Annotated in this window: 52 protein-coding genes and 1 riboswitch (1 of these 53 cut by a window edge); of the genes, 29 read left to right on the top strand and 23 right to left on the bottom strand. The window is 73.9% G+C overall.

Annotated features, from left to right (window positions below):
- Positions 1–27, bottom strand: partial view of a class II aldolase/adducin family protein gene (locus ACFWJB_RS20105; RefSeq protein ID WP_386923781.1) — the start only. 633 nt of this gene lie to the left of the window's left edge; the window shows 27 of its 660 coding nt (coding positions 1–27); it begins with the start codon at positions 25–27; its stop codon lies beyond the left edge, outside the window.
- Between the two features lie 248 nt (positions 28–275).
- Between ACFWJB_RS20105 and ACFWJB_RS20100 the strand changes: the two genes are divergently transcribed.
- From ACFWJB_RS20100 to cobI, 9 genes are all read left to right on the top strand, one after another.
- Positions 276–1,529: an anion permease gene (locus ACFWJB_RS20100; protein WP_385469316.1), complete on the top strand. Its 1,254-nt coding sequence runs from the start codon at positions 276–278 to the stop codon at positions 1,527–1,529.
- 34 nt (positions 1,530–1,563) lie between these two features.
- Positions 1,564–1,785: a hypothetical protein gene (locus ACFWJB_RS20095; RefSeq protein ID WP_385469318.1), complete on the top strand. Its 222-nt coding sequence runs from the start codon at positions 1,564–1,566 to the stop codon at positions 1,783–1,785.
- 137 nt (positions 1,786–1,922) lie between these two features.
- Positions 1,923–2,073, top strand: a riboswitch (cobalamin riboswitch).
- A gap of 104 nt (positions 2,074–2,177) precedes the next feature.
- Entirely contained in the window at positions 2,178–3,143 is a 966-nt protein-coding gene (locus ACFWJB_RS20090) for a cobalamin biosynthesis protein (protein ID WP_385468769.1), read from the top strand.
- On the top strand, positions 3,140–4,648 hold the full coding sequence (locus ACFWJB_RS20085; protein WP_385468766.1) for a cobyric acid synthase: 1,509 nt from the start codon (positions 3,140–3,142) through the stop codon (positions 4,646–4,648). Before ACFWJB_RS20090 ends, ACFWJB_RS20085 begins: the two co-directional genes overlap by 4 nt.
- On the top strand, positions 4,645–8,298 hold the full coding sequence (cobN, locus tag ACFWJB_RS20080) for a cobaltochelatase subunit CobN (RefSeq protein ID WP_386923725.1): 3,654 nt from the start codon (positions 4,645–4,647) through the stop codon (positions 8,296–8,298). The genes ACFWJB_RS20085 and cobN overlap by 4 nt, the downstream gene beginning before the upstream one ends.
- On the top strand, positions 8,295–10,310 hold the full coding sequence (locus ACFWJB_RS20075; protein WP_385468760.1) for a putative cobaltochelatase: 2,016 nt from the start codon (positions 8,295–8,297) through the stop codon (positions 10,308–10,310). The genes cobN and ACFWJB_RS20075 overlap by 4 nt, the downstream gene beginning before the upstream one ends.
- On the top strand, positions 10,310–10,918 hold the full coding sequence (gene cobO, locus ACFWJB_RS20070) for a cob(I)yrinic acid a,c-diamide adenosyltransferase (protein WP_385468757.1): 609 nt from the start codon (positions 10,310–10,312) through the stop codon (positions 10,916–10,918). The genes ACFWJB_RS20075 and cobO overlap by 1 nt, the downstream gene beginning before the upstream one ends.
- On the top strand, positions 10,912–12,357 hold the full coding sequence (locus ACFWJB_RS20065) for a cobyrinate a,c-diamide synthase (RefSeq protein WP_386923723.1): 1,446 nt from the start codon (positions 10,912–10,914) through the stop codon (positions 12,355–12,357). The genes cobO and ACFWJB_RS20065 overlap by 7 nt, the downstream gene beginning before the upstream one ends.
- On the top strand, positions 12,354–13,103 hold the full coding sequence (gene cobI, locus ACFWJB_RS20060; RefSeq protein WP_385468752.1) for a precorrin-2 C(20)-methyltransferase: 750 nt from the start codon (positions 12,354–12,356) through the stop codon (positions 13,101–13,103). Before ACFWJB_RS20065 ends, cobI begins: the two co-directional genes overlap by 4 nt.
- Before the next feature lie 20 nt (positions 13,104–13,123).
- Here the strand turns inward: cobI and ACFWJB_RS20055 are convergent, their stop codons facing one another.
- On the bottom strand, positions 13,124–13,852 hold the full coding sequence (locus ACFWJB_RS20055) for a ZIP family metal transporter (RefSeq protein WP_385468749.1): 729 nt from the start codon (positions 13,850–13,852) through the stop codon (positions 13,124–13,126).
- Positions 13,853–13,947: 95 nt separating this feature from the next.
- Between ACFWJB_RS20055 and cobM the strand changes: the two genes are divergently transcribed.
- From cobM to cobC, 6 genes are read left to right on the top strand one after another with little or no spacing between them, the layout of a single operon-like run.
- Positions 13,948–14,775, top strand: a complete 828-nt coding sequence (cobM, locus tag ACFWJB_RS20050) for a precorrin-4 C(11)-methyltransferase (protein ID WP_386923720.1) — start codon at positions 13,948–13,950, stop codon at positions 14,773–14,775.
- Positions 14,772–16,007: a precorrin-6y C5,15-methyltransferase (decarboxylating) subunit CbiE gene (gene cbiE, locus ACFWJB_RS20045; protein WP_386923718.1), complete on the top strand. Its 1,236-nt coding sequence runs from the start codon at positions 14,772–14,774 to the stop codon at positions 16,005–16,007. The genes cobM and cbiE overlap by 4 nt, the downstream gene beginning before the upstream one ends.
- On the top strand, positions 16,004–17,686 hold the full coding sequence (gene cobJ, locus ACFWJB_RS20040; protein ID WP_386923716.1) for a precorrin-3B C(17)-methyltransferase: 1,683 nt from the start codon (positions 16,004–16,006) through the stop codon (positions 17,684–17,686). Before cbiE ends, cobJ begins: the two co-directional genes overlap by 4 nt.
- Positions 17,683–18,288, top strand: a complete 606-nt coding sequence (locus ACFWJB_RS20035; RefSeq protein ID WP_386923714.1) for a precorrin-8X methylmutase — start codon at positions 17,683–17,685, stop codon at positions 18,286–18,288. The genes cobJ and ACFWJB_RS20035 overlap by 4 nt, the downstream gene beginning before the upstream one ends.
- On the top strand, positions 18,285–19,202 hold the full coding sequence (locus tag ACFWJB_RS20030; protein ID WP_385468734.1) for a sirohydrochlorin chelatase: 918 nt from the start codon (positions 18,285–18,287) through the stop codon (positions 19,200–19,202). Before ACFWJB_RS20035 ends, ACFWJB_RS20030 begins: the two co-directional genes overlap by 4 nt.
- Positions 19,174–20,250, top strand: coding sequence for an Rv2231c family pyridoxal phosphate-dependent protein CobC (gene cobC, locus ACFWJB_RS20025; RefSeq protein ID WP_386923712.1), 1,077 nt, complete (start codon positions 19,174–19,176; stop codon positions 20,248–20,250). Before ACFWJB_RS20030 ends, cobC begins: the two co-directional genes overlap by 29 nt.
- 251 nt (positions 20,251–20,501) lie before the next feature.
- Here the strand turns inward: cobC and ACFWJB_RS20020 are convergent, their stop codons facing one another.
- From ACFWJB_RS20020 to ACFWJB_RS20010, 3 genes are all read right to left on the bottom strand, one after another.
- Entirely contained in the window at positions 20,502–21,413 is a 912-nt protein-coding gene (locus tag ACFWJB_RS20020) for an SCO1860 family LAETG-anchored protein (RefSeq protein ID WP_385468728.1), read from the bottom strand.
- 186 nt (positions 21,414–21,599) lie between these two features.
- Positions 21,600–22,691, bottom strand: coding sequence for an amidohydrolase family protein (locus tag ACFWJB_RS20015; RefSeq protein ID WP_385468725.1), 1,092 nt, complete (start codon positions 22,689–22,691; stop codon positions 21,600–21,602).
- A gap of 10 nt (positions 22,692–22,701) precedes the next feature.
- Positions 22,702–23,232: a hypothetical protein gene (locus ACFWJB_RS20010; RefSeq protein WP_385468722.1), complete on the bottom strand. Its 531-nt coding sequence runs from the start codon at positions 23,230–23,232 to the stop codon at positions 22,702–22,704.
- A gap of 168 nt (positions 23,233–23,400) precedes the next feature.
- Here ACFWJB_RS20010 and ACFWJB_RS20005 point away from each other — a divergent pair, with 168 nt between their 5' ends.
- The 5 genes from ACFWJB_RS20005 to thpD all read left to right on the top strand — a co-directional run bounded on the left by ACFWJB_RS20005 (position 23,401) and on the right by thpD (position 28,162).
- Positions 23,401–24,531, top strand: coding sequence for an aminotransferase class V-fold PLP-dependent enzyme (locus tag ACFWJB_RS20005; RefSeq protein ID WP_385468772.1), 1,131 nt, complete (start codon positions 23,401–23,403; stop codon positions 24,529–24,531).
- Between the two features lie 326 nt (positions 24,532–24,857).
- A complete protein-coding gene (gene ectA, locus ACFWJB_RS20000; protein ID WP_385468719.1) occupies positions 24,858–25,376 on the top strand; it encodes a diaminobutyrate acetyltransferase in 519 nt (172 codons plus the stop codon).
- A gap of 121 nt (positions 25,377–25,497) precedes the next feature.
- Positions 25,498–26,769, top strand: a complete 1,272-nt coding sequence (ectB, locus tag ACFWJB_RS19995; RefSeq protein WP_385468716.1) for a diaminobutyrate--2-oxoglutarate transaminase — start codon at positions 25,498–25,500, stop codon at positions 26,767–26,769.
- Between the two features lie 88 nt (positions 26,770–26,857).
- On the top strand, positions 26,858–27,256 hold the full coding sequence (locus tag ACFWJB_RS19990) for an ectoine synthase (protein WP_385468713.1): 399 nt from the start codon (positions 26,858–26,860) through the stop codon (positions 27,254–27,256).
- Positions 27,257–27,262: 6 nt separating this feature from the next.
- Positions 27,263–28,162: an ectoine hydroxylase gene (thpD, locus tag ACFWJB_RS19985; RefSeq protein WP_385468710.1), complete on the top strand. Its 900-nt coding sequence runs from the start codon at positions 27,263–27,265 to the stop codon at positions 28,160–28,162.
- Between the two features lie 80 nt (positions 28,163–28,242).
- On the opposite strand, the gene ACFWJB_RS19980 is transcribed toward thpD, so the two are convergent.
- The 5 genes from ACFWJB_RS19980 to ACFWJB_RS19960 all read right to left on the bottom strand — a co-directional run bounded on the left by ACFWJB_RS19980 (position 28,243) and on the right by ACFWJB_RS19960 (position 32,994).
- Positions 28,243–29,328 (bottom strand): aminotransferase class V-fold PLP-dependent enzyme, encoded by a 1,086-nt coding sequence (locus tag ACFWJB_RS19980; RefSeq protein WP_385462260.1) that lies wholly within the window; start codon positions 29,326–29,328, stop codon positions 28,243–28,245.
- Between the two features lie 60 nt (positions 29,329–29,388).
- On the bottom strand, positions 29,389–30,108 hold the full coding sequence (locus ACFWJB_RS19975) for a DsbA family oxidoreductase (protein ID WP_385462257.1): 720 nt from the start codon (positions 30,106–30,108) through the stop codon (positions 29,389–29,391).
- 76 nt (positions 30,109–30,184) lie between these two features.
- Positions 30,185–30,688, bottom strand: coding sequence for a GNAT family N-acetyltransferase (locus ACFWJB_RS19970; RefSeq protein WP_385462254.1), 504 nt, complete (start codon positions 30,686–30,688; stop codon positions 30,185–30,187).
- Positions 30,689–30,724: 36 nt separating this feature from the next.
- The gene (locus ACFWJB_RS19965) at positions 30,725–31,333 is read right to left on the bottom strand and encodes a DUF1349 domain-containing protein (protein WP_385462250.1); all 609 of its coding nucleotides are present in this window, start codon (positions 31,331–31,333) and stop codon (positions 30,725–30,727) included.
- Between the two features lie 131 nt (positions 31,334–31,464).
- Positions 31,465–32,994 carry an aldehyde dehydrogenase (NADP(+)) gene (locus tag ACFWJB_RS19960; RefSeq protein ID WP_385462248.1) on the bottom strand — a complete coding sequence of 510 codons (1,530 nt, stop codon included), beginning with the start codon at positions 32,992–32,994 and terminating at the stop codon, positions 31,465–31,467.
- A gap of 125 nt (positions 32,995–33,119) precedes the next feature.
- Between ACFWJB_RS19960 and ACFWJB_RS19955 the strand changes: the two genes are divergently transcribed.
- The 9 genes from ACFWJB_RS19955 (at position 33,120) to ACFWJB_RS19915 (ending at position 41,408) form a co-directional block, all read left to right on the top strand.
- A complete protein-coding gene (locus ACFWJB_RS19955; RefSeq protein ID WP_385462245.1) occupies positions 33,120–33,893 on the top strand; it encodes an IclR family transcriptional regulator in 774 nt (257 codons plus the stop codon).
- Between the two features lie 3 nt (positions 33,894–33,896).
- Positions 33,897–34,367, top strand: coding sequence for a GNAT family N-acetyltransferase (locus tag ACFWJB_RS19950; protein ID WP_385462242.1), 471 nt, complete (start codon positions 33,897–33,899; stop codon positions 34,365–34,367).
- Positions 34,368–34,446: 79 nt separating this feature from the next.
- A complete protein-coding gene (locus tag ACFWJB_RS19945; protein ID WP_386923705.1) occupies positions 34,447–35,451 on the top strand; it encodes a hypothetical protein in 1,005 nt (334 codons plus the stop codon).
- Positions 35,448–36,695, top strand: a complete 1,248-nt coding sequence (locus tag ACFWJB_RS19940; protein WP_386923703.1) for a sensor histidine kinase — start codon at positions 35,448–35,450, stop codon at positions 36,693–36,695. Before ACFWJB_RS19945 ends, ACFWJB_RS19940 begins: the two co-directional genes overlap by 4 nt.
- Positions 36,692–37,354 carry a response regulator gene (locus ACFWJB_RS19935; RefSeq protein ID WP_386923701.1) on the top strand — a complete coding sequence of 221 codons (663 nt, stop codon included), beginning with the start codon at positions 36,692–36,694 and terminating at the stop codon, positions 37,352–37,354. The genes ACFWJB_RS19940 and ACFWJB_RS19935 overlap by 4 nt, the downstream gene beginning before the upstream one ends.
- A 74-nt stretch (positions 37,355–37,428) precedes the next feature.
- Positions 37,429–38,886 carry a peptidoglycan D,D-transpeptidase FtsI family protein gene (locus ACFWJB_RS19930; protein WP_386923699.1) on the top strand — a complete coding sequence of 486 codons (1,458 nt, stop codon included), beginning with the start codon at positions 37,429–37,431 and terminating at the stop codon, positions 38,884–38,886.
- Between the two features lie 173 nt (positions 38,887–39,059).
- The gene (locus ACFWJB_RS19925) at positions 39,060–39,626 is read left to right on the top strand and encodes a SigE family RNA polymerase sigma factor (protein ID WP_386923697.1); all 567 of its coding nucleotides are present in this window, start codon (positions 39,060–39,062) and stop codon (positions 39,624–39,626) included.
- The gene (locus ACFWJB_RS19920) at positions 39,623–40,480 is read left to right on the top strand and encodes a hypothetical protein (RefSeq protein ID WP_386923695.1); all 858 of its coding nucleotides are present in this window, start codon (positions 39,623–39,625) and stop codon (positions 40,478–40,480) included. Before ACFWJB_RS19925 ends, ACFWJB_RS19920 begins: the two co-directional genes overlap by 4 nt.
- A gap of 85 nt (positions 40,481–40,565) precedes the next feature.
- Positions 40,566–41,408: a pectate lyase gene (locus tag ACFWJB_RS19915; protein ID WP_385462221.1), complete on the top strand. Its 843-nt coding sequence runs from the start codon at positions 40,566–40,568 to the stop codon at positions 41,406–41,408.
- Between the two features lie 77 nt (positions 41,409–41,485).
- Here the strand turns inward: ACFWJB_RS19915 and ACFWJB_RS19910 are convergent, their stop codons facing one another.
- From ACFWJB_RS19910 to ACFWJB_RS19850, 13 genes are all read right to left on the bottom strand, one after another.
- Positions 41,486–42,553: a dienelactone hydrolase family protein gene (locus tag ACFWJB_RS19910; RefSeq protein ID WP_386923693.1), complete on the bottom strand. Its 1,068-nt coding sequence runs from the start codon at positions 42,551–42,553 to the stop codon at positions 41,486–41,488.
- Entirely contained in the window at positions 42,537–43,658 is a 1,122-nt protein-coding gene (locus ACFWJB_RS19905) for a pectinesterase family protein (RefSeq protein WP_386923691.1), read from the bottom strand. The genes ACFWJB_RS19910 and ACFWJB_RS19905 overlap by 17 nt, the downstream gene beginning before the upstream one ends.
- Positions 43,659–43,735: 77 nt before the next feature.
- Positions 43,736–45,067, bottom strand: a complete 1,332-nt coding sequence (locus tag ACFWJB_RS19900) for a polysaccharide lyase family 1 protein (protein ID WP_386923689.1) — start codon at positions 45,065–45,067, stop codon at positions 43,736–43,738.
- 31 nt (positions 45,068–45,098) lie between these two features.
- On the bottom strand, positions 45,099–45,899 hold the full coding sequence (locus ACFWJB_RS19895; protein ID WP_386923687.1) for a rhamnogalacturonan acetylesterase: 801 nt from the start codon (positions 45,897–45,899) through the stop codon (positions 45,099–45,101).
- 152 nt (positions 45,900–46,051) lie between these two features.
- Positions 46,052–47,416, bottom strand: coding sequence for an ABC transporter substrate-binding protein (locus ACFWJB_RS19890; RefSeq protein ID WP_385472176.1), 1,365 nt, complete (start codon positions 47,414–47,416; stop codon positions 46,052–46,054).
- Between the two features lie 155 nt (positions 47,417–47,571).
- Complete coding sequence (locus ACFWJB_RS19885) at positions 47,572–49,098, bottom strand: family 43 glycosylhydrolase (RefSeq protein ID WP_385472173.1); 1,527 nt, start codon at positions 49,096–49,098, stop codon at positions 47,572–47,574.
- Positions 49,095–49,940 (bottom strand): PmoA family protein, encoded by an 846-nt coding sequence (locus ACFWJB_RS19880; protein ID WP_385472171.1) that lies wholly within the window; start codon positions 49,938–49,940, stop codon positions 49,095–49,097. Before ACFWJB_RS19880 ends, ACFWJB_RS19885 begins: the two co-directional genes overlap by 4 nt.
- Positions 49,937–51,094 carry a Gfo/Idh/MocA family protein gene (locus tag ACFWJB_RS19875; RefSeq protein ID WP_386923684.1) on the bottom strand — a complete coding sequence of 386 codons (1,158 nt, stop codon included), beginning with the start codon at positions 51,092–51,094 and terminating at the stop codon, positions 49,937–49,939. The genes ACFWJB_RS19880 and ACFWJB_RS19875 overlap by 4 nt, the downstream gene beginning before the upstream one ends.
- Entirely contained in the window at positions 51,091–51,990 is a 900-nt protein-coding gene (locus ACFWJB_RS19870) for a carbohydrate ABC transporter permease (RefSeq protein ID WP_385472165.1), read from the bottom strand. Before ACFWJB_RS19870 ends, ACFWJB_RS19875 begins: the two co-directional genes overlap by 4 nt.
- Positions 51,987–52,922, bottom strand: coding sequence for a carbohydrate ABC transporter permease (locus ACFWJB_RS19865; protein WP_385472162.1), 936 nt, complete (start codon positions 52,920–52,922; stop codon positions 51,987–51,989). The genes ACFWJB_RS19870 and ACFWJB_RS19865 overlap by 4 nt, the downstream gene beginning before the upstream one ends.
- Positions 52,923–53,037: 115 nt before the next feature.
- On the bottom strand, positions 53,038–54,789 hold the full coding sequence (gene araD, locus ACFWJB_RS19860) for an L-arabinonate dehydratase (RefSeq protein WP_386923681.1): 1,752 nt from the start codon (positions 54,787–54,789) through the stop codon (positions 53,038–53,040).
- On the bottom strand, positions 54,786–55,694 hold the full coding sequence (locus ACFWJB_RS19855) for a dihydrodipicolinate synthase family protein (RefSeq protein ID WP_385472157.1): 909 nt from the start codon (positions 55,692–55,694) through the stop codon (positions 54,786–54,788). The genes araD and ACFWJB_RS19855 overlap by 4 nt, the downstream gene beginning before the upstream one ends.
- Complete coding sequence (locus ACFWJB_RS19850) at positions 55,691–56,359, bottom strand: GntR family transcriptional regulator (RefSeq protein ID WP_385472153.1); 669 nt, start codon at positions 56,357–56,359, stop codon at positions 55,691–55,693. Before ACFWJB_RS19850 ends, ACFWJB_RS19855 begins: the two co-directional genes overlap by 4 nt.
- Between the last annotated feature and the right edge of the window lie 504 nt (positions 56,360–56,863).

Here is a 56,863-nt window from a genome sequence, read left to right as displayed (position 1 = left end):
CTCCTCCGCGGACACCTCTCCGGCCATCGACTCCGTCACAGTCCACGCCTCCCGTCGGGCGTCCCGCACGCCCCTCGCCGCGCCGTGGTCCGGCGCCTCGCGGCGATCCTGCCAGGCATGTCTCCGGAGAGCGTCGGCGCGGGTACGCAGCGCAGGCGTTCACGGAGGTCACGACCCCGTTTCCGGTCACCATGACGCCCGGTCCAGTTCATCTTCCGTTCACTCTGGTTACCTACGTTCGACGCGCCAATGACCTCGAACGATTGCCTGGGTAAATGGAAAGCTTCTCGCTGATCCTCGCGATTGTGGTGGTAACCGCACTCGCGTTCGATTTCACGAACGGTTTCCACGACACCGCGAACGCGATGGCAACGACCATTTCGACCGGTGCACTCAAACCCAAGGTCGCGGTGGCCATGTCCGCCGTGCTGAACCTTGTGGGCGCCTTCCTCTCGGTGGAGGTCGCCAACACGATCTCCAAGGGTCTCGTCGACGAGACCGGCATCCGTCCCGAGGTCATCTTCGCCGCGTTGGTCGGCGCGATCCTCTGGAACCTGCTGACCTGGCTGGTCGGACTGCCGTCCAGCTCCTCGCACGCCCTGATGGGCGGCCTGATCGGCGCCGCCGTCGCCTCGGCGGGCATCGGCGCCGTCCACGGCGACGTCCTCGTCACCAAGGTGCTCCTGCCGGCCGTCGCCGCCCCGATCGTCGCGGGCGTCGCGGCGATGCTCGCCTCCCGGCTGACGTACTCGCTCGGCCGCAAGGCCGACGGCAGGGCCGCGGAGAAGGGCTACCGCGCCGGGCAGATCGCCTCGGCCGGCCTGGTCTCGCTCGCCCACGGCACCAACGACGCCCAGAAGACGATGGGCATCATCACCCTCGCCCTGATCGCGGGCGGTTCCCTCGCCCCCGGCTCGAACCCGCCCGTGTGGGTCATCCTGTCCGCGGGCCTGGCCATCGCGCTCGGCACCTACCTGGGCGGCTGGCGCATCATCCGCACCATGGGCAAGGGCCTGACCGACCTCCAGCCGCAGCAGGGCTTCGCCGCCCAGACCAGCGCCGCCACGGTCATCCTGGCCTCCTCCCACCTCGGCTTCTCCCTCTCCACCACGCACTCGGTCTCCGGTGCGGTCATGGGCGCGGGCCTCGGCCGCAGGGGCGGCGTGGTGCGCTGGTCGACGGCCACCCGCATGTTCGTCGCGTGGGGCCTCACCCTGCCGGCCGCGGCCCTGGTCGCCGCGCTCGCCGAGTGGGTCTGCGGCTTCGGCGACTGGGGCACGGCGCTCGTCGCGGCCTTCCTCGTCGCCTCCAGCTTCGCGATCTGGCGAATCTCCCGGCGCGAGGTCGTCGACCACACCAACGTCAACGGCGGCGACGAGCCGGAGCCCGAGCCGGCCGGCGTGGTGACCACGGCGATCGCCGCCGTCGTCCCGCCGCCCGCGGGCGCCGCGCCCGACGTCCTCGCGGCGTCCTTCCCGGCCCAGGCCGGCACCGACTCCAAGGCCCCGTCGGCCGCCACCACCGTCTGAGCCCGCGTCCCGGGTACGAAGGAAGAGAACCACCATGTCTATCGACTGGGCAGCCCTCGGCTCCGTCTTCGGGGTCAGTCTCGTGGCCACCGTCGCTCTGGTGGCCCTGTTCACCCTCGGCATCGTCGGCCTCTCCCGCCAGGAGCGGGCCGCCGCCCGGGGCGGGTCCGCGGCGCTCGCGGTCACCGGCGCCTACGCGTGCTTCGCGGCCTGCGCGGCTGCGGTGGCGTACGGGATCTATCTGATCGTCGCCTGACCACAGGGCGCACACCGTGCGCGGGGCGCGGGGCGGACTCCACCGTCCCGCGCCCCGCGCTTTTCGCATGCCGGCGCACACCGCCCGCGTGTGGGCTCTCGCACACTCCCCCGGCGCAGGTCAACAGCAAGTTGACGGGTGTTCGCGGGCCGTGGTGGACTGCCGGAGCCATTACGGCGGCAGGAGAGGAAGCCGGTGCGAGTCCGGCGCGGTCCCGCCACTGTCACCGGGGCAGTACGCAGGTACGGCCCCGGGAGCCAGGAACTCTCACCGCCGATTTCGTCGAACCAGGGCGTGGACACCCTGAGTGAGGACATATCGCCATGCGCGGCTGCCGTTCCGGGCTCACCAGCGACACACTTCCGCTTCCCCTTCCCGCGGCCGGCTGAGCCGTGCGCGCCGAACGCGTCTTCGCGTACGGCGCCGCCGCCGGCCTCCTCGGCGACCTCCTCCTCGGCGATCCGCGCCGTGGACACCCGGTCGCCGTGTTCGGCCGTGCCGCCGGCGCCGTGGAACGGGTGCTGTGGCGTGACCACCGGGGCTGGGGCGCGCTGCACACCGCCGTGTGCGCCGGTGGCGCCGTCGCCCTGGGGGCCGCCGCCGAACGCGCCGTCCGCCGCTCCCCCGCCGCCTCCGTCGCGCTGACCGGCGCCGCCACCTGGGCCGTCGTGGGCGGGACCTCGCTGGCCCGGGAGGCCCGCGCCGTCGGCCGGGCGCTGGAGGCCGGGGACGTCGAGGCGGCCCGGGCCCGGTTGCCGCACCTGTGCGGACGGGACCCGCAGGCGCTGGACGCCGACGGGATCGCCCGGGCCGTCGTGGAGTCCGTCGCCGAGAACACCTCCGACGCGGTCGTGGGCGCCCTGGTGTGGGGCGCGCTCGGCGGAGTGCCGGGGCTGCTCGGCTTCCGGGCCGTGAACACCCTGGACGCCATGGTCGGCCACCGGTCCCCCCGCTACCGGCGGTACGGCTGGGCCTCGGCCCGGCTCGACGACCTCGCGGGCTGGCCGGGCGCCCGCCTGACCGCCGTACTGACCACCGCGGCCGGCGGCAGCCCCGCGGGGGCCGTACGGGCCTGGCGGGCCGACGCCGCACAGCACCCGAGCCCCAACGCCGGGCCCGTGGAGGCGTCCTTCGCGGGGGCCCTGGGCGTGCGGCTCGGCGGGACCCTGTCGTACGGCGGGCGGGTGGAGCACCGGCCCGTCCTCAACGGGGCGGCCGGTCGCGCCGTCCGGGCCGGATCCGGTGACATCGAGCGGGCGGTGAGGCTGTCCCGGCGCGTGGGCTGGCTGGCGCTGGGCGTGTGCGCGGGCGCGCGGCTGCTGGTGCGCGGGGCCGGCCGGAAGGGACGTACGTCATGAGCGGTGGCCTCCTCGTCGCCGGCACCACCTCCGACGCCGGCAAGAGCGTCGTCACCGCCGGGATCTGCCGCTGGCTGGTGCGGCAGGGCGTGAAGGTGGCGCCCTTCAAGGCGCAGAACATGTCCCTCAACTCCTTCGTGACCCGTGAGGGCGCCGAGATCGGGCGCGCGCAGGCCATGCAGGCCCAGGCGTGCCGCGTCGAGCCGACCGCGCTGATGAACCCGGTGCTGCTCAAGCCGGGCGGCGAGCGCAGCAGCCAGGTCGTGCTGCTCGGCAAGCCGGTCGGGGAGATGAGCGCCCGCGGCTACCACGGCGGGCGGCAGCGGCAGCTGCTCGGCACGGTGCTCGACTGCCTGGCCGAGCTGCGGGACACGTACGACGCGGTGATCTGCGAGGGAGCGGGCAGCCCGGCCGAGATCAACCTGCGCCGCACCGACATCGTGAACATGGGGATCGCCCGGGGCGCCGGTCTGCCGGTCCTGGTCGTCGGCGACATCGACCGCGGGGGCGTCTTCGCGTCCTTCTTCGGCACGGTGGCCCTGCTGTCGCCCGAGGACCAGGCGCTGGTCGCCGGGTTCCTCGTCAACAAGTTCCGCGGCGACGTGTCGCTGCTGGAGCCCGGCCTCGACATGCTGCACGGCCTCACCGGGCGGCGGACGTACGGCGTCCTGCCCTTCCGGCACGGGCTCGGCATCGACGAGGAGGACGGGCTGCGTGTCTCATTGCGCGGGACGGTGCGGGAGTCCACGGTCGCGCCGCCGGTCGGCGAGGACGTGCTGCGGGTCGCGGTCTGCGCGGTCCCGCTGATGTCCAACTTCACGGACGTGGACGCGCTCGCCGCCGAACCCGGTGTCGTGGTGCGCTTCGTGGACCGGCCGGAGGAGCTGGCCGACGCCGACCTCGTGATCGTGCCGGGGACGCGCGGTACCGTCCGGGCGCTTCAGTGGCTGCGGGAGCGGGGGCTGGCGGACGCGATCGCGCGCCGGGCCGCCGAGGACCGGCCGGTGCTCGGCATCTGCGGCGGGTTCCAGCTCCTCGGCGAGCACATCGAGGACGAGGTCGAGTCCCGCGCCGGGCACGTCGACGGGCTCGGGCTGCTGCCCGTGCGGGTGCGGTTCGCCCGCGAGAAGACCCTCACCCGGCCGGTGGGCGAGGCCCTCGGCGAGCGCGTCGAGGGGTACGAGATCCACCACGGGGTCGCCGAGGTGACGGGTGGGACCCCCTTCCTCGACGGCTGCCGGGCCGGCCGGACCTGGGGCACGCACTGGCACGGCTCGCTGGAGTCGGACGGCTTCCGGCGGGCCTTCCTGCGCGAGGTGGCCGCCGCCGCGGGCCGCCGCTTCGTGCCGGCCCCCGGCACCTCGTTCGCCGCGCTGCGCGAGGAGCAGCTCGACCGGCTCGGCGACCTGATCGAACAGCACGCGGACACGGACGCGCTGTGGCGGCTCATCGAGTCCGGCGCGCCGCAAGGACTGCCCTTCATTCCACCGGGAGCGCCCGCATGAGCACAGTGTTGTTGTTGTCGACCGCCGACACGGACCTGCTGGCGGCCCGCGCGTCGGACGCCGCCTACCGGATCGGCAACCCGACCGGGGTCGACGTCCGGGAGGACCTGCCGGCCCTCGTCGAGGGCGCCGACGTCGCCGTCGTACGCCTGCTGGGCGGCAAGCGCGCCTGGGAGGACGGGCTCGCCGCGCTGAAGGCCGCGGGCGTCCCGACCGTGCTGCTCGGCGGCGAGTCCGTGCCGGACGCGGAGCTGATGGCGGAGTCGTCGGTGCCGGCCGGGGTCGTGGCGGAGGCGCTGCGCTACCTGGTCGAGGGCGGCCCCGCCAACCTCACCCAGCTCGCCCGGTTCCTGTCGGACACGGTACTGCTGACCGGCGAGGGCTTCGACGAGCCGCGGAAGATGCCGGAGTACGGCGTCCACGGCTCCCGGGCCGTCCTGGAGGGCCGCCCGACGGTCGGCGTGCTCTTCTACCGCGCCCACCAGCTCAGCGGCAACACCGCCTTCGTGGACACGCTGTGCGACGCGATCGAGGCGCGCGGCGCCAACGCGCTGCCCGTGTACTGCGGTTCGCTGCGCGGCGCGGACGCGGGGCTGTACGAGCTGCTGGGCCGGGCCGACGCCCTGGTCGCCACCGTCCTCGCCGCGGGCGGCACGCACGCCTCGCAGGCGTCGGCGGGCGGCGACGAGGAGGCGTGGGACGTCGGCGCGCTGGCCGACCTGGGCGTGCCGGTGCTCCAGGGGCTCTGCCTCACCTCGTCGCGCGCCGCCTGGGAGGCGTCCGACGCGGCGCTCTCCCCGATGGACGCGGCGATGCAGGTGGCGATCCCGGAGTTCGACGGGCGCCTGGTCACCGTGCCGTTCTCCTTCAAGGAGCAGGGGCCCGACGACGTACCCGTCTACGCGGCCGACCCCGAACGGGCCGGGCGGGTCGCCGGGATCGCCGTACGGCACGCGGCCCTCGGGCACAAGCCGAACGCCGACAAGAGGCTCGCGCTGGTCTTCACCGCGTACCCGACCAAGCACTCCCGGGTGGGCAACGCGGTGGGGCTCGACACCCCGGCGTCCGCGGTCCGGGTCCTGGACGCGCTGCGGGACGCGGGGTACTCGCTCACCGACTACCCGTCCGGCGGCGACGAGCTGATCCACCGGCTGATCGAGGCCGGCGGCCACGACGTGGAGTGGCTGACGGAGGACCAGCTCGCCGCCGCCCCCGCGCGGGTGCCGCTGGCCGACTACCGGGCCTGGTTCGAGAAGCTGGACCCGGAGCTGCGGGAGGCGATGCGGGAGGCGTGGGGCGAGCCGCCGGGCTCGCTGTACGTCGACGGGGACGACATCGTGCTGGCCTCCCTCCAGTTCGGGAACGTCGTCGTCATGATCCAGCCGCCGCGCGGCTTCGGGGAGAACCCGATCGCGATCTACCACGACCCCGACATGCCGCCGTCCCACCACTACATGGCGGCCTACCGCTGGCTGGAGCACGGTTTCGGCGCCGACGCGGTCGTGCACATGGGCAAGCACGGCACGATGGAGTGGCTGCCGGGCAAGGGCCTCGGACTGAGCGCCGGCTGCGCGCCGGACGCGGTGCTGGGCGACCTGCCGCTGATCTACCCGTTCATCGTCAACGACCCCGGCGAGGGCACCCAGGCCAAGCGGCGCGGACACGCCACGGTGGTCGACCACCTCGTCCCGCCGATGGCGCGCGCCGACACCTACGGCGACCTGGCCAAGCTGGAGCAGCTGCTCGACGAGTACGCGCTCGTCTCCGACCTGGACCCCGCGAAGGCACCGGCGGTCCGCGCGCAGATCTGGACGCTGGTCAAGGCGGCCGAGCTCCACCACGACCTGCACGTGGACGACCAGCCGGACGACGACGCGTTCGACGAGTTCGTCATGCACATCGACGGCTACCTGTGCGAGATCAAGGACGTGCAGATCCGCGACGGCCTGCACGTCCTCGGCGCGGGTCCGGTCGGCGAGCCGCGCGTCAACCTGGTGCTGGCGGTGCTGCGCGCCTCGCAGGTGTGGGGCGGGCGGGCGAACGCGCTGCCGGGTCTGCGGGCCGCGCTGGCCGCGCACTTCGGGCTGGTGGAGAAGGAGCTGCTGGCCGAGCCGGGCGCTCCGGTGAAGGTGCCGGCGGAGCTGACCGGCCTGGTCGAGGGCCCCTCCCGGTCGGCCGCCGACGCGATCGACCTGCTGGAGCAGCTCTGCCGGCGGTTCGCGGAGGGCATGGAGTCCCGGGACTGGGACGTCGCGGACGTACCGGGTCTGGTGCGGGAGGTGCTGGGTGCCGAACTGCCCGACGCGGTCGCCGTGCTGGAGTTCGCCTGCCGGGAGGTCGTGCCGCGGCTCACCCGGACGACCGACGAGATCGGCCACGTCCTGCACGCGCTGGACGGCGGTTACGTCCCGGCCGGGCCGTCCGGCTCGCCGACCCGCGGCCTGGTCAACGTCCTGCCGACCGGCCGGAACTTCTACTCCGTCGACCCCAAGGCGATTCCCTCCCGGCTGAGCTGGGAGGTCGGGCAGTCCCTCGCGGACTCGCTGCTCCAGCGCTACCTCCAGGACACGGGCGAGTACCCGAAGTCCGTCGGCCTGACGGTGTGGGGCACGTCCGCGATGCGCACCCAGGGCGACGACATCGCCGAGATCCTCGCGCTGCTGGGCTGCCGTCCGGTCTGGGACGACGCCTCGCGCCGGGTCACCGGCTTCGAGGTGATCCCCCCGGCCGAGCTGGGCCGGCCGCGCATCGACGTCACGGTGCGCATCTCCGGCTTCTTCCGGGACGCGTTCCCGCACGTCGTCGGGCTGATCGACGACGCGGTGCGGACGGTGGCGGAGCTGGACGAGCCGGCCGGGGCCAACTACGTGCGGGCGCACGCCGACGAGGACACCGCCGAGCACGGCGACCGGCGCCGGGCCACGGCCCGCGTCTTCGGCTCCAAGCCCGGCGCGTACGGGGCCGGGCTGCTGCCGCTGATCGACGCCCGCAATTGGCGCTCCGACGCGGACCTCGCCGAGGTGTACGCGGTGTGGGGCGGCTACGCCTACGGCCGCGGGCTCGACGGGCGGGCGGCGCGCGGTGACATGGAGACGGCGTTCCGGCGCATCGCGGTGGCGGCGAAGAACGTCGACACCCGCGAGCACGACCTCGTGGACGCCGACGACTACTTCCAGTACCACGGCGGCATGGTCGCCATGGTGCGGCACCTGACGGGCGCCTCTCCCGAGGCGTACGTCGGCGACTCCGCCACGCCCGACCAGGTGAGGACCAGGACGCTCGGCGAGGAGACCCACCGGGTGTTCCGCGCCCGGGTCGTCAACCCGCGCTGGATGGCGGCGATGCGGCGGCACGGCTACAAGGGCGCCTTCGAGATGGCGGCCACCGTGGACTACCTCTTCGGCTACGACGCCACGGCCGGGGTCGTGGACGACTGGATGTACGAGAAGCTCAGCGCCGAGTACGTCTTCGACGCGGAGAACCGGGACTTCATGAGGAAGTCCAACCCCTGGGCACTGCGCGGCATCACCGAGCGGCTGCTGGAGGCCGCCGACCGGGGGCTGTGGGCGGAGCCGGACGCGGAGACGCTGGAGCGGCTGCGCGCCACCTATCTGGAGCTCGAAGGCGACTTGGAGGGCGACGACAAGTGAGTACCCCGTTCCCGTTCACGGCCGTCGTCGGACAGGACGACCTCCGCCTGGCCCTGCTCCTCAACGCCGTGAGCCCGGCCGTCGGCGGTGTGCTCGTGCGTGGTGAGAAGGGCACCGCCAAGTCCACGGCGGTGCGCGCCCTGTCCGCGCTGATGCCGGAGGTGGACGTCGTCTCCGGGTGCCGGTTCTCCTGCGACCCGGACTCCCCCGACCCCGCCTGCCCGGACGGACCGCACGCGCCGGGGGCCCGCGAGTCCCGGCCGGCGCGGATGGTCGAGCTGCCCGTCGGCGCCTCCGAGGACCGGCTGGTCGGTGCCCTGGACATCGAGCGGGCCCTGTCGGAGGGCGTGAAGGCCTTCGAGCCGGGCCTGCTGGCCGACGCGCACCGCGGGATCCTCTACGTCGACGAGGTCAACCTCCTCCACGACCACCTGGTCGACCTGCTGCTGGACGCCGCCGCGATGGGCGCCTCGTACGTGGAGCGCGAGGGGGTGTCCGTGCGGCACGCCTCGAAGTTCCTGCTCGTCGGCACGATGAACCCCGAGGAGGGCGAGCTGCGGCCGCAGTTGCTCGACCGGTTCGGGCTCACCGTCGAGGTCGCCGCCTCGCGCGAGCCCGACCTGCGGGTGGAGGTCGTGCGGCGCAGGCTGGCGTACGACGACGACCCGGCCGGTTTCGCCGCCCGGTGGGCCGGCGAGGAGGCCGCCGTGCGGCGGCGCATCGTGGCCGCCCGCGAGCTGCTGCCGTCGGTGCGGCTGGGCGACGGGGCGCTGCGGCAGATCGCGGCGACCTGTGCCGCCTTCGAGGTGGACGGCATGCGCGCCGACATCGTGATGGCGCGTACGGCGACCGCGCTGGCCGCGTGGGCCGGGCGGACCGACGTGCTGGCGGAGGACGTCCGGCAGGCCGCGCTGCTGGCCCTCCCCCACCGGCGGCGGCGCAACCCCTTCGACGCTCCGGGGCTGGACGAGGACAAGCTCGACGAGACCCTGGAGGAGTTCGGCGGGCAGGACCAGGGCGACGGCGACGACGATCCGGACGATCCGGGTCCCGGCGGCGGCCCCGGCGGACAGCCGGAGCCCGACGACGGGCCCGGGGGCGACGGCGACACCGCCGCGCGTCCCGAGGCCGGGGAGGGCGGGGAGGGCGGGGAGCCGCAACCCTCGTCCGGCGGCGTCGGCGAGCAGTCGCCCGTGCGGGCCGCCGAGCCGTTCCGCGCGCGCGTGCTGAGCGTGCCCGGGCTCGGAGAGGGTGCCGCCGGGCGGCGCTCGCGGGCGCGGACCGAGCACGGGCGGACCACCGGGGCCCGGCGTCCCCGGGGCGCGCTGACCAAGCTGCACCTGGCGGCCACCGTGCAGGCGGCCGCCCCGCACCAGCGGGCGCGGGGGCGCAGCGGGCCCGGGCTGGTGGTGCGCCGGGACGATCTGCGGCAGGCGGCCCGTGAGGGGCGCGAGGGCAATCTCGTGCTGTTCGTCGTGGACGCGTCCGGGTCGATGGCGGCGCGGCAGCGGATGGGCGCGGTGAAGGGTGCCGTGCTGTCGCTGCTGCTGGACGCCTACCAGCGGCGGGACAAGGTGGGGCTGGTGACCTTCCGGGGGTCGGCGGCCGATGTGGCGCTGCCGCCGACGTCGTCGGTGGACGCGGCCGCCGCCCGGCTGGAGTCGCTGCCGACCGGGGGCCGTACGCCGCTCGCGGCCGGGCTGCTGAAGGCGCACGAGGTGCTGCGGGTGGAGCGGCTGCGGGACCCGGCGCGACGGGCGCTGGTCGTGGTGGTGACGGACGGGCGGGCGACCGGTGGCCCCGAGCCCGTGGCGCTGGCCTCGCGGGCCGCGCGGCTGTTCGCGGCGGAGGGCGTCGCCTCCGTGGTCGTGGACTGCGAGTCGGGGCCGGTGCGGCTCGGGCTCGCCGGGCGGCTCGCGGGTGACCTGGGCGGTACGGCGGTGACGCTCGACGAGCTGCGGGCGGACTCCATCGCCGGTTTGGTGAAGGACGTGCAGAGGAGGGCCGCGTAATGCCGAAGGGGCAGCCGAGTGTGGTGCCGGACGACGGACTGACGACGCGTCAGCGGCGCAACCGTCCGCTGGTCGTCGTGCACACGGGCGTGGGGAAGGGCAAGTCGACCGCCGCCTTCGGGCTGGCGCTGCGGGCCTGGAACCAGGGGTGGCCGATCGGGGTGTTCCAGTTCGTCAAGTCGGCGAAGTGGAAGGTCGGCGAGGAGAACGCGCTGCGGGTGCTCGGCGCCAGCGGTGAGGGCGGGTCCGTCGACTGGCACAAGATGGGCGAGGGCTGGTCCTGGGTCCAGCGGGACATCCAGGGCGACAACTCGACCAACGAGGAGAAGGCCCGGGAGGGCTGGGAGCAGGTCAAGCGCGACCTCGCCGCCGAGACGTACCGGCTGTACGTGCTGGACGAGTTCGCCTACCCGATGCACTGGGGGTGGGTCGACACCGACGAGGTCGTGTCCGTGCTGCGCGACCGGCCCGGGACCCAGCACGTGGTGATCACCGGGCGGAACGCGCCGGAGCCGCTGGTGGAGTTCGCCGACCTCGTCACCGACATGTCCAAGGTCAAGCACCCGATGGACACGGGACAGAAGGGGCAGAGGGGCATCGAGTGGTGACCTCCGCCGTTCCCCGGCTGGTCGTCGCCGCGCCCTCCTCGGGCAGCGGCAAGACCACCGTCGCCACCGGCCTGATGGCCGCGCTCGCCGCGCGGGGGCTCGCCGTGTCCCCGCACAAGGTGGGGCCGGACTACATCGATCCCGGGTACCACGCGCTCGCCACCGGGCGGGTGGGGCGGAACCTCGACGCGTACCTGTGCGGGCCGGAGCTGGTCGGGCCGCTGTTCGCGCACGGTGCGCGGGGCTGTGACATCGCCGTGGTCGAGGGCGTCATGGGGCTGTACGACGGGGCGGCGGGCGAGGGGGAGCTGGCGTCCACCGCGCAGGTGGCGAAGCTGCTGCGGGCGCCGGTGGTGCTGGTCGTGGACGCGTCGTCGCAGTCGCGGTCGGTGGCGGCGCTGGTGCACGGGTTCGTGTCCTTCGATCCGGAGGTGCGGATCGGGGGCGTGATCCTCAACAAGGTCGGCTCGGACCGGCACGAGGCGTTGCTGCGGGAGGCGCTGGACTCCGTCGGGGTGCCGGTGCTGGGGGTGCTGCGGCGGGCGCCGCAGGTGGATGTGCCGTCCCGGCATCTGGGGCTGGTGCCGGTCGCCGAGCGGGGTGCCTCGGCCGTCGAGGCCGTCGCCGCGATGGCCGCGCAGGTCGCCGGCGGCTGTGATCTGGAGGCGCTGGTCGGACTGGCGCGTGGTGCGGGTGCGTTGGCGGGTGCGGCCTGGGACGCGGCTGAGGCCCTGGCCTCCTCGCCCCCGCCGCCCCTTCCCGTCCCGTCCCCCGGGGCCACCGCCCCCGGACCCCCGCTTCGGCCCGGACGGTCTCGTCCTCGAACGCCGGACGGGCTGAAGCGCGTCGCCGTCGCCGGTGGGGCCGCGTTCACGTTCTCCTATGCCGAGCACTCCGAGCTGCTCGCCGCCGCCGGGGCCGAGGTCGTCACGTTCGATCCGCTGCGGGACGAGGAGCTGCCCGAGGGGACCGGCGGACTGGTGATCGGGGGCGGGTTCCCGGAGGTGTACGCCTCCGAGCTGTCCGCCAACGAGGCGTTGCGCGAGAGCGTCGCCGAGCTGGTGCTGAGCGGGGCTCCCGTCGCCGCCGAGTGCGCGGGGCTGCTGTACCTGTGCCGGGAGCTGGACGGGCTGCCCATGTGCGGGGTGCTGGACGCCTCCGGGCGGATGTCGGAGCGACTGACGCTGGGGTACCGGGACGCCGTGGCCGTGAGCGACGGCGTGCTGGCCGCCGCGGGGACGCGGATGCGGGGGCACGAGTTCCACCGGACGGTCGTGGAGCCGGGGGCCGGGGCGGCGCCGGCGTGGGGGATGCGGGCGCCGGAGCGGCGCGTCGAGGGATTTGTGGAGCACGGTGTGCACGCGAGCTATCTGCACACGCACTGGGCGTCCGAGCCCGGTGTCGCCCGTCGGTTCGTGGAGAGGTGCCGGACGTCATGAGCAGCAGGCTGATCGGGGTGGGTGTCGGGCCCGGGGACCCGGAGCTGGTGACCGTCAAGGGCGTGAACGCGCTGCGCGCCGCCGAGGTCGTCGTCGTTCCCGTGATGGCCGCACCCGACGGAGGGGACGGCGGTGAACCGGGCCGCGCCGAGGCGACCGTGCTGCACTACGTGGGCGCCGGGAAGGTCGTCCGGGTCGTGTTCGCGCTGAACGAGCGCGCCGACCGGGGCCGCCGGGAGGCGGCGTGGGACGCGGCCGGTGAGCGGGTGGCCGGGCTGCTGCGGGAGCACGGGTCCGTCGCCTTCGCGACCATCGGCGACCCCAACGTGTACTCGACGTTCACGTATCTCGCGCAGACCGTCGGCGAGCTCGTGCCGGGCACCGTCGTGGAGACCGTGCCGGGCATCACCGCGATGCAGGACCTCGCCGCCCGGTCGGGTGCCGTGCTGACGGAGGGCACCGAGCCGCTGACGCTGGTGCCGGTGACCGCCGGGGCCGCGGTGCTCAAGGACGCGCTGAACGGGCCGGGGACGGTCGTCGCCTACAAGTTCGGCCGGCAGGCGGCCGAGGTCGCCGAGGCGCTGCGGGAGACCGGGCGGCTCGACGACGCCGTGTGGGGCTCGGCGCTGGGCCTGCCGGAGGAGTCCGTACGGCCGGCCGCGGAACTGGACGGGGCGCCGCTGCCCTATCTGTCCACGCTCATCGCCCCGGCACGGCGCGGGGGCGGGCGGGGCGGCAAGCTGTGAGCCGTCCCGGGTCCGGGCCGTCACTCGGCGAGGCCCACCACCAGCCAGATGAACGCGGCGCCCGCGACGGTGCACAGCAGGGTCGACCGGGCGGGGTGCTCGTGGTGGGCCTCGGGCAGGATCTCGGCGGCGGCGAGATAGAGCAGTACGCCGCCGAAGAGACCCAGATAGGCGCCCAGCACGCCCTGCGGGATCGTGAAGAAGAGCGTGGAGGCCGCGCCGGCGACCGGGGCCACGGCGTCGGCGACGAGCATGGCGACGGCCCGGCGGCGGGCGTTGCCGTACAGACTGGTGAGCGTGTAGGTGTTGAAGCCGTCCGCGAAGTCGTGGGCGATCACGGCCAGGGCGACCGCCGCGCCCATCCCGCCGCCGACCTGGAACGCGGCACCGATCGCCACGCCGTCCATCGCGCTGTGCCCCACCATCGCGGCGGCGGCCGTCAGGCCCACCTCGGGCGTGCGGTGGCCGTGCTCCTCGGCGCCGTGCGCGGCGCGGCGGGCTGCCAGCAGGCGCTCCACCAGGTGGGCGAGCAGGAATCCGGCGACGAACAGCAGCAGTGCCGCCGGCACGCCGAACACCTCCCGGCCCGCCGCCCGGAGCGCCTCCGGCAGCAGGTCGAGTCCGACCACGCCCAGCATCAGGCCGCCGGCCAGGCCCAGGACCAGGTGGCGCCGGTCGGTCACGCGCTGTGCCGTCCAGCCCCCGGCCAGCGTCATCAGGAACGCGCCGAGCGCGACGAGGACCGCCATGGGCCCTTGGTATCCGATCACCCCGCGCTCACGCGCGTCCGACAGCAGCAACCGCAGTAAATATGCGCAGGAGAGGACCGATTCCCATGGACCCCATGGCTCCCACCGCAGGTACCGGTACCGGCAAGGTGACCTTCGTCGGTGCCGGTCCCGGCGCCGCCGATCTGCTGACGTTCCGCGCCGCCCGCGCCATCGCCGAGGCCGACGTCGTGATCTGGGCGGCGAGCCTGGTCCAGGCGGAGGTCCTCCAGCACGCGCGCGAGGACGCCGAGGTCCTGGACTCGGCGACGATGTCGCTGGAGGACGTCGTCGCCGTGTACCGGCGGGCCCTCGAGCAAGGGCTGCGCGTGGCCCGCATCCACTCCGGCGACCCGGCCCTGTGGGGCGGTACGCAGGAGCAGCTCGACCGGTGCGCGGAGATCGGCATCGCGACCGAGGTCGTGCCGGGCGTCTCCGCCTTCTCGGCGGTCGCGGCGCTCGCGCGGCGGGAGCTGACCATCCCGGAGGTCGCGCAGTCCGTCGTCCTCACCCGGCTCGGCGGCGGCAAGACGCCGATGCCGCCCGGGGAGGAGGTCCGGGAGTTCGCGAAGCACGGCACGACCATGGCGGTGTTCCTGTCGGCGGCGCGCAGCGGACAGCTGGTGCGGGAGCTGCTGGAGGGCGGCTACCCGACCGAGACGCCGGTCGTCGTCGCCTACCAGGCGACCTGGCCGGAGGAGCTGGTCGTGAAGTGCACGATCGGCACGCTGGAGGAGACCGTCAAGGAGCACAGGCTCTGGAAGCACACCCTGTTCCTGGTCGGTCCGGCACTCGACGCGCACGGCACCCGGTCGCACCTGTACCACCCGGGGCACTTCCACGGCTACCGCAGGGCCGACCCCGAGGCCCGCAGGGAGCTGCGCGCGCGGGGTGCGAGCACGTGATCACGGTGGTCGGGGCGGGGACCGGTGCCCCGCTGCCCGAGGACGTGGCCGACGGGGCGGCACTGGTCGTCGGCGGGCGGCGCCACCTGGACGCCGTACGGCTGCCCGAAAGGGCCGGGCGGATCGTCCTCGGGGCGCTGGCACCGGCCCTGGACACGGTCGCGGAGTACGTGGCGAAGGAGCGGCCGGTCCTCGTGCTGGCCTCCGGCGACCCGGGGTTCTTCGGGATCGTGCGGGCGCTGGCCGAGCGGTTCGGGCCGGAGCTGCTCGACGTGCGGCCCGGAGTGTCGTCCGTCGCCGCCGCGTTCGCGCGGGCCGGGCTGCCGTGGGACGACGCCGTGGTGGCCAGCGCGCACGGGCGGGACCTGCGGACGGCGGTGAACCTGTGCCGCGCCCACCCGAAGGTGGCCGTGCTGACGGGGCCGGGCGCGGGACCGGCGGAGCTGGGGGCCGCGCTCGTGGGCGACGCCCGGGTGCTGGTCGTCGCCTCCGCGCTGGGGTCCGCCGGGGAGTGGGTGGAGCGGGTGACGCCCGCCGAGGCCGCCGCCCGGGACTGGGGTGCGGCGGTGAGCGTGGTGCTGTGCCTGGACGAGGCGCGGGCACTGGGCCCGGTGCGCTCGGTGGCCGGGCCGCGGCCGGGGCCCGCCGGGTGGGCGCTGGACGAGGCCGCGTTCGCCCACCGCGACTCGATGATCACCAAGTTCGAGGTGCGGGCGCTGGCCCTGGCGCGTCTCGGTCCGCGCCCCGGCGACCTGGTGTGGGACGTCGGCGCGGGCTCGGGGTCCGTGGCCGTGGAGTGCGCGCGGCTCGGCGCCGCCGTCACCGCCGTGGAGAGGACGCCGGACGGTGTCGAGCGCGTGCGCGCCAACGCCGCGGCGCACGGTGTCGACGTCCGGGTGGTGTGCGGCGCCGCGCCCGGGGTGCTGTCTGGCCTCGACGACCCGGACGCCGTGTTCGTCGGCGGCGGCGGACGCGACCTGCCGGCGATCGTCTCGGCCTGCGCGGGGCGCGCCCGGCGGTCCGTGGTCGTCGCGATGGCCGCGCTGGACCGGGTACCGGCGGCCCGCGAGGCGCTGCTCGGTGCAGGGCTGGAGTGCGACGGGGTGCTGCTCCAGTCGTCCCGGCTCGCGCCGCTGCCGGGCGACGTGACGCGGCTGGCGGCGACCAATCCCGTTTTCCTGCTGTGGGGCGTCAGGCCCGGCAGCCGTACCGAAGAAGGAGGGGCCCAGTGATCGGCCTCATTTCCGCCACCGCGGCGGGGGCTGCGGCACGGGACCGGCTGGCCGCGGCGTGGCCGGACCGCACGCGCGTGTACGGGGGTCCCGTCGCGGACGCCGTACGGACCGCGTTCGCCGAGTGCGAGCAGCTCGTGTGCTTCCTGGCCACGGGGGCCGTGGTCCGGCTCGTGGCCCCGCTGCTGGACGACAAACGGACCGACCCGGGCGTGGTGTGCGTCGACGAGGGCGGGCGGTTCGCCGTGTCGCTGGTCGGCGGGCACGGCGGCGGCGCCAACGAACTCGCCCGCGCGGTGGGCGGGGTGCTGGGCGCCGAGCCGGTGGTGACGACGGCGACGGACGCCGTGGGCCTGCCGGGCCTGGACACGCTGGGCCTGCCGGTCGAGGGCGACGTCGCCGGGGTCTCGCGGGCCCTGCTGGACGGCGAGCCGGTGGCGCTGCGGGCCGAGGTGGCCTGGCCGCTGCCGCCGCTGCCGCTCGCCGGGGAGGGCGCGTACACGGTCCGGGTGACGGACCGTCTGGTGGAGCCGGCCGGGCGTGAGGCCGTGCTGCGTCCGCCGACCCTGGTCGTCGGCGTCGGCGCGTCCAAGGGGGCGCCGGTGGACGAGGTGCTCGGGCTGGTGGAGTCGGCCCTGCGGGACGCCGGGCTGTCGCCGGCGTCGGTCGCGGAGCTGGCCACCGTGGACGCCAAGGCCGGGGAGCCCGGCATCGTCGAGGCGGCCGGGCGGCTGGGCGTGCCGCTGGTGACGTACCCCGCCGGGGAGCTCGCGGGCGTCGAGGTGCCCAACCCCTCCGACGCGCCGCTCGCCGCCGTCGGCACGCCGTCGGTCGCGGAGGCGGCGGCGCTCGCCGGCGGGGGCGAACTCCTCGTGCCCAAGCGGAAGTCGGCGGCCGTTCCCGCCATGGCGACCTGTGCCGTCGTACGGCGGCCGGGGCGCGGGCGGCTCGCGGTGGTCGGGCTCGGGCCGGGCGCCCGGGACCTGCTGACGCCTCGTGCGCTGGCGGAGCTGCGGCGGGCCTCCGTGCTGGTCGGGCTGGACCAGTACGTCGACCAGATCCGCGACCTGCTGCGGCCCGGCACCCGGGTGCTGGAGTCGGGGCTCGGGGCGGAGGAGGAGCGGGCGCGGACGGCCGTGGCCGAGGCCCGGCGCGGGCAGGCGGTGGCGCTCATCGGCAGCGGCGACGCGGGCGTGTACGCCATGGCGTCGCCGGCGCTGGCCGAGGCGTCCGACGACATCGACGTGGTCGGGGTGCCGGGCGTGACGGCGGCGCTGGCCGCCGGGGCGATCCTGGGCGCGCCGCTGGGCCACGACCACGTGTCGATCAGCCTGTCCGACCTGCACACGCCGTGGGAGGTCATCGAGCGGCGGGTGCGGGCGGCGGCCGAGGCGGACCTCGTCGTGACCTTCTACAACCCGCGCAGCCGGGGCCGCGACTGGCAGCTGCCGAAGGCGCTGGCGATCCTCGCGGAGCACCGGACGCCCCGGACGCCGGTGGGGGTCGTGCGCAACGCGTCGCGGGCCGACGAGTCGAGCCGGCTCACCACGCTGGCGGACCTCGACCCGGCGACGGTCGACATGATGACGGTCGTGACGGTGGGCAACACCGCGACCCGGGAGATCGCCGGGCGCATGGTGACCCCGCGCGGCTACCGCTGGCAGGAGGAGCCAAAGTGAAGCGCGTCGTCCATCCCATCGAGGAGGAGTCCTACCGGCGGCTGCGCGCCCGCCTGGACACCGCGCGCTTCCCGCCGCTGACCCGGGCGGTGGTGGAGCGGGTCGTCCACTCCGCCGCCGACCTTGAGTACGCGACCGACCTCGTCATGGACGAGGGCGAGCTGGAGAAGGCGCACGCGGCGCTGCACGCCGGGGCGCCCGTCGTCGTGGACGTCGAGATGGTCGGCGCGGGCATCACCCGGCGGGAGACCGTCTGCCGGCTGCGGGACGCCGTCGCCGGCCCGGGGGTGACCCGCTCCGCGCACGGCATGCGGCTGGCGTACGAACGGGTCGGGCCCGGCGCCCTCTGGGTGATCGGCAACGCGCCGACCGCGCTGGAGGAGCTGCTCACCCTCGACGCCTCCCCCGCGCTCGTCGTCGGGCTGCCCGTCGGCTTCGTCGGGGCGGTCGAGTCCAAGGCCGCGCTGCGCGAGAGCGGGCTGCCCGCCGTGAGCAACGTGTCCGAGAAGGGCGGGTCGGCGGTCGCCGCCGCCGCGCTCAACGCCCTGCTGTACCACCCCGCCTCGCCCGAGGCGCCGAATGATTCCGAGGAGACCCTGTGACCACCCCGCCCGCCCTGCTCATCGCCGGCCACGGCACCCGGGACGAGGCCGGAGCCGAGGCGTTCCGCGACTTCGTGCGTGAACTGGGCCGCCGCCACCCCGAACTGCCCGTCGCGGGCGGCTTCATCGAGCTGTCCCCGCCGCCGCTGGGCGAGGCGGTCGCCGAGCTGGTCGAGCGCGGCGTGCGCCGGTTCGCCGCGGTGCCGCTGATGCTGGTGTCCGCCGGGCACGCCAAGGGCGACATCCCGGCGGCACTGTCCCGCGAGAAGGAGCGCCACCCCGGCATCTCGTACACGTACGGGCGTCCGCTGGGCCCGCACCCGTCGCTGCTGCGGGTGCTGGAGCGGCGGCTGGCCGAGGCGATCGACCCCTCCTGGGACCCGTCCGAGGTGACCGTGCTGCTGGTGGGGCGGGGTTCGACGGACCCGGACGCCAACGCCGAGGTGTTCAAGGCGGCGCGGCTGCTGTGGGAGGGCCGCGGCTACGCGGGCGTCGAGACCGCGTTCGTGTCGCTGGCCCGGCCGGACGTGCCCGGCGGCCTGGACCGGTGCGCGCGGCTGGGCGCCGGACGGGTCGTGGTCCTGCCGTACTTCCTGTTCACCGGCATCCTCCCGGACCGGGTCCGGCACCAGACCGAGGAGTGGGCCGCCGCCCACCCGGAGACCGAGGTGCGGTCGGCCGACGTCATCGGACCCGAGCCGGAGCTGCTCGACCTGGTGTGGGAGCGGTACGAGGAGGCGGTGCGGGGCGACCTGCGGATGAACTGCGACAGTTGCGTGTACCGGATCGCGCTGCCCGGGTTCGAGGACAAGGTGGGGCTGCCCCAGCAGCCGCACTTCCACCCCGACGACGACGGCGGTCACCACCACGGGCACCATCACGGGCATGGACACGCACACTCCCATGCACACTGACCCCGGCGGTCCCGACCTGCGGCACCACGGGGACGCGGAGGTCCGCGACGACGGTTCGGCGCTGGTGGACCTCGCGGTGAACGTCCGCGCGGACACGCCCCCGGCGTGGCTGCGGGAGCACGTGGCCGGCTCGCTCGGCTCCCTCGCGGCCTACCCGGACGGGCGGGCCGCGCGGGCGGCGGTGGCGGCACGGCACGGGCTGCCGGTGGAGCGGGTGCTGCTGACGGCGGGCGCGGCGGAGGCGTTCGTGCTGCTGGCGCGGGCGCTGAAGGTGCGCCGGCCGGTGGTGGTGCACCCCCAGTTCACGGAGCCGGAGGCGGCGTTGCGGGACGCGGGGCACACGGTCGGCCGGGTGCTGCTGCGGGAGGCGGACGGCTTCCGGCTGGACCCGGCGGCCGTCCCGGAGGACGCCGACCTGGTGGTGGTCGGCAACCCGACGAACCCGACGTCGGTGCTGCACCCGGCGGACACGGTCGCGGAACTCGCCCGTCCCGGGCGGACGCTGGTCGTGGACGAGGCGTTCATGGACGCGGTGCCGGGTGAGCGGGAGGCGCTGGCCGGACGGACGGACGTGCCCGGGCTGGTCGTCCTGCGCAGCCTCACCAAGACGTGGGGTCTGGCCGGCCTGCGCATCGGGTACGTGCTGGCGGACCCCGAGACGGTCGCGGACCTGGAGCGCGCCCAGCCGCTGTGGCCCGTGTCCACGCCCGCGCTGGCGGCGGCGGAGGCGTGCGTGGCGCCGCGCGCGCTGGCGGAGGCGGCTCACGCCGCCCACCGCGTCGCGGCCGACCGGGCTCATCTCGTCGCCGGACTGGGGCGGTTCGCCCCGGCCGGGGTCCGGGTCGCCGGGCCCGCCGAGGGGCCGTTCGTCCTCGTCGGGCTGCCGGACGCCGCGACCGTGCGGCACCGGCTGCGCGACCTCGGGTACGCGGTCCGGCGCGGTGACACGTTCCCGGGGCTCGGCGGGGAGTGGCTGCGCCTCGCGGTGCGGGACCGGACCACGACGGACGGCTTCCTGTCGGCGCTGGGCCGCGCCCTGGCTCCCTGACGCCCCGGGCCGCCTGAGGCGGGGGGCCGGTCCGGCCGCGCCCGCCCCGGAGCGAGCCGCGGCGGGTCGGAACGAGCCGCGTGCGGCGCCGCCTTGCGCAGGGCCCGGCGTCGGGGGCGGCCGGTGAGTCGCCCCTGGCGGCCGGCCCTCCCCCCGGGCGCCCGCCAGGCTTCCCCCCGTCCCGTCACCGCCGTCGGCGCCCCCGTCGCCCGGCCGGTCCGCGCGCCGCCCCGCTGCCGTCCGCCCCGGGTTCAGCCGCGCCTGCGCCGGGCCACGGCCAGCGCTCCGCCGCCCGCCACGACGAGCACGGCGGCGCCGGCCGCGAGGTACGGGGTGGCCGAGCCGCCGCCCGTCTCGGCCAGGTCTGCCTCGGCGGGGGCACCCTGGGGCTTCACGTCCGCGGCCGGCCCGGCGGGCGGCTGCTCGGCCTCGGCCGCCGGGGCCGCCGGGGCCTCGCAGGTGGCGCTCGCCAGGGTCAGGGTGCCGTCGACCTCGGCCACGCCCAGGTCGAGCGGGTTGACGTGCACCGCGAGTTCGAGCGCGGTGGCGGCGGCCGTGCGCGAGGTGGTCTCCGTCCTCGACAGGTCGAGCCGCACCTCGCCGACGCCGGGCACCTTCACGGCCGTCGTACCGCCGGTGGTCAGGGTGACCTTCCTGCCGAGGACCGTGACCGCGCCCAGCAGGTTCGAGGAGGCGACGGGCTTCTTCCCCGCCTCACAGGTGGCCGTGGAGGTGACCTGCTCGATCTCGACGACCGACAGCAGCGGCAGTCCGGGGACGTGGACCCTGGCCCGGGCCAGGCCGGTGTGTCCCTCCGCCTTGTCCGCGGTCGTCGTGGCCCTGGCGTCGGCCACGTCGGCGCGCAGGACGCTGAAGGGTTTGCCGCCGTCGACGCCGTCGAGCCGGGCGGTCAGCGCGGTCTTCCGGGCGCTCTCGGGTGCCTGCACTTCGTTGAGGGTGACCGTGAGCGGGACGTTCACGGTCCTGTTGAGCAGGGACACGTCCAGGTCGGTGCGCAGGACGGAGGCGCTCGCGCGGCCGTGGTCGCCGGTCGCGTGGGCGGTGCCCGCGCCGGCCAGGACCGCGGGACCGGCGGCCAGGGCCGTGGCCGCCGTGACGGTGACGAGGCGGCGGGCGGGCATGCGGAAGGCGTTGCCGTTCAAGGTGGTGGGACCCCCAGGGAGACATGCGTGCGGGACACGCATGAGCGACGTGCTCGGGACCCGCAAAGGATGTCCCCGCCCGGCCCCAACGGTCAGCGATCCCAGGGCACTTCACCCCTTCGTGGGGTTTCCGCGCGCCTTTTCGATTCCGCCGGTACGCGTGTTCCCCGGTGTCACCCGGGCCGGCTAGCCGACGACCCGCCCGTTCAGCACCACCCGGCGCGGAGCGCCGAGCACGCGCACGTCCGCGCGCGGGTCCTGCTCGTACACCACCAGGTCGGCCGGCGCGCCCTCGTCGAGGCCGGGACGGCCGAGCCAGCTCCGGGCGGCCCAGGTCGTCGCGGCGAGGGCCTCGACGGGCGGGATGCCGGCGGTGACCAGCTCGGCGACCTCCGCCCCCGCCAGGCCGTGGGCCAGGGAGCCGCCCGCGTCGGTGCCGACGAAGACCGGGATGCCGGCGTCGTAGGCGTTGCGGACGGTGTCGTACCGGCGGGCGTGGAGCCGGCGCATGTGGTCCGACCAGCGCGGGAACCTGCCCTGGCCGCCGTCGGCCAGCGCCGGGAAGGTGGCGATGTTGACCAGGGTGGGCACGATGGCGACGCCCCGCTCGGCGAAGAGGGGGATCGTGTCGTCGGTCAGGCCGGTCGCGTGCTCCACGCAGTCGATGCCGGCCTCGACCAGGTCGCGCAGCGAGTCCTCGGCGAAGCAGTGCGCGGTGACGCGGGCGCCCAGGCGGTGGGCCTCGGCGATCGCCGCCTCGACGGCACCGCGCGGCCAGCAGGCGGACAGGTCGCCGAGGTCGCGGTCGATCCAGTCGCCGACCAGCTTCACCCAGCCGTCGCCGCGCCGGGCCTCCTGGGCGACGAAGGCGACCAGGTCCTCCGGCTCCACCTCCCAGGCGTAGTTGCGGATGTAGCGGCGGGTGCGGGCGATGTGCCGGCCGGCGCGGATGATCTTCGGGAGGTCCTCGCGGTCGTCGATCCAGCGGGTGTCGGAGGGCGAGCCCGCGTCGCGGATCAGGAGGGTGCCCGCGTCCCGGTCGGTCAGCGCCTGCTTCTCGGCGACGTCCCCGGGCACGGCGCCGTGCCGGTCGAGGCCGACGTGGCAGTGCGCGTCGACCAGACCGGGCAGCGCCCAGCCCTCGACGGTGCGGACGTCGCCGGCCCCGGCGGGACGGTCGTACGAGATCCGGCCGTCGACGACCCACAGTTCGTCGCGGACCTCCTCCGGCCCGACGAGAACCCGGCCCTTCACGTGCAGCACCGCGCGATCGCTCATGCCCCGCACCTTAGACGGGGCCGCCGGGGCCGTTCGAGTGCCCCGTCACCGGCCGCCGTCCCGCGCGGGCTCGCCGCTCGGTCGCGTATCCGGCCGCGACGGCGCTGGCGGCGGCGGTGAGGGCGAGGGCGGCGGCGCCGGGATTGACGTAGCCGGGGACGTCGGCGGACGCGTAGCCGTCGCCGTCGGCGGTCTCGCAGCGGAAGCCGAGGGGCAGGTAGGAGACGGAGTAGTCGACGACCCGCCCGGACAGCTCCGGGGGCGCGCCGGTACGGCACGGTCGCAGCGGCGCGGAGCCCGTACCGCCGTCCTCCGCCTCCATGGCCGCGAAACCGACGCACACCAGGCCCCAGAGGTACAGCAGGGCGGCGGCCCCGCCGGCGGCCGCGGCGACGACGCGCAGGGGCGCGCCCGGCCGGGGCGGCGCGGGGACGCCCGGGGTGCCCGTCCGCGGGGCGGGCCGGCGGGGGTAGGTGCCGGCGCCCCGCCCGAGGACGACGGCCGTCACCACGGCGACGAGGACGAGCAGGAGGAGGATCACGGGGCCGAGTCCATCACCCCGGCGATCACCGCCGCTGTGGCGGAAGCCACGATTCCGGGCGTGGGGGTGTCGCAACGGACGGGCTCCCCCGCGAGTGGCGGCGGGGCCCGCGGTTACTCTCGACTCCGTACGCGTCGTACACCTGACCTGAGTGAAGAGAGCACCGCCGTGACCCACCCCTTCCTGGACCTCGCCCCGCTGAGCGCCGCCCGTTTCGCCGCGATCGAGGACCGGGTGGCGCACCTGCTCGGCACGCGGCAGGACGTCGTGATCACGCAGGGCGAGGCGCTGCTGCCGCTGGAGGGCGCGATCCGCGGCTGTGCCGGGCCGGACACCGTCGCGCTGAACATCGTCACCGGGCCGTACGGGCAGACGTTCGGCAACTGGCTGCGGGACTGCGGCGCGACCGTGCACGACCTCGCCGTGCCGTTCCACACCGCCGTCACAGCCGGCCAGGTCCGGCAGGCCTTCGCCGAGCACCCGGAGATCGACTTCGTGTCCCTGGTGCACGCGGAGGCGGCGACCGGCAACACCAACCCGGTCGCGGAGATCGGCGAGGTGGTCAGGGCCCGGGGCGCGCTGTTCTACCTGGACGCGGTGGCCTCGGTGGGTGCCGAACCGGTGCTGCCGGACGCGTGGGGCGTGGACCTGTGCGTCATCGGCGCGCAGAAGGCGATGGGCGGTCCGGCCGGGGTGTCGGCGGTGTCGGTGAGCGAGCGGGCGTGGGCGCGGATGGCGGCCAACCCCGGAGCGCCGCGCCGGTCCTACCTCTCCCTGCTGGACTGGAAGGAACGCTGGATCGACGGCGGCCGCACGGCGCTGCTGCACGCGCCGGCGCAGCTGGAGATGCTGGCGCTGGAGGCGTGCGTCGAGCGCATCGAGGCGGACGGCCTGCCGACGGTGATGGCGCGGCACGCCTCGGCGGCGGCGGCCACCCGGGCCGGGGCGCTCGCGCTCGGCGGCGGCCTGGAGCCCTACGTGCACGAGGCCCGCGAGGCGGCGCCGGTGGCGACGACCCTCCGGGTGCCCTCGGACCTGGACGCCTCGGAGCTGGTGGCCCGGGCGCTGGAGTCCGACCCGGCGCTGCCGCTGGCCGCGGGCGGCGGCGCCCTGGCCGCGGAGATGATCCGGGTCAACCACTACGGGCCGGACGCGACACGCGAGGCCGTGCGGGGCTGTCTGGCGGCACTGGGTGCCGCGCTGGCCGGGAAGGGCCTGGCGACCGATCCGGAGGCGGCCCTTCGCGCCGTCGAGGCCGCCTGGGACCGGCCGTCCGCCGCCGGTTTTACGGGAGCGTGAATTCGCGTAATTACCGAAGCTCACGGAAAGTGAATTCGGTAATTACAAACGATGAGCTTCCGGTATTCTCCTGCCCGGTTTTCGCGGCCCTAAACCCCCTGATTTCCTGACCGCCGAACATCGGCACCCGGACACGCGCCGACGGGTTACATGATTGTGACCCGTTGCACATGCTGCCCGTTTTGCGGCTTATACACCGGTCATTTACTACCAAATTGCCGTCGGTTCGCGCGGAAGCACGCGCCCGCGCGATAACACACGAGGCGTCCACACGTAACCCCATCCGGCGATGCATTTTTTAAAGCCACTGGGTAAATTCAATTTGCATGACCGCCGTGCAAGCAGACCTGCGAATCGATCGCCCGGAAGTGGCCGACGGGGCCGCCCTGTGGCGGATAGCGAAGGATTCCAAGGTCCTCGACGTGAACTCGTCCTACAGCTATCTGCTCTGGTGCCGCGACTTCGCGGCCACCTCTGCCGTTGCCCGCGACGGGCACGGAGTGCCGGTCGGCTTCGTCACCGGCTACCTGCGGCCGGACCGGCCCGACACGCTGCTCGTGTGGCAGGTCGCCGTGGACGAGGCTTACCGTGGACGAAAGCTCGCGGCTTCACTGCTCGACGAGCTGGCCGCCCGGACTTCCGCGGAGTGCGGGACGGTGACGATGGAGACCACCATCTCCCCCGACAACACCGCCTCCCAGCGGCTGTTCACCTCGTTCGCCGAACGGCACGGAGCCCGGCTTGAGCGCGAGGTGCTGTTCGAGACGGACCTCTTCCCCGACGGACCGCACGAGCCCGAGGTGCTGTACCGCATCGGTCCCCTCCCCGCCGCGGCCCGCGGCTGACCGCCCCGCTCCAGGGCGACCCGGCACCCCGGCCCCTCACACTTCCCGGCAGCGACCGCACCGGTCCCCGGATCCGTACGACCTTCCTCTCCCACCCTCACCCCACGAGGAGCGATTCGTCGTGACCATCACCCAGCCCGACCTCAGCGTTTTCGAAACGGTCGAATCCGAGGTGCGCAGCTACTGCCGCGGCTGGCCCACCGTCTTCGACCGTGCGCACGGCAGCCGCATGTACGACGAGGACGGCCACGAGTACCTCGACTTCTTCGCCGGCGCCGGCTCGCTCAACTACGGGCACAACAACCCCGTGCTGAAACGTGCGCTGATCGACTACCTGGAGCGGGACGGCGTCACGCACGGGCTCGACATGTCGACCACCGCCAAGCGCCGCTTCCTGGAGACGTTCCAGGACATCGTGCTGCGGCCGCGCGACCTGCCGTACAAGGTCATGTTCCCGGGCCCGACGGGCACCAACGCCGTGGAGTCCGCGCTGAAGCTGGCGCGGAAGGTGAAGGGGCGCGAGTCGATCGTGTCGTTCACCAACGCCTTCCACGGCATGTCGCTGGGCTCGCTCGCGGTGACCGGCAACGCCTTCAAGCGGGCCGGCGCCGGCATCCCGCTGGTGCACGGCACGCCCATGCCGTTCGACAACTACTTCGACGGCACCGTCGAGGACTTCCTCTGGTTCGAGCGGCTCCTCGAGGACCAGGGCTCCGGCCTCAACAAGCCGGCCGCCGTGATCGTCGAGACCGTCCAGGGCGAGGGCGGCATCAACGTCGCCCGTCCCGAGTGGCTGCGCGCCCTGTCCGAGCTGTGCGCACGCCAGGACATGCTGCTCATCGTCGACGACATCCAGATGGGCTGCGGCCGTACCGGCGCCTTCTTCTCCTTCGAGGAGGCGGGCATCACCCCGGACATCGTCACCGTCTCCAAGTCGATCAGCGGCTACGGCCTGCCCATGTCGCTGTGCCTGTTCAAGCCGGAGCTGGACGTCTGGGAGCCGGGCGAGCACAACGGCACCTTCCGCGGCAACAACCCGGCCTTCGTGACGGCGACCGCCACGCTGGAGGCGTACTGGGCCGACGGGTCGGCGATGGAGAAGCAGACCCGCACCCGTGGTGAGCAGGTCGAGCAGCACATGATCGCCATCACCGAGGAGAACCTGGCCGACGTCAAGGAGTACCGGGGCCGCGGCCTGGTCTGGGGCCTGGAGTTCCACGACAAGAGCCGCGCGGGCCGTGTGGCCCGGCGCGCCTTCGAGCTGGGGCTGCTCATCGAGACGTCCGGCCCCGAGAGCGAGGTCGTCAAGCTCCTGCCGGCGCTGACCATCACGCCCGACGAGCTGGACGAAGGCATGAAGACCCTCGCCCGCGCCGTGCGCGAGACCGCCTGACACCCCCACCGCTTCCGGCGCCCCTGGCCCGCGTGGCCATGGGCGCCGGAGACCCTGCACACCCTCACCTAGGAGGCATCGCAACACCGTGATCGTCCGTTCGTTCAAGGAGCTCGAAGGCACCGACCGGCACGTGAAGTCGGCGTCCGGCACCTGGGAGAGCAAGCGCATCGTCCTCGCCAAGGAGAAGGTCGGCTTCTCCGTGCACGAGACGATCCTGTACGCGGGTACGGAGACGTCCATGTGGTACGCGAACCACATCGAGGCCGTCGTCTGCACCAAGGGCGACGCCGAGCTCACCGACCGCGAGACCGGGAAGACCTACCACATCACCCCGGGCACGATGTACCTCCTGAACGGCCACGAGCGGCACACGCTCAAGGTCAAGGAGGACTTCCACTGCATCTGTGTCTTCAACCCGCCCGTGACCGGACGGGAGGACCACGACGAGAACGGCGTCTACCCGCTGCTCACCGAGGAGGTGTGAGTCATCGTGACCATCACGACAACGAACATCACCGATCTGTACCCCACCCGTGGTGCCACCGAGGTGGCCACTCCCCGGCAGGACCCGGTGGTCTGGGGCAGCCCCGACACCCCCGGGCCCGTTTCGGCCGCCGATCTCGAGGCGCTGGACCGTGACGGCTTCCTCGCCGTCGACCAGCTCATCGGACCGGACGAGGTCGCCGTCTACCAGCGCGAGCTGGAGCGGCTGACCACCGACCCGGCGATCCGGGCGGACGAGCGCTCGATCGTCGAGCCGCAGTCCAAGGAGATCCGGTCGGTCTTCGAGGTGCACAGGATCAGCGAGGTGTTCGCGAAGCTGGTGCGCGACGAGCGGGTCGTCGGCCGGGCCCGGCAGATCCTCGGCTCGGACGTCTACGTCCACCAGTCGCGGATCAACGTCAAGCCCGGCTTCGGTGCCAGCGGCTTCTACTGGCACTCGGACTTCGAGACCTGGCACGCCGAGGACGGCCTGCCGAACATGCGCACCGTCTCGGTCTCGATCGCGCTCACCGAGAACTACGACACCAACGGCGGTCTCATGATCATGCCGGGGTCGCACAAGACGTTCCTCGGGTGCGCGGGGGCCACGCCGAAGGACAACTACAAGAAGTCCCTGCAGATGCAGGACGCGGGGACGCCGTCCGACGAGGCGCTGACGAAGATGGCGTCGGAGTACGGCATCAGGCTGTTCACCGGCAAGGCCGGCTCGGCGACCTGGTTCGACTGCAACGCCATGCACGGCTCCGGCGACAACATCACGCCGTTCCCGCGCAGCAACGTGTTCATCGTGTTCAACAGCGTGGAGAACACGGCGGTCGAGCCGTTCGCGGCACCGATCCGGCGCCCGGAGTTCATCGGGGCGCGGGACTTCACGCCGGTGAGGTGACCGGCGTACCCGGATTCGGGCAGGGGCCTTCTCGTGTGGGACGGGAGGCCCCTGCCCGCTGCCGTCCGGGCCCGGCCGGCTCAGCCCGCCAGCACGTCCAGCAGCCGGTCGACGTCGGCCGCCGTGTTGTACAGGTGGAACGCGGCCCGCAGATGGCCCGCGCGGTCGGAGACCTGCACGCCCGCGCGGCTCAGGTCGCCCTGCCGGTGGCCGAGTCCGGGCACGGACACGACCGCCGACCCGGGCGCGGGGACCGCCTCGTGGCCCAGGGAGGCCAGGCCCTGGCGGAACCGGTCGGCGAGGGCCGTGTCGTGGGCGTGCACGGCGTCCACGCCGAGTTCCTCGAGGAGCGCCAGGGAGTGCCGGGCGCCCGTGTAGGAGAAGAGGGCGGGGCTCTCGTCGAAGCGCCGTGCGGAGTGGGCGAGTTCCTCGACGGGGCCGTAGCAGCTGTCCCAGGGACGCTCGCCCGACGCCCATCCGGCGAACAGCGGCGTCAGTCCGCCCAGGTCCTCCGGGACGACGAGGAAGGCGACGCCGCGCGGGCAGAGCGTCCACTTGTAGGCGACGGCGGTCACGTAGTCGAAGTCGTCCGCGGCCAGCGGCAGCCATCCGTTCGACTGGGAGCTGTCGACCAGGGTCCGCGCCCCGTGCGCCCGGGCGGCGTCCCGGAGCGCCGCGAGGTCGGCGATCCGCCCGTCGGCCGACTGCACGGCGCTGACCGCGACGAGCGCGGTGCCGGGGCCGACCGACTCGGCGATCCGCTCCAGCGGCACACTGCGCACCTTCAGGTCGCCCCGCATGTGGAGCGGGTTCACCAGGGAGCTGAAGTCCGCCTCGGCGGTGAGGACTTCGGCGCCCGCGGGCAGTGAGGCGGCGACGAGTCCGCTGAAGGTGGCGACCGACGCCCCGGCCGCCACCCGGGAGGCGGGGACCCCGAGGAGGCGGGCGAAGGCGGACCGGCTCGCCTCGACGTCGGCGAACATGTCGAGGGGCTGCCCGGCCGCCGCGGACTCGGCCGCGTCACGCAGGGCGACGAGGGTCCGGGCGGGCAGCAGGCCGGTGCTGGCGGTGTTCAGGTACGTGGTCTTCGGATCGAACTCGGCACGGACGAGGGTCTCGAAGCTCTCCATGGCACCACTGTGCGGCCCCGGGACCTCCCCGTCCATCGCGTATTTCTTCGCGGTATCTCCAAGGACCGCTTATGCGAGCCCCGCGACCTGGGCGTTTCAGTTCTGCGGCACCGCACAGCCGTCCGGGCCGCACGCCTGGGCGGCCGCGTCCCCGCCGTCGACGGGCTTCAGCGGGGCGCGCTCGCCCCACGCCTGCGTCAGCGCCTGGGCGAAGACCTCGACGGGCTGGGCGCCGGAGACGCCGTAGGCCCGGTCGAGCACGAAGAACGGCACCCCGGTGGCCCCGAACCGCGCGGCCTCGCGCTCGTCCGCCCGCACCTCCTCGGCGTAGGCGGTCGGGTCGGCCAGCACCTCGCGGACGGCGTCCGCCTCCAGGCCGGCGCCGACGGCCAGGTCCACGAGCCGTTCGTCGTCGTCGAAGACGGAACGCTCCTCGGCGAAGTTGCCCCGGTAGAACGCGTCCAGCAGCGCCTCCTGCCGGCCCTCCGCCTTGGCCAGGTGCAGCAGCCGGTGCATGTCGAAGGTGCTGCCGTGGTCGCGGCCGCGGGTGCGGTAGTCCAGGCCCTCGGCGGCGGCCTGCGCGCCGAGGTTGTCCTCACCGGCCCGGGCCTGCTCCTCGCTCATGCCGTACTTCGCGGTGAGCATCGTCAGCACGGGCTGGACGTCGTCCTTGGCCCGCCCCGGGTCCAGCTCGAAGGACCGGTGCACCACCTCGACGCCGTCCCGGTGCTCGAAGGCCGCCAGCGCCTTCTCGAAGCGGGCCTTGCCCACGTAGCACCAGGGGCAGGCGATGTCGCTCCAGATCTCGACGCGCATGTGTCGGCTCTTCTCCAGGTCGTCGGGTGCGGAGGCACCCCCTCCGCCGGATAGCCGAACGTCCGGGCGCCGCGTCTCATTCCCCGGGCACGTCGAAGCGCAGGTACCGGTGGTGGTCGCCCTCGGCGGGCGGGTTGTCCGGGTCGGGGTACCAGCCGCGGCGGGCGTAGAAGGCCTGGGCGCGCCGGTTGCCGACGTGCACGTCGAGGACCGCCGTCCGCACGCCGTCGGCCTGCCACTGCTCGACGCAGGCCGCGTGCAGGGCGGTGCCGATGCCGGTGCGCCAGTGGCCGGGGTCGACGTGGAACTGGTACAGCTTCACCGTGCCGGCCGGGGCGTCCTCCGGGGCGCGGAACGAGGCGATGGCGACGACGCTCCCCCGCTCCACTGCGCACAGCACCTGCCCGTCGGTCCGCTCGACGGCGGTGCGCCAGGCCGCGGTCCAGTCGTAGCCGTCGTCGGGGAGTCCTTCGGGGTAGTACGTCGCCCGGGCGCGGGCGTGCAGGGCGGTCACCGTCCCCACCTCGGCGGGCAGGACGGTGCGGATCACCCGGCTCTCGGTCACGCGTTCGTCGATCATGCAACGCAGGACGCGGGAGCCGGGCTTCCGGTTGCCTCAGCCGCCGTCGCGCAGGTCCGCCGGCGCGCCCGGCCGGAACTCCAGGTGGTCGTACCGCACGACGCAGCCCTCGCCCGTCGGCGACTGGGCCAGGAAGCCGGCCAGCGCCGCGCCCGTCTCCTTCTCGTCGCCGAGTGTGAACAGGCGGACGAAGGTCCAGCGTTCGCCGTCGCGGGAGGCGTGGAAGGCGAAGGCCCGTCCGGTGCGGCTGACCCGCAGCCACGCCGAGTTCCCCTCCACGGTGAAGGAGTTGCAGTCGTCGGAGTGCCCCCGGGTGACCACCGTGCAGACGGTGGGCACGTCCGGGGAGTACTCCAGGCACAGCTTGGCCCAGGCCCGCTCGCCGACGTGGACGTACAGCACCCCGGCGTCGAAGGCCGCGCCGAACCCGACGGTGACCCGGGCGATCAGCTGGAAGTCCCCCTCGGGCGCCCCCAGCAGCCGCGGCGCGTCGGACGCGGGCTCCAGCGCCTCCCCGGCCGGCGGCACGAACCGGTCCTGCCGGGGCCCGGCGACGCCGGTGAGCACCCCGCCCTCGTAGGACCACTCCCCGTCGGGTCCGTAGGGACGGAGGGGGAAGGGCAGTTCGGGAAGTTCGAGATCCACTGTGTCATCCTCTCAGGCGCCGGTGAACGCCCCTCGGGGCGCGGGACTTTGTCGGCGTGCGGCTGCGCCGCGCGGGCGCGACCGGCCACAGCGGCGCGCCGCCCGGCTCCCGAGCCGCACCCGCGACGGCGCTAGCGCTCCAGAGCCCCGTTGAACCGACGGGGAAGCCCCAGCGGGTTGCCGTCCCGCAGCTCGGCCGGCAGCAGGGCCTCGGGCACCCCCTGGTAGGCGACCGGCCGCAGCCAGCGCTCGATGGCCGTGCCTCCCACCGAGGTGGACGTCGACGTCGTGGCCGGGTACGGCCCCCCGTGGTGCTGGGCCGCGGCGACCGCGACCCCCGTCGGCCAGCCGTTGACCAGCACCCGCCCCGCGAGCGGCGTCACCTCCGCGAGGAGCGACGCCCCGCGCCCCTCCCCCGCGGCCTCCTCGGCGGAGAGCTGCACGGTCGCCGTGAGGTTCCCCGGCAGCCGGGACAGCACGCCCCGGACCTCGGCCTCGTCGGTGTAGCGGGCGACCACGGTGACCGGGCCGAAGCACTCCTCGAGGAGCAGGTCGTGCTCGCCCCCGTCGGCCAGCCGCCCGGCCGGCACGGTCAGGAAGCCGGGGCTGACGGTGTGCTCGCCGCCCGATCCGGGTGTCACCGGGGACTCCACGTCGGGCAGCGCCGCGCGCTCGGCGACCCCGGCGACGAAGTTGTCCCGCATGCGGTGGTCGAGCAGCACGCCGGCGTCGGTGTCGCTGACGGCGTCCGTGAGGGTCTTGACCAGGCCGTCACCGGCGGCGCCGGACGGCACCAGGACCAGGCCCGGCTTCACGCAGAACTGGCCGACGCCCAGGGTCATCGAGCCGGCCAGCCCGGTGCCGATGGCCTCGGCCCGCTCGGCCGCCGCGGCCTCGGTGACGACCACCGGGTTCAGGGAGCCCAGTTCGCCGTGGAAGGGGATCGGCACGGGACGGGCCGCCGCCGCGTCGAACAGGGCCCGGCCACCGCGCACGGAGCCGGTGAAGCCGGCCGCGGCGACCAGCGGGTGCCTGATCAGCTCGATGCCGGCGTCGAAGCCGTGCACCAGGCCGAGGACGCCCTCCGGGATGCCGTGCCTGGCGGCGGCCCGGCGCAGCACGCTCGCGACCAGCTCGGACAGGGCCGGGTGGTCGGGGTGGGCCTTGACGACGACCGGGCAGCCGGCCGCCAGCGCGCTCGCGGTGTCGCCGCCGGGCACGGAGAAGGCGAAGGGGAAGTTGGAGGCCGAGTAGACGGCGACGACGCCGAGCGGCACCTTGTAGCGGCGCAGGTCGGGGATCGGCGGGGTGGCCGTGTCGTCGGGGTGGTTGATGACGACGCCGAGGAACTCGCCCTCGTCGACGATGTCGGCGAAGGCCCGCAGCTGGTAGCAGGTGCGGGCGAGTTCACCGGCGAGCCGGACCGGGCCGAGCGCGGTCTCGGCGTCGGCCACCTCGACGAGGGAGCCCTCGGCCGCCTTCAGCTCGTCGGCGGCCGTGCGCAGGAAGGCCGCGCGGACGGTGCGGTCGGCGAGGGCCTCGCGCGCCGCGTGGGCGGCCCGGACGGTGGCGTCGACCTCCTGGTCCGTGGCCTCCACCGCGACCTGTTCACGCTGCTTCCCGGTACGGGGGTCGACACTCCAGACTGGTGCTGCTGCCACCGCGGGTCCCTCCACGTGCTCTGCGTTCTCTGCATCGGGGTCGTTCGCGTTCGATATACTGAACGCTGTCTCCGATGATGAATACGGTGGACATTATTTCCCGTCGAACGAAGGGGTCAAGGGCGATGTCGGCTGGCGAGACGGGGGGCGGAGCGCAGGTCAAGTCCGCCGTGCGGACGGTTGAACTGCTCGAGTACTTCGCCGGACGCCCCGGCATGCACTCCCTCGCGTCGGTCCAGGAGGCCGTCGGCTACCCCAAGTCGAGCCTGTACATGCTGCTGCGCACGCTGGTCGAGCTGGGCTGGGTGGAGACGGACGCGACCGGCACGCGGTACGGCATCGGCGTCCGGGCGCTGCTGGTCGGCACGTCGTACATCGACGGCGACGAGGTGGTCGCGGCGGCGCGGCCCACGCTGGACCGGCTCTCCGACGACACCACCGAGACCATCCACCTCGCCCGGCTGGACGGCACGAACGTCGTCTACCTGGCCACCCGCCAGTCCCAGCACTACCTGCGGCCCTTCACCCGCGTAGGCCGGCGGCTGCCCGCGCACTCGACCTCGCTGGGCAAGGCGCTGCTGAGCACGTACAGCGACGAGCAGGTCCGCAAGATGCTCCCGGAGACCCTGCCGGCGCTGACCGAACACACCCTCACCGACCGGGAGAAGCTCATCGAGGAGCTGCACCAGGTGCGGGAGCAGGGCTTCGCGGTGGACCGCGAGGAGAACACGCTGGGGCTGCGCTGCTTCGGCGTGGCGATCCCCTACCGCACCCCCGCACGGGACGCGATCAGCTGCTCGGTGCCGGTGGCGCGGCTGACGCCGGCACACGAGCAGATGGTGAAGGACGCGCTGTTCGACGCGCGCGACCGGCTGACCCTGGCGACGCGTAGGCTCTGACGCATGCACATCGCACTGCGCGAGGTCCACGACAGCGATCTGCCCGTCTTCTTCCGGCAGATGAACGATCCGGAGGCCCTGCGCATGGCGGCCTTCACCCCGCCCGATCCCGCGGACTGGGACGCGTTCACCACCCACTGGAACACGATCCGGACCTCGCGCGACGTCGTGCGGACCATCCTCGGCGACGGTGACGTCGTCGGCAACGCCGCGGTGTACGGGGAGCCGGGCGAGCGCGAGGTGACGTACTGGGTGGACCGGGCGTACTGGGGCCGGGGCGTGGCCACGGCCGCGCTGCGGGCCCTGCTCTCCGAGGTCGTGGACCGCCCCCTGTACGCGCGGGCGGCGGCGGACAACGCGGGGTCGCGCCGCGTGCTGGAGAAGTGCGGCTTCGAGACGAGTGCCCGGGCCCGGGGCTTCGCTCCGGCGCGCGGCGAGGTGATCGACGAGGTCGTCCTCCACCTCGCGGACTGATCCGTCTCCGCCGCGCGGCGGAGGCGGATCGTCGGTGCGCGGGACGTGCCCGGGGGTGCCCGGGCGGGAGCGTGGAGCCATGACGCAGACGCTCGCACCCGCCCCGGCCGCTGCCGCCGGCCCCTCCCCGGCACGCCGTCTCCTGGGGGCGGCCGCCGTCGTCGCCTGCCTGCCGTACCTCGGGCTCAAGGCCGCCTGGATCGCAGGGAGCCGGGTGGGCATCCCCGACGGCAGCGCCCTGCTGGAACACCGGGTGACCATGGCCGTGGCCAACGGGTTCTCCGTACTGCTGGACAGCGGTGTGATCGTGCTGGCGCTGGTGCTGACCCGCCCCTGGGGCCGGCGGGTGCCCGCGTGGCTGCTGACGCTCCCGGCGTGGGTCGCCACCGGGCTGCTCGCGCCGATCATGACCGGGTTCCCGTTGCAGCTCCTCGCGCGGGCCTTCGCGGGCGGTGTCGCCACCGGGGCCGACGCGCGGCGGGAGCCCTTCCTGCACGAGTGGGTGTTCGGGGTGGTGTACGGGGGGTTCATCGTGCAGGGCCTCGCCCTCGGCGCGCTGTTCGTCCTGTACGCCCGGGACCGCTGGGGGCACGTGTGGCGGGGGCGGACGGGGAACCTGCCGGTCCGTGCCGTCGGGCGGGGCCGGCGAGCCGTCGCCGTCGTGGCCGCGGTCCTCGCGCTGTTTCCCGCCGCCGTCCGGCTGCTGTGGGCCTGCGGCGGCACGGCCGGGCTCGGCGCGGGCCGGGCGGCGGACCGCACCAGTGACTTCCACGTGCTGGAGGCCCTGTACGTCGTCTTCCTCGTCGCGGCCGTCACCGGCACCCTGCTGCTCGCCTTCCGCCGCGGGCCCGACCTGCCTGTCATGGTGCCGCTCGCCCTCACGTGGGTCTGTTCGGCCGCCGTGGCCTGCTGGGGCGGCTGGATGCTGCTCGGCACGCTCGCCGTGGCGGGCGATCCCGCCGACCGCCCGACAGGCCTGATGGTCCTCACCTACGCTGCCCAGATGATCGTCGGCCTCCTCCTCGCCTCCGTCGGCGCGCGCTTCCTGGCCCGCGGGCCGGCCCCGGCCCGCGTGCTGCCGTGACCGCGGTCGTCCGGTCCCTGGTGGGCCGGCGGGCGCGCCTGCGGTGGGTCCACCTGATCCTCGGCGGCGCGCTCGCCATGCCGTACGTGCTGGTCGGGTCGCTCGTCGTCGGCCCGGTCGCCGGCGACGACGACGTCTTCGGCTCCCTGCCCCTGCAACTCGGCTCCTTCGCACTCGGGTTGCCGCTCGCCGCCGTCACCTCGCTGTTCCCGCCGACCCGGCCGCTGGAGTCGGGGGTGGTGCGCTGGCTGTGCGGCGTGGAGGGCGACCGGCTCGCCTACGGGCCCGCCCGGACGAAGGGCGAGAAGGGGCGCACCGCCGCGTGGTTCGCGCTGCATCTGGGGGCCGGGGGGATCGTCGCGGGCATGTCGCTGGCGGTGCCGCCGTTCGCCGTCGCGCTGATCCTGCTGCCCTTCGTGCCGGCGCTGCGCGACCGGATGGAGCTGCCCCGTCTCCTCGACCACGCCTGGGCGTTCGCGCTCACGCCGGCCGCGGGTGCCGCGCTGCTCGTCGCGCTCGCCGGGTGCGCGGCCGGCTGCGGCGCGCTGCTGGCCCGCTGGGCGCCCGCGTTGCTCGGCCCCTCCCCCGAGGACCGGATCGCGGCGGCCGAGGCACGGGCCGCCGACCTCGCCGTGCGCAACCGGCTCGCGCGCGAGCTGCACGACTCGGTCGGCCACGCGCTCAGCGCGGTGGGGCTCCAGGCGAGTGCGGCCCGGAGGGTGCTGGACACCGACCCCGGGTTCGTCCGCGAGGCGCTCGCCGCGATCGAGGACACCACCCGGCGCACCGTCGGCGAACTCGACGCCGTCCTCGGGCTGTTGCGGGACGGCGACGCCCCGGGGACCGCTCCGGCGCCCACGCTCGCCGCCGACCTCGACGGCCTGCTGCGCCGCACCCGCGCGGGCGGGGCACGGGTGGCGGCCACCGTCGCCGCCGACCCCGCCGCGCTGCCGCCGCCGGTGTCCCGCGAGGCGTACCGCATCGTGCAGGAGGGGCTGAGCAACGCCCTGCGGCACGCGGGTGAGCGGGTCACCGTGACACTGCGGATCGACGTGGTGGACGGCCACCTGCGCATCACCGTCGAGAATCCTCCCGGTGAGGCCCGCGCCCCGCGCCCCAGCGGCGGTCACGGCCTGCGCGGCATCGCAGACCGGGCCCGTCTGCTGGGCGGCGCCGCCGAGGCGGGCGCCGCCGACGGGGTGTGGCGGCTCCACGTACGCCTGCCGTTGAAGGGACCCGCATGACCGCCACGCCGATCAGGATCGTCCTCGCCGACGACGAACGCATGGTCCGCACCGCCCTGCGCGCCATCCTCTCCGCCGAGGCGGACCTGGAGGTCGCCGGCGAGGCGGCCACCGGGGCCGAGGCCGTCTCCGTCGTGCGCGAGACCCGCCCGGACGTCGTCCTCATGGACGTCCGCATGCCCGGGGTCGACGGCATCCGCGCCACCGAGCGGATCCTCGCCACGCTCGCCGAACCGCCGCGTGTCGTCGTCGTCACCACGTTCGAGAACGACTCCTACGTCTACGACGCCCTGCGCGCCGGGGCGGCCGGCTTCCTGCTCAAGCGCGCCGACGCCGACACGCTCGTCCAGGCCGTGCGGCTGGTGGCGCGCAGCGACACGCTGCTGTTCCCGTCGGCGGTCCGGGCGCTGGCGGCCGAGCACGCGCGCGCCAGGCCCGCCCCGCCGGCCTGGGTGGCGCGGCTCACGGAGCGCGAGGGCGAGGTGCTGCGGCTGATGGCGACCGGCCTGACCAACGCCGAGATCGCCGAGCGGCTGCGGGTGGGACCGGCCACGGTGAAGACGCATGTGGCGTCGGTGCTCGCCAAGACCGGTACGCGCGACCGCACCCAGGCGGTCATCCGGGCCTACGAGGCCGGCTTCGCGAAGCCCGTGTCATGAACGGACGATGAGAAAGATGAGAAAACGGGGCGCATGGGAACGATCCGTTCCGGCCCGTTCGTCCTGTGGGCGGGATGAACAAGACGATCAGGCGCGCCTCGGTCTTCACGCTGCTCCTGGTGTTCGCTCTGCTGGTGCGGGCGACCTGGGTGCAGTTCTACGACGGCCGGGCGCTCGCGGACGACAAGGACAACCGGCGCAACGCGATCGAGACGTACGCGGAGCCGCTCGGGAACATCATCGTGGCCGGACGGCCGGTCACCGGCTCGGCGCCGACGAAGGGCGGCGACCTCACGTACAAACGCTCGTACACGGACGGCAGGCTGTACGCGGCGGTGACGGGCTACGCCTCGCAGGCGTACGCGCCGACCCAGCTCGAGGGCATCTACCAGGACCTGCTCAACGGCACCGACCCGCGGCTGAGGACCCTGATGGACACGGTCACCGGCCGGCGGGCCGATCCGGGCAACGTGCTCACGACGATCGACCCGGACGTGCAGAAGGCCGGGCTGGAGGCGCTGGGCGACAAGAAGGGCGCCGCCGTCGCGATCGACCCGGGGACGGGCCGGATCCTCGGGATCGTGTCCACCCCCTCGTACGACCCGTCGTCGCTGACCGACGCCAACACCGCCGGTGAGGCGTGGCAGCGGCTCACGAGCGACCCGGACAAGCCACTGACCAACCGCGCGCTGCGCCAGCCGCTGCCTCCGGGCTCGACGTTCAAGCTCGTGGTGGCGGCGGCCGCGCTGGAGGACGGGCTGTACGGGTCGGTGGACGAGCGGACCGACAGCCCGGACCCCTACCGGCTGCCGGACACCACGACCGACCTGTCCAACGAGAACCCGGACGCCCCCTGCGAGAACGCCACGATCCGCACCGCGCTGCAGTACTCGTGCAACAACGTCTTCGCGAAGATGGCCGTGGACCTCGGCCAGGACAAGCTGCGCGCGACGGCCGAGAGGTTCGGGTTCAACGACGAGACGCAGGACGTGCCGGTGCGGGCCTACACGAGCGTGTACCCGAAGGACATGAACCGGCCGTCGACCGCACTGACGGGTATCGGCCAGTTCGACGTGACGGCGACCCCCCTCCAGATGGCCATGGTGTCCGCGGCCATCGCCAACGGCGGCAAGCTGGTCTCGCCGCACATGGTGTCCCAGATCACCGGCGGCGACGGCGACGTGCTGGAGGACTACGACGACTCGGCGGAGACGAAGCAGATCGTCAGCTCCGCCACCGCCGAACAGCTGCAGTCGGCCATGCGGACGGTGGTCGACGAGGGCACGGGGTCGAACGCGCAGATCCCCGGCGCGACCGTGGGCGGCAAGACGGGCACGGCCCAGCACGGCGAGAACAACAGCAAGACGCCGTACGCCTGGTTCACGTCCTACGCCAAGTCCGACTCCTCCGACCGGGAGGTGGCCGTGGCCGTCCTCGTCGAGCAGTCCGACGCGGCCCGCTCCGAGGTCAGCGGCAACGGCCTGGCGGCACCGGTGGCCAAGGCGATGATGGAGGCGGCGCTCAAGGGCTAGCACGCGGGTCCTCCCGCGAGAGGGCCGGAACTCCCCTCCTCCTCCGGTTCGGTGCGCCATACGGTGTTCGGCGCACCGTACGGTCGGCGCGGCCGGCGCTGCTACAGTTCCGGATTCCGGCCCGGCGCACGGCTGTTCGACGCCGGGAAAGCCGCTGCGAGGAGGGTCCGCCCGTGGGCACAGTCGTCGACGACGCCGCCTCCGTGGAGTTCCACGCCTTCTTCGAGCGCCACTACGCCGAGCTGTCCCGGCTCGCCCATCTGCTGACGGGCGAGCCGGACGCCGCCGACGACCTGGCGGCGGACGCCCTGCTCGCGCTGTGGCACCGCTGGGACCGGGTGCGGGCTGCCGACCACCCGGTGGCGTACGCGCGCGGCGTCGTCGCCAACCTCGCCCGCAGCCGGATCCGCAGCGCGGTGCGCGAGCGCCGGCGCGTCGCCCTGTTCTGGTCGCAGCGCGAGGAGAGGACGGAGAACCCGGACGTCGCGGGCGTGGTGGACGTGCAGGAGGCGTTGCGCGCCCTGCCGTTCCGCAAGCGGGCGTGCGTGGTGCTGCGGCACGCGTTCGACCTCTCCGAGAAGGACACCGCGCTCGCCCTGGGCATCTCGGTGGGTACGGTGAAGAGCCAGACGTCGAAGGCAATGGCCGAACTGCAGCGGGTGCTCGGCACGCGGGGAGCACCGCAGCAGGTGCACGCGGCGATCGCACGCACCGGCGAGGCCGCGGGAAGGAAGCGATGACCGGGCGGCGGGACGTGGACGAGGAGCTGCGTGCCCGGCTGCACGAGGCGGCCGGGGCGCACGAGCCCGACCGTGCGCGCATCCTGGCCCGCGTCGAGCGCGGGATGGCGGGGCAGGACCACCGTGGCCGCCGGGCGCCCCGGCCGCCGGCGCTGGGCTGGGCCCGGGTGGCCGGCGCGACGGCCGCGGTGGCGGGCGTCCTGGCGGTCGGCGGGTACGCGGTCGCGTCCGCGGTGAAGGACGACGCTCCGGCGCAGCGCTCGGTCGCCACGTCGCCGACGGCCTCGCCCTCCCCGTCGCAGGCCGGCCCCACGAGCCGCGCGCCCGGGCCGCCGCCCGCCGTGCCGGAACCGAGCAACTCGCCCGCGACGCGGGCGCCGGACCGGCCGGCGCCGGCCGGCACCCCGGCGGGCACCGCGACCGCCACCACCCGTCCGCCGGCCGCCTCGGTCGAGGACGGCGCGCTGTGGTCGGACGGCTCGGTCGACCCGCACAGCAACGACTACTGGGCGCAGAGCAACATCACCCTGCGGACGAGTGCTCCGCTGACCGCGCTCACCGTCGAGTTGAAGGTGGCGCAGACCGGCGGGGTGGCCTCCACCGGCGCCTGGCGATCGCTGCCCGAGGACGACTTCACGTTCACGGTCGGCGAGCGGGACGGCTTCCTGGTCCACCGGTGGACGCTCAAGCAGGGCCGTACGGTCCCGGCGGGCGAGTGGGTCTTCGCGGGCCAGTACAACCACGAGCGCGGCGGCCGCGACGCGAACGGCGACCGCTACGCCGCGACGGCCACCGCCGGGTCCGAACACCTGTCGGTCCGGGGCGACTTCGCGCCCCACGACGACGGTTCGTGAGAAGGATTCCGCGACCCGGCAACCCTTTCCCCGCGTGCGGCGACCAGGAGGCACAAGGTCCCCCTCCCCACGCAAGGACATGAGCATGACTGCACGAGCTGAACAGCGCGTCCGCCACCGCCGCCGGGTCACCGGACGCCGCGCGGTGATCGCCTCGGCCGCCGCCTTCGGCCTCACGGGTGCGGCGATCGTCACGACGACGATGCTGACCACCGCCGGCGCCGCCTCGTCCGCTCCGGCCTGGCCCAAGGACACCGGCAGCAAGCCGGTTTCCTCGACGATCCCGGTCTCCGGCACCTACGACGGCAAGCTGAAGAAGTTCTACGGCACCGGCGACCTCGGCACCTCCGGCCAGGACGAGGACCAGGGCCCGATCTTCGAACTGGCGGACGGCGCCGTGCTGAAGAACGTGATCATCGGCACCCCGGCCGCGGACGGCGTCCACTGCAAGGGCTCCTGCACCCTGCAGAACGTCTGGTGGCTGGACGTCGGCGAGGACGCCGCCAGCTTCAAGGGCACGTCGCCGTCGGCCGTGTACACCGTGTACGGGGGCGGCGCGAGGAACGCCGACGACAAGGTGCTCCAGTTCAACGGCGCGGGCAAGCTCGTCGTCACCAAGTTCCAGGTCGAGAACTTCGGCAAGCTGGTCCGCTCCTGCGGCAACTGCAAGAAGCAGTACCAGCGCACGATCATCATCAACGACGTGGACGTCACCGCGCCCGGCAAGTCGATCGTCGGCGTCAACCAGAACTACGGCGACACGGTCGCGCTGCGCAACGTCCGCGTCCACGGCGACAGCAAGAAGAAGATCGAGACCTGCGTCCGCTTCGAGGGCAACAACACCGGCAAGGAGCCCAAGGCGCTCTCCCCGGTCGGCCCCTACGGCAAGACCTGCGACTTCACCGCCGCGGACATCAGCTACGAGTGACGCGTCCGAGCCCCCGCCGGTGACGGCCGGCGGGGGCGCTCCCCCGGCCGCGGCGGGTCGCCCGGCGGCGCGGGGGTTCACGCGAGGACCGTGTCCAGCCAGTCGAAGGCGTCGTCCTGCATGGCGCCGGTGAAGGCGTGTCCCACGCCGGGCACGACCTCGGTGCGCAGCCGGTCACCGGCCCCCAGGGACTCCCAGACCGCCCGGAGCCGGGCGTGGGCGGCGCGGACGCCCTCGGGCGTGAACAGCGCGTCGTGGGCGCCGCCCAGGAACAGCATGGGTCCGGGTGCCGCGAGGCTCGCCACGTCGGGCAGGTCGAGGTGCCGGGCCAGCCCGGGGTGCAGCATGTGGAAGGCCGACTGTCCGCGCAGGGTGTTGCTGCCGGGGACCGTCATCTCCCTCAGGCCGGTCATCCAGCACACGCTCACGGCGGCGCTGACGTCGTCGCTGAGCGCGGCCGTCTGCCAGGCGCGGTAGCCGCCCAGGGAGAAGCCGAGGGCCGCCACCCGGCGGGCGTCCACCCGGTCGAGGCCGGCCAGGAAGCCGGCGGCCCGGACGTCCTCACGGGCCATCAGCCCGGCGAGGGAGCTGCCGAGGTGGAAAAGGGTGCTCGCGAGGGCCTGCTGCCGCTCGTAGGCGAGCGGGTCGCGGTCGCCCCAGCCGAGGGCGTCCAGGCACAGCACCACGTAGCCGCGCCGGGCCAGTTCGTCGCCGGGGAACCGCCCGTCGAAGTGGCGGTCCGCCCAGTCCCGCGCGGCGGCCAGGCGCGTGTCGTCGTACCAGGGCCGGACCAGTTTCTCCTTGCCGATGTCGAAGCGGGAGCCGTGGTCGTGCAGGAGGAGGACGGCCGGGAAGGGCCCGGCGCCCCGCGGGGTGAGCAGGGCGCCGCGGACCCGACCGTAGCGGGTGAGGGAGAGGGTGACCGTCTCCCTCGTGTACCCGTCGCCGTCGTGGCGGGCGGCGAACTCGGGCGCGTACGGCGTGTCCTCCTGCCGGTCGACGAGCAGGTGGGCCTCGACCGTGGCGCGCGCCGTGCGCCGCCACGCCGCGAAGTCGCGGATCGGCGAGTTGCCCCAGGCGAGCGGGAAGGTCAGCTCGTCCCGGAGCGCCCGGTGGAAGGCGGGCAGGTCACCGGTGGCCGGCACGGGGACGCCAGTCGCCGAGGTACGCCTCCCTGGTGTGTGCCGCGGCCTCGGCGCGGGTCAGCTGCGGACGGTTCGCCGGGACGGTGACCGCCGCGCCGGGGCCGGTGTTGCGGTACTCGCGGAACCGCTGTTCCTGCCACGGGTAGGCGTCGCGCATGTCGGCATAGGGCGCGACCGCGTCGATGCCGCGGCCCAGGTGGGTCTCGCGCACGGTGAGCATCGGGCGGGCGGTGGTGTCGGAGCTGGGCACCCAGGGGCGGGCCAGCTTGTAGTAGCCGTCGGGTGCCTCGCTGGTGACACGGCCCCGGGTCACCAGGTAGCCGCGCGGGTTGGCGCCCGCCGTGGACGGCGCGAACACGAAGCCGTAGGGGGCGGCGGCGAGGTCGGTGCGGGTCAGGGTGCGGAAGTGGCAGTCCTCGTAGACCGCGGTCGCCCGGCCGAAGACGAAGTCGACGTCGCCCTCGACGTAGCAGTGGGCGTAGTACTGGCGGGCGAAGTGGTCGAGGGCGCGGGTGTCGGCGTAGAGGGTGTCCTGGTGGCCGAGGAAGCGGCAGCGGTGGAACGCCGTGCGGTCGCCCTGGGCCTTGAGGGCGACGGCCTGGGTGCCGGTCCAGTCGGGGTGGCGGGCGCGCAGCCAGTCGTTGGCGAAGGTGATCCGGCGGGCGGTGAAGCCGTCGGCCTGCACGGTGACGGTGGCCGAGCCGCTGGTGCCGTAGGTGCCGGAACCGTCGGGCCTGGGGGTGCCGGCCGCGTTGTCGTACACGACGACGGTGTCGCGGGGGTCCTCGGAGGCGCCGATCCAGGTGGCGTCGGTGCGGGTGGCGTCGACGGTGACGGTCTCGCGGTAGGTGCCGGGGGCGAGGACGAGCGTCCAGCCGCCGCCGGTGGCGGCGGTCACGGCGGCCTGGACGGTGGTGAAGTCGCCGCGGCCGTGCGGGTCGACGTACAGGGTCTTCGGGGTGCGGCGGGCGGACGGCGAGCCGTGGCGGCCGAACGGGCGGGGGCGGCCGCCGGCGAGGGCCGGAGCGGCGGTGAGGCCGGCGGCGGCGCCCGCGCCCGCGGTGGCGAGCAGGAAGCCTCGGCGGGACAGGGCGGGTCGGTGCATGCGCGGTGCTCCTTCGGGGACGGGGGGCCGGGGTGGGCCGGGGCGGTGCGGACGCCCCGGCCCGGTTCGGGGGTGCGTCAGCGCAGGCGGCCGGCGCCCGCTCCGTGGTCGACGACCGCGGGGACGGCCTTCGCCGGCAGGACCTTGGTGCGCAGGGTCGGCGTCCAGCCCGCGCCCGGCCGGAGGGTCTCGCCCGGGATCTGGGCGTTGTGCACGGCGATCAGGTCGACGGTGCGGCCGTTGACCTGGTTGTGCGCGGCGGTGACGGGTGCCTCGCTCCACTTCTTCAGGACCTTCGCGGCGCTGACCCCGGCCGGGAGCGTGAAGGCGTTGTGCTCGGCGACGAGCGCGGACTCCTTGCCGACGCCGAAGCTGTAGGCGTAGTCGTCCGCGGCCACGAAGTGGTTGTTGTAGACGTCGACCTGGCCGAAGCGGACGCGGGGCGCGCGCTCGACGAGGTTCTCGAACAGATTGTGGTGGAAGGTCACCTTGAGGTGGCCCCGGTCGCCGACGGCGGTGGACTCGCTGTCGCTGTTGCCGATCAGGATCGTCTTGTCGTGCTCGCTGAAGACGTTCCAGGACGCGGTGACGTAGTCGGCACCCTTGACGATGTCGAGCTGGCCGTCGTGCTGCTGGTAGAGCATGCCGAAGTGGGTGGGGGCCGCGCTGTCGGGGTGCTCGCCGTCGGTGAAGGTGTTGTGGTCCAGCCAGACATGGGTGGAGCCGTGGACCACGGCGCTGTCGTACTCGGAGTTCCAGTTGCCCTTGTCGCCGTCCGTGGGGTCCCACTGCGGGAAGCAGTCCACGGGGCTCTCGAAGGTCAGGTTGCGGACGATGACGTTGTCCACGCCCTTGATCTGGAGGCTGGCGCCCTTGAATCCGGCGTTCCTGCCGACGCCGATGATGGTGGTGTCGGCCGGGACGTTCGCCTTGATCGACTGGTCCTGCCGGGCGGCGGAGGTGCGGCGCAGGCCCTCGGGGCTGTCGTCGGGCTCGTCGGCCAGGTCGGTGTCCAGACCCCAGTTCTCGGGCGAGTACTTCTCCAGATAGGCGTCGAAGTCGTAGCCGGGGGCGGCGAAGGCGTCGCAGCCCTCGGACACGGCGTCGATGGTCCCCTTCACCTTGATGATCCTCGGCCCGTCGCCGCCGGCGGCGAGGGCGGCCCTGAACTCGGCCCAGGTGGTGACCGTGTGGACGTGCGCGGCGTCGGCGGCGGCGCCGCCCGTGGTGCCGGTGCCCTGGGAGGCCCAGCCGTCCTTCGCCGGCAGCGTCTGCCGAGCGGCGTCCCGGGAGTGGTGGCCGGGTCGGGCCTCGGCGGTGGCGGCGGTCAGGCTCAGGACGAGGGCGGTGCAGCCGGCCAGCGCGGCCGCCTTCTTTATGGCATGCCCATGCCATTCTTGTGTGCTCATGGTGCGGCTCTCCTTCTCGGGTTCGGGGGTGTTACGCGGTGCCCGGCCGCGGCCAGGTGATCCAGGACGCGGGGATGTCCTCGTCCGTCCGGCGCACGTCCCGGGGCGGCAGCACCCGCGTGCGCAGCAGCTCCCGCGCGACCAGCCGGGCCACCTCGATCGCGCCCGGCGGATTGAAGTGCGTGTTGTCCTGTTCGGTGGCGGTCCAGTTGAAGTACGTCTTGGTCTCCTCGACGCCGAGCCGCTGCCACAGCGCGAGCGACAGCGCCTGAACGTCGAGCAGCGCCACGCCCTCCTCGGCGGCCAGCGCCCGCATCGCCGCCGGGTACTCGCCGTGACTGGGCTGCGCGTCGCCGGCCGCGTCGAACCGGCGCCGCTCGACGGGCGTGGCCAGCACCGGCCGCGCCCCGCGGCTCCGGGCGCCGTCGACGTACAGGCGCAGGTGGTCCTGGTACGTGGTCCAGGGCTCGGTGTAGCGGGTGGGGTCGTCGCGCTTCTCGTCGTTGTGCGCGAACTGGACCAGGAGCAGATCACCGGGCCGGATCAGGCCGAGGACCGCGTCCAGCCGGCCCTCGTCCACGAAGCTCTTGGAACTCCGCCCGTTCACCGCGTGGTTCGCGACGGGCGTCCGCCTGTGGAGGAAGAACGGCAACGCCATGCCCCACCCGGTCTCGGGCGCGGCGTCGGCGTACTTCTGCGCGGCGGTGGAGTCGCCGGCGATGTGGAGGGTGCGGGGCCGGTGCCCGCCGGCCCGCGCGGTGCCGGCGGCGGCGAACGCGAGGGGAACGGCGGCGACGGCGGCCGCGGTGACTTGCCTTCGGCTGAGTGACACGCCGGGTGACCTCTCATGACGGGGGACGGACGGTTCCCGGGTGAGCGGGGCCGTATCGGTATGCGGCTCCGCCGCACGGGCGCGACCGGCCGGGGACGGCCCGCGACCTGCGATCCGCAGGCCGCCCCACGGCGATGTCCGGCTCAGGGCGGTCAGCCCATCTGCTCGTTCCACTCGGCCTGCGCCTCGTTGAGCTGCTCCGCCATCGTGTCGAGGAACGCCTTCGCGCTCATCTTGCCGAGCAGCACCTTCTGGAAGTTCGGCTCGTTGTCCGCCTTGGAGATGGTGTTCCAGTCCGGCAGGTAGTACGGCAGCTGGACGATGGTCGTGGACCCGTCGTTCAGCGCCTCCGCGGCCAGCTTCGTCGGCTCGGCCTTGGAGATCCACGCGTCCTTCGCGGCATCGGTGTTGGACGGCACCTGCCCGGCCGCCTCGTTGAACCTCGAGTTCTGCTCCTTCGAGGTGGCGAACTCGATGAACTTCCAGGCGGCCTCCTTGTTCTTGGAGCTCTTGAAGAGTCCCAGCCCGTCGACCGGGTTGGACACCTGGACCCGCTTGCCGGACGGGCCGACCGGCTGCGGGATGCCGCGGAACTTGCCGACGCCGAGCGCCTTCACGTGGTCCTGGTAGGAGCCCAGGTTGTGGTTGAGCATGCCGATCGTGCCCGAGTCCCACTGGGCGACCATCTTGGCGAAGTCGTTGTTGACGTCGGCGGCCGGCGTGACCTTCTTGTAGAGGGCCGCGTACTTCTCCAGCGCCTCGACGTTCTTCGGGTCGTTGACGGTGGTCTTCTTCTTGTCCGCGTCCCAGAACGAGGTGATGCCGGACTGCCCGTACATCGCGTCGAGCGCCTGCGCGATGGAGCCGGAGCCGCCGCGGATGGTGTAGCCGAACTCGTTCTTGCCGGCGGCGGTGAGCTTCTCGGCCGCCGTGTAGAAGGCGTCCCAGGTCGTGGGTGCCTCGAGGCCCGCCTTGTCGAACAGGTCGGTGCGGTAGTAGAGGACGCCGTTGTTGGCCGAGGTCGGCACCGAGTACAGCCGGCCGTCGCCACCGCCGGCGGCCCGCAGCGACTCGATCATGTCCTTGTTGACCCTGCCGTTCAGGGACGACCCGGTGAGCCGGTTGTCCAGCGGCTCCAGCGCGTTCTGGGCGGAGAACCCGGCGAGCATCGCCGCTCCGACGCCGCCGACGTCCGGCAGGCCGCCGCCCTGGATGGCGGTGTCGACCTTGGACTGGTACTCGGTGGCGGCGATGCCGACGTACTCGACGTCGATGTCCGGGTTCGCCTTCTCGAAGTCGGCGATGACCTCCTTCCAGACGGCCGTGCGGATGCCGCCGTTGTTGTCCCAGAAGACGATCTTCCCCTTGCCGCTGCCCTCGGCGCCCTCGTCGCCGCCCGCCCCGCTGCCGTCGTCACCGCAGGCGGTGGCGGTCAGCGCGAGCACGGCGCCCAGGGCGACGGCGACGGACGTCCGGCGCCTGGCGGTGCTTCTGCTGCTGCGCATGCTGATCTTCATTGGTCGGCTCTCTTCTTCTGGATCCAACAGTGCGGTGCTGAACGACGTGGGGGGGTGGTGCCGGGAGTGGTTCAGGGGGTCTCGTCGGCGTCCGGCAAGCGCTTGCTCCGGAAGTGCGTCATTGCGGCTCCCAACAGGCGTACGGGTGAACGGGGTTACCGGGGTCCGATCCGGAACCGGGTGAACTCGGCGGCACCGGCGGGTCCCCGTCCCGCGGGCGCGAGCGCGAACAGGCCGAGCAGGGCGCCGACCCAGCGCCAGGGGGTGGCGGCGAAAACCTGGCCGGTGGGCCGGTGGCCGTCGCCGAGGTCGTAGGAGAAGCGGCAGCGCGCCCCGGGCGCCGTCTCGATCCGCAGCCGCACCCGGCCCTCGGGGGCGACGCGGGGACGGTCGGCGTCGCGCTCGGCCTCCGCCACCGACTCGGCGAACCGGTGCACCAGGTGCACCGCCCCGTCCGCGCCCCGCTGGAGCCCGATCCAGCGGTAGGCGTCGCCGAGCACCGCGAGTCCGGCCCGGGCGCCCGGCTCCGTGCTGTCCAGGCGCAGCTCCACCTCGACGGCCGACGGCAGGCCGGGCAGCCGCTGCGTCAGGACGTTGGGCAGCCTGCGCAGGTCGTGCGCGTCGTCCGTGCGGACGCAGGCGAGCCTGAGCCCGTCCCCGGAGTGCCGGGTGGCCCAGCCGTCGCCGGGGTTGGCGGTCCACGACCACTGCCGTCCGTACCGTCCGCCGGGGAAGTCGTCGTCGGTCGCGGGCGCGGCGGGCGGCTGCGGCGGCAGCGCGGGACGCCGGTGGACGGTCACCGGGGCGCCGTCGTCGCCCAGGACGGGCCAGCCGTCCGTCCCCCAGCTCATCGGCTGGAGGTGGACCACCCGGCCGTACGCGCCGCGCTGCTGGAAGTGCAGGAACCAGTCCTCGCCAGCCGCGGTGCGCACCCAGCCGCCCTGGTGGGGGCCGTTGACGTCGGTGTCCTTCTGCTCCAGGACGACCTTCTCCTCGTACGGTCCGAAGAAGTCGCGGGAGCGGAAGGCGCCCTGCCAGCCGGTCTCCACTCCCCCGGCGGGCGCCAGGATCCAGAACCAGCCGTCGTGCCGGTAGAGCTTGGGGCCCTCCAGGGTGAACCAGCCGGGGATGCGGTCGGCGTCGACGATCACCTTGCCCTCGTCGAGGAGCCCGGTGCCGTCGGGGTGCATGCGGTGTCCCGTGAGGCGGTTCTTGATGCCGGAGCGGGAGCGGGCCCAGGCGTGCACGAGGTAGGCCTCGCCGGTCTCCTCGTCCCACAGGGGGCAGGCGTCGATCAGGCCCTTGCCGGGCTTGACCAGGTGCGGCTCGGTCCACGGACCTTCGATCCCGGGGGCGTTGACCTGGAAGACGCCCTGGTCGGGGTCGCCCCAGAAGATCCAGAAGCGGCCGGCGTGGTGGCGCAGGGACGGGGCCCAGACGCCGCAGTCGTGCCGGGGCGCGGCGAAGGCGTCCGCCGGTTCCAGGCGGTCCAGCGCGTGGCCCGCCAGGGTCCAGTTGACCAGGTCCCGGGAGTGCAGCAGCGGCAGGCCGGGGGCGCGGCCGAAGCTGGAGGCGGTCAGGTAGAAGTCGTCGCCGACGCGGACGACGTCCGGGTCGGACCAGTCGGCGTTCAGGACCGGGTTGGTGTACGTGTCCGCGTTCTCGGGGGTCGTGGCGGTCATGGGCTCACCGCCTTCCGTACGAGGGCCGCGGCGCCGCCGGCGTCGAGGCGGCCGTCGGCGACGACGGTGACGACGCGACGGACGAGGGTGTCGCCGGGGGCGAGGGGCAGCCGCTCGTCGTGGGCCAGGGAGGAGCCGACGCCGGGGTACTCCTCGGTGCGCACGAACCAGGGGTCGCGCCGGGTGCGTTCGGTGGCCCCGGCGAACACCAGCGACCAGGTGTCGCCGGTCAGGGCGAGCCAGTCGGCGCGGCGGCCGTGGACCGCCTCCGTGCCCTCGGCGTCGGCGGTGAGCACGTGGGGGGCCGTACTCTCCTTGCGGGCCCGCCAGAAGAAGCCGCCGTAGGCCGCTCCGGGGCGCCCGTTGGTCGCGGGGCTGCCGATGGTGAGGGGGTCCGGGGTGACGTTGGTGAGGGAGAAGGTGAAGTCCAGCGCCCAGGCGGTGTCCGTGAGTCCGGTGGCGGCGACGGTGCGGCGCTCGCGCAGCAGCTCGGTGCCGGCGGCGACCCAGCGCAGCTCCTCGACGAAGCCGTCGGGGTCGCGGAGCTGGAAGGCGGAGTGCCGCTGGGCGCCGTGGTTGTCGAGCTCGGTCGGCCCCCGGTCGCGGACGTAGGTGCGCCCGCCCCAGAAGTTGTGGCCCTCGACGTCGGGAACGGCGACACCGACGCCGAGGTGATGGAGGTGGTCGGCGGGGCTGAACTCGGTGACCGCGGTGCCGGCCAGGGTGGTGACGGGGTGCAGGTAGGGGCGCGGGGAGAGGCGGGCGGGCAGTTCGGGCCGGACGACGTACCGGCCGACGGGGCGTCCCGCCACGCGCAGCACCGGGGAGTCGGCGCCGGTCATCGGGTGCTCACCTCTTTCAGCGGCTGCTCCGTGCGCGGTGCCCACGGGGCGCCGAGTTCGGAGTACAGGGAGAGGGTGTCGGCGGCGGCGGCCACGAGTCCGTCGATGCCGGGGACCACGCGGCGGCTCTCGCCGGGGACGCGGTGCCAGGCGCCGTCGGGCAGCGGCTCCGGGTCGGGAGCCCGGCGGATCGCCTCCACGACCTTCATGAACGCGCCGGTCCCGTCCGGCGGGACGAGGAGCGCGGCGCCGGTGGTGAGGTGGTCGACCAGGTTCTCCAGCAGGTCGGTGCGGCCGTGGACGTACTCCTCGGGGCCGTGGCCGGCGCGCTGGAGCAGGACGCGGTCCTGCTTGTACCAGAAGGTGATCCGCCCGCTGGTGCCGTGCACCAGGACGTAGGGCTCGTCGGCCCGCTCCGCGCACAGGGTCGCGGCGACGGTGACGCGGTGCCCCCGCGTGGTGGTGATCCGCACGCAGGACGTGTCGTCGGCCTCGATGTCGTTGGCGTGGCCGAGCTCGGTCTCGATGCCGGCGACGTCCTCGGCGCGGTCGGTGCCGCCCAGCGCGAGGGCGGTGGCGACGGCGTGCGCGAGGGGGTTGGTCAGCGCGCCGTCGATCACGTCGGCACCGTCCAGCCGCCGCCGGCCCGCCCAGGGCGCCCGGCGGAAGTAGGCCTCGTCGCGCACCCAGGCGCCGGCCCCGCCGACGCCCGTGACGTCGCCGATGGCGCCGTCGGCGATCAGGGCGCGGATCGCGGGCACGGCGTGCGAGCCCAGCGACTGGAATCCGACCTGGCAGGCGACGCCGGCCTCGGCGACCCCGTCGGCCATGCGCCGGAACTCGGCGTACGACGGTGCCGGGGGCTTCTCGAGCAGCAGGTGCACGCCCCGGCGGGCGGCGGTCAGCGCCAGGTCGGTGTGGGTGGGGATCGGCGTGCAGACGACGGCGATCCGGGCGCCGGTGGAGTCGAGCAGGGCTCCGAAGTCGGCGGACTGCTCGGGGAGTTCGCCGCCGGCCTCCTGCTCGGTCAGCGGGGTGAGCTCGCAGATGCCGGCCAGGCGGACCAGGCCCGCCCGCTCCAGTCGGCGGATGTTGGCGACGTGCCAGCGGCCGTGGCCGCGGGCGCCGGCGAGGACGACGGGAACCCGGCTCATCCCTTCACCGCCCCCGCGCTGAAGCCGGTGATCAGCCACTTCTGGATGAAGGCGAAGACGATCACGACGGGGACCGCGGCGATGATGCCGCCGGCGGCGAGCGCGCCGAGGTCGACGCTGTCCGCGCTCATCAGGGTGTTGAGGCCGACCGGGATGGTCTGCTTGTCCTGGTTGTTGAGGAACATCAGGGCGAACAGGAAGTGGTTCCAGGAGTGCACGAAGGCGAAGGAGCCGACGGCGATCAGGCCCGGCCGCAGCAGCGGCAGCACGACGACCAGGAAGGCCCGCATCCGGCCGCAGCCGTCGACCCAGGCGGCCTCCTCCAGGGAGTAGGGGACGTTCTTGATGAAGTTGCTGATGAGGATCATCGACAGCGGCAGCTGGAAGACCGTCTCGGCGATGATGACGCTGACTAGCGAGTTGATCATCTGGAGCTCGGCGAAGATCTCGAACAGCGGGACCAGCAGCAGCGCGCCGGGCACGAACTGGGAGCAGAGCAGGGCGAGCATGAAGCCCCGCTTGACCTTGAAGTCGAACCGGGCGAGGGCGTAGCCGCCGGCCAGGGCGACGAGCGTCGTCATGACCAGGGTGGCGAGGCCGACCAGCACGCTGTTCTGGAAGAAGGTGCCGAAGCTGCGGTCGGTCCAGACCTTCTCGAAGTGCTCGAAGGTGATGGGCCAGGGCACGAGCGAGGTCGAGCCCGCGGGCCGCACCGCGAAGAGGAGGATCCAGTAGAACGGGATCAGGGTGAAGACCAGGTAGATCCCGAGCGGCAGGTAGATCTGCCAGCGGGGGACCTCGTCCCAGGCGGGGCGCTTCTTCTTCGCCGGGCGCGGCGGCTCGTGGCCGGTGCGCACGGGCGCGGGGGCGGGCGCGGGGGCCTCCTTGGTGATCACTTGTTCTCGCCTCCGAACTTGCTCAGCCGCAGGTAGACGATCGAGCAGAAGAGCAGGATCACGAACGCGACCGTGGTGAGGGCCGACGCGTAGCCGAAGTCGTGCGCGTCGACGCTGGTGTTGGCGATGTAGAGGGGCAGGGTGGTGGTCTCGCCCGCGGGTCCGCCACCGGTCAGGGTGTAGAGCAGGTCCACGTTGTTGAACTCCCACACCGCGCGCAGCAGGGTGGACAGGATGATGGCGTCCTTCAGGTGCGGCAGCGTGATGTGCCAGAACTGCTTGAGCCGGCTGGCCCCGTCGACCTCGGCGGCCTCGTACAGGTCCTTCGAGACGGACTGGAGGTCGGCGAGGATGAGGATCGCGAAGAAGGGGACGCCGCGCCACAGGTCGGCGACCACCGCCGCGGAGAACACGGTCGAGGTGTCCGACAGCCAGCTGGTGCCGTAGGAGCCGATGCCCATGTCGGCGAGGTAACGGGTCACGCCGGTCTGGGAGTTGTAGAGCAGCACCCAGATCGCGGAGGTCAGCACGCCGGAGACCGCCCACGGGGAGAAGACCAGGGCGCGCCCGATCCCCCGGCCCACGAAGGTCTGGTTGACGATGAGCGCCAGCGCCAGGCCGAACAGCAGCTGGAGCCCGACCTCGACGAACACCCACTTGGCGCTGAAGACGAGGGTGTCCCAGAACTGCGGGTCCTCGGTGAAGATCCTGACGAAGTTGTCGAGGCCCGCGAAGCCGTTCCGCCACGGCTTGGTGGGGTTGTAGTTCTGCAGGCTGTAGTAGAAGACGCTGACGACCGGGTAGGCGATGAAGCCCAGCATCAGCAGGGCGGCCGGGCCGATCAGCAGGTACGGGAGCCTGCGCGGCGTGGCGGAGGCACGGCGCCGCCTCGGTGGCGCGGGCGGTTTCGCCACGGCTGCGGCTTGTGCCATGACAGTTCTCCGTTCTCGTACGACGTGCGTGGGTGGTGCGTGTGCGGTGCGCGCCCGCGGGGCGGGAAGCGCTTTCTCCGGGTGCATGGGTGTGCGGTGTCCCGCTGCCGCGGGGTCAGCCGGCGTACGGGTCCTGCACCGTGCCGGGTCGGGCCAGGAACTCGAAGTCGCAGCCGGTGTCGGCCTGGGTGATCTGTTCGTTGTAGAGCGCGCCGTAGCCGCGCTCGTACCGGGCGGGCGGCGGTGTCCAGGCGGCCCTGCGGCGCTCCAGCTCCGCGTCGTCGACGTCGAGCCGGAGGGTGCGCGCCTCGACGTCGAGGGTGATCGAGTCGCCGGTGCGCACCAGCGCGAGGGGCCCGCCGACGTACGACTCGGGTGCCACGTGCAGGACGCAGGCGCCGTAGCTCGTGCCGCTCATCCGGGCGTCGGAGATCCGCACCATGTCGCGCACGCCCTGCTTCAGCAGGCGGTCGGGGATGGGCAGCATGCCGTACTCGGGCATGCCCGGCCCGCCCTTGGGGCCGGCGTTGCGCAGGACCAGCACGCTGTCGGCGGTGATGTCCAGGGAGGGGTCGTTGATGGTGCGCTGCATCGTCCTGTAGTCGTCGAAGACGACCGCGGGGCCGGTGTGCTTGAGCAGGTGCGGTTCGGCGGCGATGTGCTTGATGACGGCGCCGTCCGGGCAGAGGTTGCCGCGCAGGACGGCGACCCCGCCCTCGGGCGCGACCGGGTTGTCCCGGGGGCGGATGACGTCGTCGTGGTGGACCAGGGAGCCCGCGATCTGCTCGCGCATCGTGTCGTGCGAGACGGTGGGACGGTCCAGGTGGAGCAGGTCGGGGATGCGGGACAGGAAGCCGGGCAGGCCGCCGGCGAAGTGGAAGTCCTCCATCAGGTACGTCCGTCCGCCGGGGCGGACGTTGGCCAGCACCGGGACGGTGCGGGCGATGCGGTCGAAGTCGTCGAGGGTGAGGGTGACCCCCGCGCGGCCCGCCATCGCGATCAGGTGGATCACGGCGTTGGTGGAGCCGCCGAGGCCGAGCACGGTGGTGACGGCGTCCTCGAAGGCGTCCGCGGTGAGGATGTCGCTCAGCTTCCGGTCCCGGTGGACGAGTTCGACGATGCGCAGCCCGGCCGCGGCGGCCATCCGGTCGTGCCCGGAGTCGACGGCCGGGATGCTGGAGGCGCCCGGGACCGTGACGCCGAGGGCCTCGGCGGCGGCGGTCAGCGTGGAGGCGGTGCCCATCGTCATGCAGTGGCCGGGCGAGCGGGCCAGGCCGCTCTCCAGCTCCTGCATCTCGCAGTCGCCGATGAGGCCGGCCCGCTTGTCGTCCCAGTACTTCCACATGTCGGTGCCGGAGCCCAGGGTCTCGCCGCGCCAGTGCCCGGGGAGCATGGGCCCGGCGGGCACGAACACCGCCGGCAGGTCCACGGAGGCGGCGCCCATGAGCAGGGCGGGCGTGGACTTGTCGCAGCCGCCCATCAGCACGGCGCCGTCGACCGGGTAGGAGCGCAGCAGCTCCTCGGTCTCCATGGCGAGCAGGTTGCGGTAGAGCATCGGGGTGGGCTTCTGGAAGGTCTCGCTGAGCGTGGAGACCGGGAACTCCAGCGGGAAGCCGCCCGCCTGCCACACGCCCCGCTTCACGGCCTGGGCGCGGTCGCGGAGGTGGACGTGGCAGGGGTTGATGTCGGACCAGGTGTTGAGGATCGCGATGACCGGCTTGCCGAGGTGCTCCTCGGGCAGGTAGCCGAGCTGGCGGGTGCGGGCGCGATGGCTGAAGGAGCGCAGGCCCGACGAGACGCCGCTGCCGTACCACTGGTGGCTCCTGAGCTCCTCCGGGCGCTTCGCCGGCACGTCGTCCCGGCTCATATCGCCCACCCCGCGGCGATGGCGGCGACCTCGGCGCGCTCGTTCTCGGGCAGCGGCCTGCTCGGCGGGCGGACCTCGCGGCGGCACAGTCCGAGGGAGGCGAGGGCCTCCTTGACGACGGTGACGTTGTTGGCGGAGCCGTTGGCGGCGCGCAGTTCCTCGAAGCGGCGGATCTGCTCCCAGACCTTCATGGCGGCCCGGTAGTCACCGGATCGAAGCGCTTCGATCATGTTCAGCGAGACGGTCGGGGCGACGTTCACCAGGCCCGAGGTGAAGCCGGTGGCGCCCGCGGAGAAGTAGGAGGGCGCGTACGGCTCGGCGAGCCCCGCCACCCATACGAAGCGTTCGAGGCCGGCGTCGCGGGCGAAGGCCGCGAACCGGGCCGCGTCCGGGACGGCGTACTTCACGCCGAGCACGTTGGGGCAGTGGTCGGCGAGTTCGGCGAGGCGGGCCCCGGGAAGCTGGGGGTTGCGCAGGTAGGGCACGACGCCCAGTTCGGGCACGGCCTCGGCGATCGCGCGGTGGTAGTCGACCCAGCCTGCCTGGGAGACGTAGGGGTGGACGGGCTGGTGGACCATCACCATCTGGGCGCCCAGCTCGCGGGCGTGCCGCGCGGAGGCCACCGCGGTCGGCACGTCGTGGCCGACGCCGACCAGGATGGCGGCTCCGTCCCCGGCCTCCTCGACGGTCAGCTCGGTGACGAGGCGGCGCTCGGCCGGGGAGAGGGCGTAGAACTCACCGGTGTTGCCGTTGGGCGTGAGGGTCGTGATGCCGGCGTCGAGGAGACGACGCAGCAGGGCCCGGTAGACGGCCGGGTCGACGGAGCCGTCCTCGGCGAACGGGGTCACCGGGATCGCCACCACGTCGGCCAGGGCCGCCCGCTGGGTCTCGAACGTCGTTGTCATGCCTGACCGACCTCTTCCTGGGCCTCGGAACCCGCGTGCGGGAAGGCCCGTTCGACGAACGACGCGATATGGGCGTGGAGGGCGCCCGCGGCGCCGTCCGCGTCACCCGCGAGGGCGAGGCGCAGGATCTCCTGGTGCTCGCACGCCTCCCGTTCCCAGGAGGGATCGGCGGCCCAGGCGACGGCCGAGACGAGGGCCGCCTGGTCGCGCACCTCGTCGAGCATCCGGCCGAGCAGCGGGTTGCCGCACGGCACGTACAGGGCGCGGTGGAACTCGCGGTTGGCGAGCGACCGTTCGGCCGTGTCCGTGGCCTGGTCGGCCCGGGACAGCGCGTCGCGGGCGGCGTCCAGGGAGGCGCCCCGGCGGACGGCGCGCCTGAGGGCCTCGGGCTCCAGGAGCAGCCGCACGTCGTAGACCTCGCGCGCCATGTCCGCGTCCACCATGCGCACGGTGACGCCCTTGTACTGGCTCATCACGACCAGTCCGGTGCCGGCCAGGGTCTTGAGCGCCTCCCGCACCGGTGTCTTGGACACCCCGAACTGTGCGGCGAGGTCGGTCTCGACCAGGGCCTGACCGGGCGTCAGGCGTCCGGTGAGGATGCGGCGTTTGATCTCCTCCAGCACGTACTGCGTGCGGGAGGGGATCGGCGTGGGCACAGAGGTCATGCGCGCCTCTCGGATCTCACATATCGCGTCTCATATATGACGTACGGAGTACGACGCGTTGAAGGTAGGAGGGGCGCTGGGCCGCGTCAATGCTTCTGACAAAGAAAGTTCGGAGGGCACGCGAAGGCCGGTGCCGGGCTCGCGCGCACGGCGGCGCGGCTCCGGCGGGGGTGCGCGCGCTCCCGGCGCGACGACGAGCGGGCACCGGGCGGCGGTCCGGCGGGGTGTTCCCCGCACCCCCTGAGCCCTCGGGTTCGGCTGTTCGCCTTCGCGATGCGCATCCCGGAGGAAGGTGTCGGTTCACCTGCGCAAGCGGCCCGCAGCGTGGTGTTAGGCACCCGGATCAGCCGCGAACGGGTACGGGCCGGGTCGTCGCCCCGCAGGGCGAGGATGGTGTGCCTCCGCAATCACGCGAACGCGCCGGGCGCCGGGAGGCGCTCCCGGGAACAGCGGGCGGCAGGCACGGCGACCCGGGGCGCCCCGCCATCCGCCGACGCCCACCGA

The organism is Streptomyces sp. NPDC127100, assembly GCF_042724095.1.
In the GTDB taxonomy this organism is placed as follows: domain Bacteria; phylum Actinomycetota; class Actinomycetes; order Streptomycetales; family Streptomycetaceae; genus Streptomyces.
Note: the sequence above shows the minus strand (reverse complement) of the source record. Positions and strands in the feature narration are given on the sequence as shown.

Coding starts and splice junctions, on each gene's coding strand:
- ACFWJB_RS20100 (WP_385469316.1), top strand. CDS start 276: ATGGAAAGCTTCTCGCTGATCCTCGCGATTGTGGTGGTAACCGCACTC.
- ACFWJB_RS20095 (WP_385469318.1), top strand. CDS start 1,564: ATGTCTATCGACTGGGCAGCCCTCGGCTCCGTCTTCGGGGTCAGTCTC.
- ACFWJB_RS20085 (WP_385468766.1), top strand. CDS start 3,140: ATGAGCGGTGGCCTCCTCGTCGCCGGCACCACCTCCGACGCCGGCAAG.
- cobN (WP_386923725.1), top strand. CDS start 4,645: ATGAGCACAGTGTTGTTGTTGTCGACCGCCGACACGGACCTGCTGGCG.
- cobO (WP_385468757.1), top strand. CDS start 10,310: ATGCCGAAGGGGCAGCCGAGTGTGGTGCCGGACGACGGACTGACGACG.
- cobI (WP_385468752.1), top strand. CDS start 12,354: ATGAGCAGCAGGCTGATCGGGGTGGGTGTCGGGCCCGGGGACCCGGAG.
- ACFWJB_RS20055 (WP_385468749.1), bottom strand. CDS start 13,852: ATGGCGGTCCTCGTCGCGCTCGGCGCGTTCCTGATGACGCTGGCCGGG.
- cobM (WP_386923720.1), top strand. CDS start 13,948: ATGGCTCCCACCGCAGGTACCGGTACCGGCAAGGTGACCTTCGTCGGT.
- cobC (WP_386923712.1), top strand. CDS start 19,174: ATGGACACGCACACTCCCATGCACACTGACCCCGGCGGTCCCGACCTG.
- ACFWJB_RS20015 (WP_385468725.1), bottom strand. CDS start 22,691: ATGAGCGATCGCGCGGTGCTGCACGTGAAGGGCCGGGTTCTCGTCGGG.
- ectA (WP_385468719.1), top strand. CDS start 24,858: ATGACCGCCGTGCAAGCAGACCTGCGAATCGATCGCCCGGAAGTGGCC.
- ACFWJB_RS19980 (WP_385462260.1), bottom strand. CDS start 29,328: ATGGACGGGGAGGTCCCGGGGCCGCACAGTGGTGCCATGGAGAGCTTC.
- ACFWJB_RS19975 (WP_385462257.1), bottom strand. CDS start 30,108: ATGCGCGTCGAGATCTGGAGCGACATCGCCTGCCCCTGGTGCTACGTG.
- ACFWJB_RS19970 (WP_385462254.1), bottom strand. CDS start 30,688: ATGATCGACGAACGCGTGACCGAGAGCCGGGTGATCCGCACCGTCCTG.
- ACFWJB_RS19955 (WP_385462245.1), top strand. CDS start 33,120: ATGTCGGCTGGCGAGACGGGGGGCGGAGCGCAGGTCAAGTCCGCCGTG.
- ACFWJB_RS19950 (WP_385462242.1), top strand. CDS start 33,897: ATGCACATCGCACTGCGCGAGGTCCACGACAGCGATCTGCCCGTCTTC.
- ACFWJB_RS19945 (WP_386923705.1), top strand. CDS start 34,447: ATGACGCAGACGCTCGCACCCGCCCCGGCCGCTGCCGCCGGCCCCTCC.
- ACFWJB_RS19935 (WP_386923701.1), top strand. CDS start 36,692: ATGACCGCCACGCCGATCAGGATCGTCCTCGCCGACGACGAACGCATG.
- ACFWJB_RS19930 (WP_386923699.1), top strand. CDS start 37,429: ATGAACAAGACGATCAGGCGCGCCTCGGTCTTCACGCTGCTCCTGGTG.
- ACFWJB_RS19920 (WP_386923695.1), top strand. CDS start 39,623: ATGACCGGGCGGCGGGACGTGGACGAGGAGCTGCGTGCCCGGCTGCAC.
- ACFWJB_RS19915 (WP_385462221.1), top strand. CDS start 40,566: ATGACTGCACGAGCTGAACAGCGCGTCCGCCACCGCCGCCGGGTCACC.
- ACFWJB_RS19905 (WP_386923691.1), bottom strand. CDS start 43,658: ATGCACCGACCCGCCCTGTCCCGCCGAGGCTTCCTGCTCGCCACCGCG.
- ACFWJB_RS19900 (WP_386923689.1), bottom strand. CDS start 45,067: ATGAGCACACAAGAATGGCATGGGCATGCCATAAAGAAGGCGGCCGCG.
- ACFWJB_RS19890 (WP_385472176.1), bottom strand. CDS start 47,416: ATGAAGATCAGCATGCGCAGCAGCAGAAGCACCGCCAGGCGCCGGACG.
- ACFWJB_RS19885 (WP_385472173.1), bottom strand. CDS start 49,098: ATGACCGCCACGACCCCCGAGAACGCGGACACGTACACCAACCCGGTC.
- ACFWJB_RS19880 (WP_385472171.1), bottom strand. CDS start 49,940: ATGACCGGCGCCGACTCCCCGGTGCTGCGCGTGGCGGGACGCCCCGTC.
- ACFWJB_RS19875 (WP_386923684.1), bottom strand. CDS start 51,094: ATGAGCCGGGTTCCCGTCGTCCTCGCCGGCGCCCGCGGCCACGGCCGC.
- ACFWJB_RS19865 (WP_385472162.1), bottom strand. CDS start 52,922: ATGGCACAAGCCGCAGCCGTGGCGAAACCGCCCGCGCCACCGAGGCGG.
- araD (WP_386923681.1), bottom strand. CDS start 54,789: ATGAGCCGGGACGACGTGCCGGCGAAGCGCCCGGAGGAGCTCAGGAGC.
- ACFWJB_RS19855 (WP_385472157.1), bottom strand. CDS start 55,694: ATGACAACGACGTTCGAGACCCAGCGGGCGGCCCTGGCCGACGTGGTG.
- ACFWJB_RS19850 (WP_385472153.1), bottom strand. CDS start 56,359: ATGACCTCTGTGCCCACGCCGATCCCCTCCCGCACGCAGTACGTGCTG.